General features: G+C 61.1%; 51 protein-coding genes and 2 pseudogenes (1 of these 53 running past the window's edge). 35 read left to right on the plus strand and 18 right to left on the minus strand.

Going from position 1 to position 56,910, the window contains the following annotated elements:
- The 10 genes and pseudogenes from ACIOYV_RS04200 to ACIOYV_RS04245 form a co-directional block, all read left to right on the plus strand.
- Window positions 1–160, plus strand: a pseudogene (locus ACIOYV_RS04200) (amino acid ABC transporter permease); the annotation flags it as partial.
- A gap of 10 nt (window positions 161–170) precedes the next feature.
- Window positions 171–935: an amino acid ABC transporter ATP-binding protein gene (locus ACIOYV_RS04205; RefSeq protein ID WP_054045848.1), complete on the plus strand. Its 765-nt coding sequence runs from the start codon at window positions 171–173 to the stop codon at window positions 933–935.
- 39 nt (window positions 936–974) lie between these two features.
- Window positions 975–1,799: an ABC transporter substrate-binding protein gene (locus ACIOYV_RS04210; RefSeq protein WP_401321104.1), complete on the plus strand. Its 825-nt coding sequence runs from the start codon at window positions 975–977 to the stop codon at window positions 1,797–1,799.
- 278 nt (window positions 1,800–2,077) lie between these two features.
- Window positions 2,078–2,926, plus strand: coding sequence for a polysaccharide deacetylase (locus ACIOYV_RS04215; RefSeq protein WP_265038662.1), 849 nt, complete (start codon window positions 2,078–2,080; stop codon window positions 2,924–2,926).
- Window positions 2,919–3,806, plus strand: a complete 888-nt coding sequence (locus tag ACIOYV_RS04220) for a polysaccharide deacetylase (protein WP_401321107.1) — start codon at window positions 2,919–2,921, stop codon at window positions 3,804–3,806. The genes ACIOYV_RS04215 and ACIOYV_RS04220 overlap by 8 nt, the downstream gene beginning before the upstream one ends.
- A 29-nt stretch (window positions 3,807–3,835) precedes the next feature.
- Window positions 3,836–5,179 (plus strand): MmgE/PrpD family protein, encoded by a 1,344-nt coding sequence (locus ACIOYV_RS04225; RefSeq protein WP_401322600.1) that lies wholly within the window; start codon window positions 3,836–3,838, stop codon window positions 5,177–5,179.
- Window positions 5,180–5,330: 151 nt separating this feature from the next.
- Window positions 5,331–6,509, plus strand: a complete 1,179-nt coding sequence (locus ACIOYV_RS04230) for an MFS transporter (protein ID WP_401321109.1) — start codon at window positions 5,331–5,333, stop codon at window positions 6,507–6,509.
- Window positions 6,510–6,665: 156 nt separating this feature from the next.
- Window positions 6,666–7,361, plus strand: coding sequence for an HPP family protein (locus ACIOYV_RS04235; protein WP_401321111.1), 696 nt, complete (start codon window positions 6,666–6,668; stop codon window positions 7,359–7,361).
- Between the two features lie 284 nt (window positions 7,362–7,645).
- Complete coding sequence (locus ACIOYV_RS04240) at window positions 7,646–8,752, plus strand: enoyl-CoA hydratase/isomerase family protein (protein ID WP_401321114.1); 1,107 nt, start codon at window positions 7,646–7,648, stop codon at window positions 8,750–8,752.
- A gap of 3 nt (window positions 8,753–8,755) precedes the next feature.
- Window positions 8,756–9,907 (plus strand): acyl-CoA dehydrogenase family protein, encoded by a 1,152-nt coding sequence (locus ACIOYV_RS04245; protein WP_054045835.1) that lies wholly within the window; start codon window positions 8,756–8,758, stop codon window positions 9,905–9,907.
- A gap of 110 nt (window positions 9,908–10,017) precedes the next feature.
- Here the strand turns inward: ACIOYV_RS04245 and ACIOYV_RS04250 are convergent, their stop codons facing one another.
- From ACIOYV_RS04250 to ACIOYV_RS04275, 6 genes are all read right to left on the minus strand, one after another.
- Window positions 10,018–10,791 (minus strand): enoyl-CoA hydratase, encoded by a 774-nt coding sequence (locus tag ACIOYV_RS04250; protein WP_401321117.1) that lies wholly within the window; start codon window positions 10,789–10,791, stop codon window positions 10,018–10,020.
- 13 nt (window positions 10,792–10,804) lie between these two features.
- A complete protein-coding gene (locus ACIOYV_RS04255; protein ID WP_265038668.1) occupies window positions 10,805–11,932 on the minus strand; it encodes an acyl-CoA dehydrogenase in 1,128 nt (375 codons plus the stop codon).
- Window positions 11,933–12,047: 115 nt separating this feature from the next.
- The gene (locus tag ACIOYV_RS04260) at window positions 12,048–13,241 is read right to left on the minus strand and encodes an acetyl-CoA C-acyltransferase (protein ID WP_401321120.1); all 1,194 of its coding nucleotides are present in this window, start codon (window positions 13,239–13,241) and stop codon (window positions 12,048–12,050) included.
- 12 nt (window positions 13,242–13,253) lie between these two features.
- Window positions 13,254–14,015, minus strand: a complete 762-nt coding sequence (locus ACIOYV_RS04265) for an SDR family NAD(P)-dependent oxidoreductase (RefSeq protein ID WP_054045828.1) — start codon at window positions 14,013–14,015, stop codon at window positions 13,254–13,256.
- Between the two features lie 16 nt (window positions 14,016–14,031).
- Window positions 14,032–15,696 (minus strand): AMP-binding protein, encoded by a 1,665-nt coding sequence (locus ACIOYV_RS04270; protein ID WP_401321123.1) that lies wholly within the window; start codon window positions 15,694–15,696, stop codon window positions 14,032–14,034.
- Between the two features lie 269 nt (window positions 15,697–15,965).
- The gene (locus ACIOYV_RS04275) at window positions 15,966–16,982 is read right to left on the minus strand and encodes an AraC family transcriptional regulator (RefSeq protein ID WP_401321125.1); all 1,017 of its coding nucleotides are present in this window, start codon (window positions 16,980–16,982) and stop codon (window positions 15,966–15,968) included.
- 408 nt (window positions 16,983–17,390) lie between these two features.
- Between ACIOYV_RS04275 and efeU the strand changes: the two genes are divergently transcribed.
- From efeU to efeO (ACIOYV_RS04295), 4 genes are read left to right on the plus strand one after another with little or no spacing between them, the layout of a single operon-like run.
- The gene (gene efeU / locus ACIOYV_RS04280) at window positions 17,391–18,230 is read left to right on the plus strand and encodes an iron uptake transporter permease EfeU (RefSeq protein ID WP_054045822.1); all 840 of its coding nucleotides are present in this window, start codon (window positions 17,391–17,393) and stop codon (window positions 18,228–18,230) included.
- A gap of 8 nt (window positions 18,231–18,238) precedes the next feature.
- Window positions 18,239–19,438 carry an iron uptake system protein EfeO gene (gene efeO / locus ACIOYV_RS04285; RefSeq protein WP_401321128.1) on the plus strand — a complete coding sequence of 400 codons (1,200 nt, stop codon included), beginning with the start codon at window positions 18,239–18,241 and terminating at the stop codon, window positions 19,436–19,438.
- Window positions 19,439–19,456: 18 nt separating this feature from the next.
- Window positions 19,457–20,764, plus strand: a complete 1,308-nt coding sequence (efeB, locus tag ACIOYV_RS04290) for an iron uptake transporter deferrochelatase/peroxidase subunit (protein ID WP_401321130.1) — start codon at window positions 19,457–19,459, stop codon at window positions 20,762–20,764.
- Between the two features lie 35 nt (window positions 20,765–20,799).
- Entirely contained in the window at window positions 20,800–21,624 is an 825-nt protein-coding gene (gene efeO / locus ACIOYV_RS04295) for an iron uptake system protein EfeO (protein WP_054045816.1), read from the plus strand.
- Between the two features lie 158 nt (window positions 21,625–21,782).
- Here the strand turns inward: efeO (ACIOYV_RS04295) and pssA are convergent, their stop codons facing one another.
- Window positions 21,783–23,126 carry a CDP-diacylglycerol--serine O-phosphatidyltransferase gene (gene pssA, locus ACIOYV_RS04300; protein WP_401321134.1) on the minus strand — a complete coding sequence of 448 codons (1,344 nt, stop codon included), beginning with the start codon at window positions 23,124–23,126 and terminating at the stop codon, window positions 21,783–21,785.
- A gap of 218 nt (window positions 23,127–23,344) precedes the next feature.
- Between pssA and ACIOYV_RS04305 the strand changes: the two genes are divergently transcribed.
- On the plus strand, window positions 23,345–23,908 hold the full coding sequence (locus tag ACIOYV_RS04305) for a TetR/AcrR family transcriptional regulator (protein WP_401321136.1): 564 nt from the start codon (window positions 23,345–23,347) through the stop codon (window positions 23,906–23,908).
- Between the two features lie 57 nt (window positions 23,909–23,965).
- On the plus strand, window positions 23,966–24,445 hold the full coding sequence (locus ACIOYV_RS04310) for a nuclear transport factor 2 family protein (protein WP_054045802.1): 480 nt from the start codon (window positions 23,966–23,968) through the stop codon (window positions 24,443–24,445).
- A 116-nt stretch (window positions 24,446–24,561) separates the two neighbouring features.
- Here the strand turns inward: ACIOYV_RS04310 and sfnG are convergent, their stop codons facing one another.
- Window positions 24,562–25,656, minus strand: coding sequence for a dimethylsulfone monooxygenase SfnG (gene sfnG, locus ACIOYV_RS04315; protein ID WP_401321139.1), 1,095 nt, complete (start codon window positions 25,654–25,656; stop codon window positions 24,562–24,564).
- A gap of 365 nt (window positions 25,657–26,021) precedes the next feature.
- Between sfnG and ACIOYV_RS04320 the strand changes: the two genes are divergently transcribed.
- Window positions 26,022–27,260, plus strand: a complete 1,239-nt coding sequence (locus tag ACIOYV_RS04320; RefSeq protein WP_401321141.1) for an acyl-CoA dehydrogenase family protein — start codon at window positions 26,022–26,024, stop codon at window positions 27,258–27,260.
- 182 nt (window positions 27,261–27,442) lie between these two features.
- Entirely contained in the window at window positions 27,443–28,222 is a 780-nt protein-coding gene (locus ACIOYV_RS04325; protein ID WP_054045796.1) for a TSUP family transporter, read from the plus strand.
- On the opposite strand, the gene nudC is transcribed toward ACIOYV_RS04325, so the two are convergent.
- From nudC to ACIOYV_RS04340, 3 genes are all read right to left on the minus strand, one after another.
- Complete coding sequence (gene nudC / locus ACIOYV_RS04330) at window positions 28,190–29,020, minus strand: NAD(+) diphosphatase (protein ID WP_054045794.1); 831 nt, start codon at window positions 29,018–29,020, stop codon at window positions 28,190–28,192. The two genes, ACIOYV_RS04325 and nudC, sit on opposite strands and share 33 nt — an antisense overlap.
- Window positions 29,021–29,026: 6 nt before the next feature.
- The gene (locus ACIOYV_RS04335; protein WP_123508252.1) at window positions 29,027–29,839 is read right to left on the minus strand and encodes a crotonase/enoyl-CoA hydratase family protein; all 813 of its coding nucleotides are present in this window, start codon (window positions 29,837–29,839) and stop codon (window positions 29,027–29,029) included.
- 208 nt (window positions 29,840–30,047) lie between these two features.
- Window positions 30,048–30,821 (minus strand): class I SAM-dependent methyltransferase, encoded by a 774-nt coding sequence (locus tag ACIOYV_RS04340; protein WP_401321146.1) that lies wholly within the window; start codon window positions 30,819–30,821, stop codon window positions 30,048–30,050.
- Between the two features lie 135 nt (window positions 30,822–30,956).
- Between ACIOYV_RS04340 and ACIOYV_RS04345 the strand changes: the two genes are divergently transcribed.
- The 5 genes from ACIOYV_RS04345 (at window position 30,957) to pncA (ending at window position 34,144) form a co-directional block, all read left to right on the plus strand.
- Entirely contained in the window at window positions 30,957–31,517 is a 561-nt protein-coding gene (locus ACIOYV_RS04345) for a cytochrome b (protein WP_401321149.1), read from the plus strand.
- A 79-nt stretch (window positions 31,518–31,596) separates the two neighbouring features.
- Entirely contained in the window at window positions 31,597–32,127 is a 531-nt protein-coding gene (locus ACIOYV_RS04350) for a tetratricopeptide repeat protein (RefSeq protein WP_054055355.1), read from the plus strand.
- A 12-nt stretch (window positions 32,128–32,139) separates the two neighbouring features.
- Window positions 32,140–32,679, plus strand: coding sequence for an RNA polymerase sigma factor (locus ACIOYV_RS04355; protein WP_082356791.1), 540 nt, complete (start codon window positions 32,140–32,142; stop codon window positions 32,677–32,679).
- Window positions 32,676–33,452, plus strand: coding sequence for an anti-sigma factor family protein (locus tag ACIOYV_RS04360; protein ID WP_401321152.1), 777 nt, complete (start codon window positions 32,676–32,678; stop codon window positions 33,450–33,452). The genes ACIOYV_RS04355 and ACIOYV_RS04360 overlap by 4 nt, the downstream gene beginning before the upstream one ends.
- A 50-nt stretch (window positions 33,453–33,502) precedes the next feature.
- Complete coding sequence (gene pncA, locus ACIOYV_RS04365; protein WP_401321155.1) at window positions 33,503–34,144, plus strand: bifunctional nicotinamidase/pyrazinamidase; 642 nt, start codon at window positions 33,503–33,505, stop codon at window positions 34,142–34,144.
- A gap of 165 nt (window positions 34,145–34,309) precedes the next feature.
- Here the strand turns inward: pncA and ACIOYV_RS04370 are convergent, their stop codons facing one another.
- Complete coding sequence (locus ACIOYV_RS04370; RefSeq protein WP_401321158.1) at window positions 34,310–35,611, minus strand: ATP-binding protein; 1,302 nt, start codon at window positions 35,609–35,611, stop codon at window positions 34,310–34,312.
- Window positions 35,612–35,615: 4 nt separating this feature from the next.
- Window positions 35,616–36,317: a response regulator transcription factor gene (locus ACIOYV_RS04375; protein ID WP_163910253.1), complete on the minus strand. Its 702-nt coding sequence runs from the start codon at window positions 36,315–36,317 to the stop codon at window positions 35,616–35,618.
- 271 nt (window positions 36,318–36,588) lie between these two features.
- Between ACIOYV_RS04375 and ACIOYV_RS04380 the strand changes: the two genes are divergently transcribed.
- The 10 genes from ACIOYV_RS04380 (at window position 36,589) to ACIOYV_RS04425 (ending at window position 48,780) form a co-directional block, all read left to right on the plus strand.
- Window positions 36,589–37,746 carry an efflux RND transporter periplasmic adaptor subunit gene (locus tag ACIOYV_RS04380; protein WP_401321161.1) on the plus strand — a complete coding sequence of 386 codons (1,158 nt, stop codon included), beginning with the start codon at window positions 36,589–36,591 and terminating at the stop codon, window positions 37,744–37,746.
- Between the two features lie 14 nt (window positions 37,747–37,760).
- Window positions 37,761–40,859 (plus strand): multidrug efflux RND transporter permease subunit, encoded by a 3,099-nt coding sequence (locus ACIOYV_RS04385; RefSeq protein WP_401321164.1) that lies wholly within the window; start codon window positions 37,761–37,763, stop codon window positions 40,857–40,859.
- Window positions 40,860–41,055: 196 nt separating this feature from the next.
- Entirely contained in the window at window positions 41,056–41,697 is a 642-nt protein-coding gene (locus ACIOYV_RS04390) for a DUF1345 domain-containing protein (RefSeq protein ID WP_054050623.1), read from the plus strand.
- A 76-nt stretch (window positions 41,698–41,773) separates the two neighbouring features.
- Window positions 41,774–42,613, plus strand: coding sequence for an AraC family transcriptional regulator (locus ACIOYV_RS04395; RefSeq protein WP_401321167.1), 840 nt, complete (start codon window positions 41,774–41,776; stop codon window positions 42,611–42,613).
- Between the two features lie 52 nt (window positions 42,614–42,665).
- Complete coding sequence (locus tag ACIOYV_RS04400; protein ID WP_401321170.1) at window positions 42,666–43,274, plus strand: LysE family translocator; 609 nt, start codon at window positions 42,666–42,668, stop codon at window positions 43,272–43,274.
- Window positions 43,275–43,451: 177 nt separating this feature from the next.
- Window positions 43,452–44,438: a LacI family DNA-binding transcriptional regulator gene (locus ACIOYV_RS04405; RefSeq protein WP_401322602.1), complete on the plus strand. Its 987-nt coding sequence runs from the start codon at window positions 43,452–43,454 to the stop codon at window positions 44,436–44,438.
- Window positions 44,439–44,618: 180 nt separating this feature from the next.
- Window positions 44,619–45,401 carry a sugar phosphate isomerase/epimerase family protein gene (locus tag ACIOYV_RS04410; protein ID WP_401321173.1) on the plus strand — a complete coding sequence of 261 codons (783 nt, stop codon included), beginning with the start codon at window positions 44,619–44,621 and terminating at the stop codon, window positions 45,399–45,401.
- Window positions 45,394–46,389, plus strand: a complete 996-nt coding sequence (locus tag ACIOYV_RS04415; RefSeq protein ID WP_401321176.1) for a sugar kinase — start codon at window positions 45,394–45,396, stop codon at window positions 46,387–46,389. The genes ACIOYV_RS04410 and ACIOYV_RS04415 overlap by 8 nt, the downstream gene beginning before the upstream one ends.
- 93 nt (window positions 46,390–46,482) lie before the next feature.
- The gene (locus ACIOYV_RS04420; protein ID WP_054050605.1) at window positions 46,483–47,781 is read left to right on the plus strand and encodes an MFS transporter; all 1,299 of its coding nucleotides are present in this window, start codon (window positions 46,483–46,485) and stop codon (window positions 47,779–47,781) included.
- 21 nt (window positions 47,782–47,802) lie between these two features.
- A complete protein-coding gene (locus ACIOYV_RS04425) occupies window positions 47,803–48,780 on the plus strand; it encodes an NAD(P)-dependent oxidoreductase (protein WP_401321180.1) in 978 nt (325 codons plus the stop codon).
- Window positions 48,781–49,026: 246 nt separating this feature from the next.
- Here ACIOYV_RS04425 and ACIOYV_RS04430 read toward each other — a convergent pair whose 3' ends face one another.
- From ACIOYV_RS04430 to ACIOYV_RS04450, 5 genes and pseudogenes are all read right to left on the minus strand, one after another.
- Window positions 49,027–50,214: a pyridoxal phosphate-dependent aminotransferase gene (locus tag ACIOYV_RS04430; RefSeq protein ID WP_401321183.1), complete on the minus strand. Its 1,188-nt coding sequence runs from the start codon at window positions 50,212–50,214 to the stop codon at window positions 49,027–49,029.
- A gap of 40 nt (window positions 50,215–50,254) precedes the next feature.
- Window positions 50,255–51,118 (minus strand): methyl-accepting chemotaxis protein, encoded by an 864-nt coding sequence (locus ACIOYV_RS04435; protein WP_401322605.1) that lies wholly within the window; start codon window positions 51,116–51,118, stop codon window positions 50,255–50,257.
- A pseudogene (locus ACIOYV_RS04440) lies at window positions 51,113–51,913 on the minus strand (MCP four helix bundle domain-containing protein); the annotation flags it as partial. The pseudogene ACIOYV_RS04440 and the gene ACIOYV_RS04435, both read right to left, overlap by 6 nt.
- Before the next feature lie 341 nt (window positions 51,914–52,254).
- Window positions 52,255–53,397: a glycerate kinase gene (locus ACIOYV_RS04445; RefSeq protein WP_401321186.1), complete on the minus strand. Its 1,143-nt coding sequence runs from the start codon at window positions 53,395–53,397 to the stop codon at window positions 52,255–52,257.
- A gap of 223 nt (window positions 53,398–53,620) precedes the next feature.
- Window positions 53,621–54,733: a sugar diacid recognition domain-containing protein gene (locus ACIOYV_RS04450; protein WP_163910268.1), complete on the minus strand. Its 1,113-nt coding sequence runs from the start codon at window positions 54,731–54,733 to the stop codon at window positions 53,621–53,623.
- A gap of 170 nt (window positions 54,734–54,903) precedes the next feature.
- On the opposite strand from ACIOYV_RS04450, the gene ACIOYV_RS04455 reads away from it, so the two are divergent.
- Window positions 54,904–56,214 carry an MFS transporter gene (locus tag ACIOYV_RS04455; protein ID WP_401321188.1) on the plus strand — a complete coding sequence of 437 codons (1,311 nt, stop codon included), beginning with the start codon at window positions 54,904–54,906 and terminating at the stop codon, window positions 56,212–56,214.
- Between the two features lie 196 nt (window positions 56,215–56,410).
- Window positions 56,411–56,910, plus strand: the beginning of a protein-coding gene (locus ACIOYV_RS04460; protein ID WP_401321191.1) for an aldo/keto reductase. The gene runs 511 nt beyond the window's last position; only the first 500 of its 1,011 coding nucleotides appear in the window; the start codon lies at window positions 56,411–56,413; the stop codon falls past the right edge of the window.

Consider the following 56,910-nt stretch of genomic DNA (forward strand, 5'->3'; position numbering starts at 1 on the left):
ACTGCACTACAACGCCCAGAACATCTACTACGCCAACGCCCGGGTCATGGAATTGCTGATCGTCGCCGGTATCTGGTACCTGGTCGCCGTCACCGTCCTGTCCTTCGGTCAAAGCCGTCTGGAGCGTCGTTTCGCTCGCGGCGCCGGCAAGCGTTCTTGAGGAGTCCGACATGAGAAACATCGTCAAGGCCGTGAGCCTGAACAAATATTACGACCAGTACCACGCGCTCAAGGACATCAACATCGAGGTCGAGCAAGGCGAAGTGCTGTGCATCATCGGCCCGTCCGGCTCGGGCAAGAGCACCTTGCTGCGCTGCGTCAATCAGCTGGAAAAAATCGACAAGGGCGGCCTCTGGGTCGACGGCGAACTGGTGGGTTACCGGGTCGTCGGCAACAAACTGCACGAACTCAACGAGTCGCAGATTGCCCGTCAACGCCTGGCCACCGGCATGGTGTTCCAGCGATTCAACCTGTTCCCGCACATGACTGTGCTGCAAAACATCATCGAAGGCCCGTGCCAGGTGCTCAAGCGCTCGCCCAAAGAAGCGCACGAAGAAGCCCTGGAACTGCTCGCTCGCGTCGGCCTGGCCGACAAATGCAACAGCTACCCGATTGAACTGTCGGGCGGCCAGCAGCAACGGGTGGCGATTGCCCGCGCCCTGGCGATGCGGCCCAAGCTGATGCTGTTCGATGAACCCACTTCGGCACTCGACCCGGAACTGGTCGGTGAGGTGCTGTCGGTGATGCGCGATCTGGCGCAAACCGGCATGACCATGATCGTCGTCACCCATGAACTGGGCTTCGCTCGCGAGGTTTCCAACCGCATGGTGTTTATGGACGGCGGGCAGATCGTGGAGGCTGGAAGCCCCGAAGAAATACTAATAAGTCCGCAAAACCCGCGCACCCAAAGCTTCATTTCTGCCGTTCGAACCTAAGCGCCGCTTGGCGCTCACAACACTCATAAGAGAACGACCATGAAGAACTTCGTAATTCCAGCAGTACTCGCCGGCCTGATGGCTTCCAGCTTCAGCTTCGCCGCCGAATTGCCGGCCAGCATCAAGGCCAAGGGCGAGATCGTCGTTGCGATCATGCCGAACTACCCACCGATGGATTTCAAGGACCCGGCGACCAACACGCTGACGGGCCTCGACTATGACCTGGGCAACGCCCTGGCCGAGCGTCTGGGCGTGAAGATCAAATGGCAGGAAACCGGCTTCGAGCAAATGATCAACGCGCTGACCACCGACCGCGTGGACATGGTGCTGTCGGGCATGACCGACACCGTAGAGCGTCAGGCCAGCGTGACCTTCGTCGACTACTTCACCAGCGGTCCGCAGTTCTACACCTTGCAGAAGAACAAGGACTTCAACGAAATCACCGACCTGTGTGGCAAGAAAGTCGGCACCAGCCGCCGCACTACCTTCCCGGTGGAAATCGCCGAGTACAGCAAAGCCAACTGCGAAGCCGCCGGCAAACCGGCGATCGTGGTGGTCGGTACCGAAGGCTCGGCAGATGCCCGTGCGCAACTGCGCCAGAGCCGCATCGATGCGGCGATGCAGGGTAGCGAAACCTTGTCGTACCTGAAGACTCAGGAAAAGGACATGTACAAAACCGTCGGCCAGCCGATTTCCGTGCAGTTCTCCGGCATGGGCTTGAGCAAGAAAAAGCCTGAGCTGAGTGAAGCGGTGAAGGTTGCGTTGCAGAGCATGATTGATGACGGCACGTACCAGACCATCCTGAAGAAGTGGGACCTGGAATTGGGCGCGATCAAGACTGTGACTATCAACGCCGGCAAGTAATGCTTGCCCTGTAGGAGCGAGGCTTGCCCGCGAAGGCGGTGAGTCAGTCAGCAGAGATGTTGAATGTACCGGCCTCTTCGCGAGCAAGCTTCGCTCCTACAGGTTTCGCTGCGATCCACGGATTTGTGATCGACTCAAATCCATTGTAGGAGCGAGGCTTGCCCGCGAAGGCGGTGTGTCAGTCAGCAGAGATGTTGAATGTGCCGGCCTCTTCGCGGGCAAGCCTCGCTCCTACAGGGGGATTGTGTTTTTACTTATAGATGAATGGAGTGCCACTGATGTCCTCCTCGCTACAACCCACCTGGCCCGCCCCGCACAAGGCCTGCCTCGCCCTGGCCTTTGATCTCGATGGCCCGACCGGCGATGCGATGCTCAACGGTTCTATCTGGCACAAGCCCGAGTACTTCGGCTTCGGTGGCTACGGCCCGTATCGCGCCCTGCCCCGTCTCCTCGATCTGCTCGACGCGTTCAAGATCCCGACGACGTTCTTCGTCCCGGCCTGGGTCGTGGAGAACTGGCCGAAACAATGCCAGGCGATTGTCGAGCGCGGCCATGAAGTGGCGTACCACGGCTACAAACACGAATCCTTTTACGCCCTGACGCTGGACCAGCAAAAGGACGTGATGAAGAAATCCCGCGAGGTGTTCTGGAAGCACCTGAACATCCGCGCCGAAGGCTTTCGCACGCCGTCCGGTGACTGGCGCGCCGAAACCCCGGCGATGCTGGTGGAAGCCGGCGTGACCTACTCCAGCAGCATGCGCGGCGATGACCGGCCGTATCTGGTCAACGTCCCTGGCTTCGACACGCCATTGGTAGAAATCCCCGGGCGCTGGGAAATGGACGACTACGCCTCCCTCGCCTACACCCGCGCCCCGAACTTCCCTTCCGGGCTGGACCGTACCGCCAGTTACGAACTGACCCTCGACAACTGGTGCCGCGAATACGACGGCGCCATGGACGAAGGCTTGTGCCTGACCACCCTGTTCCACCCCAAGATCACCGGCAAACCGGGGCGCATCCTGTTGCTGGAAAAACTCTTCGAACACATGCGCCAGCGCGATGACGTGTGGTTCGCCACCTGCCGCGATGTCGCCCAGTGGTGGCTGAAGGAGCATCACCATGGCTGATTCCAATCTCTGGCCGAACGGCTATCGCTGCGCCGTCGTATTGACCGTCGATTACAACGACATCCACGGCATCCTGACTCAGGCCCCGGAAGTCGCCGGGCGCGACAAGACGTTGTCGGTCTGGCGCTACGGCAGCCAGCGCGGCGTGGATCGGCTGCTGGGTTTGTTTGCGGAATTGGGCGTTTCCAGCAGTTGGTGCATTCCCGGCATCGTCGCCGAGGAAAACCCTGAACACATAAAGGCAATACTCGCTGGCAGGCATGAGATCGCCTGCGCAGGTTATCGCCATCAGAACTACGACGACCTCGATTTAGCCGCCCAGAGCGCCGACATCGCCAAGGGTTGCGAAGCCCTGACAGCGTTGACCGGCGTGCGTCCAACCGGGTTTCGTATCCCGGCCGGTAACGGTGCGCCAGGCTTTATCGAAGCGTTGAGGGATCAAGGCATCCGCTGGTCTTCATCCTGGCGCGGCGATGATTTGCCATTCGCTCACCCGACGGCGCCCGAAGTCATCGAGTTGCCATTGCACTACGAACTGGAGGACGAGCCCTACTTCGCCTTCAACCTCAGCCCGGCGGTGCCACCGGCGCAATCGCGGATTGCCTCGTACAGCCACACCCTCGGCAACCTGCAAATGGACTTCGCCGGGTTTCATCGCTTTGGCCTGTGCTATGTGCTGCGGCTGCACCCGGAAATCATCGCCACGCCGGGGCGGATTGGCGTGTTGCGCGAGTTGCTCGAAGGTATTCAGCAACATAAGGACGTGTGGATCGCCACGGCGGGTGAAGTCGCGCAATGGTGGGCGGATTCGGGGGTGACCGTGACGGAGAATCATCCTTCGGCGGTGTATGAACGGCATTATCGGGATTACGGCGTATGAACGAGTTCGGCAGCGCCTACCAGGGCGTGATGCGCATGGAGCACCTGGCGCAGTTTTGCGTCGATACGCACTTTGAGGATTTGCCCACGGCGCTGGTGGCTCAAGCCAAACGACACATTCTCGACACCTTCGGCGCGACCCTGGCCGGGGCTGGCAGTGATGTGGCGAAACAGGCGCGTCTGGTGTTCGAAGGCGAAACCGGCAGCACGTTGGTCTGGGGCACCGACTGGCGAGTCGGCGCGGCTCAAGCGGCGATGCTCAATGGCATCGCTGCCCATGCACTGGAGCTGGACGACACCGGCGGTTGCGATCACTCCGGTGCCGTGGTGTTGCCGGCAGTCATGGCCGCCGTGTCGATGTCCGGCAAAACCGTGAGTGGGCGGGAGTTCATCACCGCCGTGGTCATCGGCTACGAAATCGGCCGTCGCGTGCTCGAAGCCTGCGGCAGTTATTCGGCGCATAACGGCGCCGGTTGGCACTCCACGGCAACTTGCGGGGTATTCGGTGCGGCGGCGGCCAGTGCGCGGATTCTCGGCCTCGATGCTGCGCAAATCTTATCCGCGCTCGGCATCGCCGGCAGTTTCAGCGGCGGGCTTTGGGCCTTTATCCATGACGGCTCCCAAAGCAAAAAACTCCACAGCGGTCGTGCTGCCGAAGGTGGTTTGCTCGCGGCACGCTTTGCCCAGCGCGGCATCACCGGGCCGACCAAGCTGTTCGATGATGTCTGGGGCGGCTTTCTCAAAACCCTCGCCGGCGATACCGCCGTACCCGAGGCGCTGGACGCGGAGCTTGGCCGGGTGTGGAAACTCGCACGCTGCTCGATCAAGCCTTACGCCGCCTGCCGTGGGACCCATTCGGCGATTGATGCCCTGGGGTTGTTGCTGGCGCAGTTGCAGGTTGATGCCGATCAGGTCGAGGACATTCACGTGTCGCTGTGCGGATTCCTGCAGGACATGTGCGGCGGCCAGGAAGTCGCGAGTCTGGCGGCGGCGCAGATGAGTTTGCGTTACGCCCTGGCCGCGCGATTGGTACTGGGGCATTGCCGATTGCAGGCGTATGACGATGCACAACGCAGTGACCCGCGAATCGCGCACTGGATCTCACGGATTCGGCTTGAGGTGGATCCGCAATTGTCTGAGGATGGCGAGCCCATTGTGAGCGTGCGGACCGTGGAAGGTCGGCAGGCGAGTCTTTGCGTTGAAGTGCCGCTGGGCGCGCCGGGCAATCCGTTGAGTGATGCGGCGCTGGAGGAGAAGTTTTTCAGTCTGGCCGGGCGGGTTTTGCCGCGGCGGCAGGCTGAGGAATTGCTTGAGCAGTTGTGGCAGGTTGAAGAGTTGGAATCTGTTGCGACGTTGGATCGGTGGTTGACTTGAAATTTTTGTTTTCAGCACTGGCCTCTTCGCGGGCAAGCCTCGCTCCTACGGGGTTAGCGCACACCTGTAGGAGCGAGGCTTGCCCGCGAATGGCAGCGACTCGGTATGACGCCGAGCACTACAACATCTGAATAAGGACATCCGCACCACCGTGGCCACTTACTCGCTCGTTATCCGCCGGTTGATGATTTGTTCGCTGACCATCGTCGTCAGCCGCGCCATTACCAGCCCGTTGCTCACGCTGTTCCTGAGCAACAAACTCGGTCTCAACCAACAGGACGTTGGCCTGCTGCTGGGCATCGCGGTGTTTATCGCCACCCTGCTCGCGCTCTACGGCGGCTACATCATCGACCGGCTGGAGAAACGGCGGCTGTTGATCCTGGCCATGCTCTCCAGCGCCATCGGCTTCGTGCTGCTGACCTTCGCCGAGAACCTCTACTTGACCACCGCCACCCTGGTGATCACCGAAACCGCTTCGGCGCTGTTCCTGATCGGCTCAAAGGCGATCCTCAGCGAAAACCTGCCCATGGGCCAGCGGGCGAAGGCGTTTTCCCTGCGCTACACCTTGACCAACATCGGCTACGCCACCGGCCCCATGCTCGGTGTGGTGATCGCCGGGGTGTATCCGATTGCGCCATTCCTGATTGCCGGCGGCATCGCTTTCTTCAGCATCTTCCTGATGAGCGGGATTCCGAAAGACGCCGCCCAGGTGCCCGCCATCGGCCAGCCGCAAAGCTTTCTCAAGACCCTGACCACCCTGAAGAACGACCGCACGCTGATCATGTTCACCTGCGGCTGTCTGTTCAGCACCGTGGTCCACGGCCGCTTCACCCTGTACCTGTCGCAATACCTGCTGGTGACCCACGACTCCAAGCGCGCCCTGGAAACCATGGCCGCCCTGCTCGCCTGCAACGCTATCAGCGTGATCCTGCTCCAATACCAGATCGGCCGTTTCCTCAAGCGCGAACAACTGCGCTACTGGATTGCCGGTGGCACCAGCCTGTTCATCGTCGGGTTGATCGGGTTCAGCCTGGCGGACGGCCTGGTCAGTTGGTGCGTGGCGATGTTCATCTTCACCCTCGGCGAAATGATCATCTATCCAGCGGAATTCCTGTTCGTCGACACCCTGGCCCCGGAAGAACTGCGCGGCAGTTACTACGGCGCACAAAACCTCGCGGCCCTCGGTGGCGCGTTGAGTCCGGTGATTTGCGGTTTCCTGCTCTTGCACACCCCGGCGCCGACGATGTTCTACGCCTTGTGCGCGCTGACTGCGATGGGCGGATCGTTGTGTTTCATGGCCGGTCGGCGGGTGGCTTTACTGCAAAAATAATGCACTGAAGCTGCATTAATATGAATTTGTCAGCGCCGGGAATCAGCGGCACACTGTGCCTCGTTCCTCCCCCAATAGTTGGAACACCTTCAAGGGCTTTCTGGGTATCCCAGCTAAGCCTTTTTTTTGCTTGGGTTTTTTGTCTACGGAATCATCATGCTCGCACGCTGGTTACCCGCTGCCGTCAACACTCGTCCTTCGGAATGGAGCCGCGCCGCCATCGGCATGTCCCTGGGCACGCTGTTCAGCGTCTGGTTGTGCAGTCAGGTGTTCGGCATCGAAGTGGCGCAACACTTGGTCGGGCCGCTGGGTGCCTCGGCGGTGCTGTTGTTCGCCGTATCCTCCGGCGCCCTCGCCCAGCCGTGGTCGATCCTCGGTGGCTACTTGAGCGCCGGGGTGGTGTCGCTGCTGGTCGCTCATGTACTCGGCCGCACGCTCGGCAGCGCCTGCCTGGCGGCGGGCATGGCGCTGATCCTGATGTGCTGGCTGCGTTGCCTGCACCCACCGGCCGGGGCCTTGGCGCTGCTGTTGGTGCTGGCCGACCCGGCGACTATCGCCCTGGACTGGAAAGCCCTCGGCCCGGTGATGCTCAGCGCCTCGGCCATGCTGCTCAGTGCGTTGGCGTATAACAACCTCACGCAGATCCGCTACCCCAAACGCCCCGCCGAACCTGTGCCGGTCATGCCTTCGGCAGACAGTCAGGCGATCTCCGCCGAGGATTTGAAACTGGCGTTGGCGGACATGGAGGCGTTTTTTGACGTCACGCCGGAAGACCTTGAGCAGTTGATTCATGCCAGTGAATTGCACGCCAAGCGGCGCAGCATCGGCGAAGTGCTTAGCGGCAGAACCTGACACACCACCGAACCCTGTGGGAGCGAGCTTGCTCGCGATTGCGATCTGTCTGTCACATCAACGTCGACTGACACGCCGCCATCGCGAGCAAGCTCGCTCCCACAGGGTTTTCGCGTGCCTAGGGAAAACTATTCGACCGCGGCCGCTGGATTTTGCACTAAGGTAAAAATGCATACACAACCTGCAGTTATCCCGGTTGTACATCACAAATTTGCACTGTTACGATCGAGCATCGCTCGCGCGCGAGCTTGTCTATAAAGAACAATAAAAGCAGGGAGTTATCGATGACTGCTCAGGTTTCATCCCAGGAGACTACCGCCATGGATGCCATGCAAAATGAAGTGCTGGCCGAGGTACGCAATCACATCGGTCACCTGACCCTCAATCGCCCCGCCGGTCTCAACGCCCTCACCCTGAACATGGTCCGTCGTCTGCAAAACCAGCTCGATGCCTGGGCCGAAGATTCGCAGGTCAACGCCGTGGTGTTGCGCGGTGCCGGCGAGAAAGCCTTTTGCGCTGGCGGCGACATTCGTTCGCTGTACGACAGCTACAAAAACGGCGACACCTTGCACGAAGATTTCTTCGTCGAGGAATACGCCCTCGACCTCGCTATTCACAATTACTGCAAACCGGTCCTGGCCTTGATGGACGGCTTTGTCCTGGGCGGCGGCATGGGCCTGGTGCAAGGCGCCGATATGCGCGTGGTCACCGAGCGCAGTCGCCTGGCGATGCCGGAAGTGGGCATCGGTTATTTCCCGGACGTTGGCGGCAGCTACTTCCTGCCACGGATCCCCGGCGAACTGGGGATTTACCTGGGCGTCAGCGGCGTACAGATTCGCGCGGCGGATGCGCTGTATTGCGGTCTGGCTGACTGGTATCTGGAAAGCGACAAACTGGGCAGCCTGGACGAGCAACTTGATCATCTGGAATGGCACGACTCGCCGCTCAAGGACCTGCAAGGCGTACTGGCCAAACTCGCCGTGCAACAACTGTCCGATGCGCCGCTGATTGCACTGCGCCCGGCCATCGACCACTTCTTCGCCCTGCCGGACGTGGCGAGTATGGTGGAGCAAATGCGCGAAGTGACCGTCGCCGACAGCCACCAATGGGCGACAGCCACCGCCGACCTGCTTGAAACCCGTTCGCCGCTGGCCATGGGCGTGACCCTGGAAATGTTGCGACACGGTCGCAAGCTGAGCCTGGAACAGTGCTTCGCCCTTGAGCTGCACCTGGACCGTCAGTGGTTCGAACGCGGCGACCTGATCGAAGGCGTACGCGCCTTGCTGATCGATAAAGACAAGCAACCGCGCTGGAACCCGCCGACCTTGCAAGCGCTGCACGCCGAGCATGTCGAGAGTTTCTTCACGGGTTTTGAGCAGAGCGGGAGCTGAGCCATGCACGATATCGAATTGAGCGAAGAGCAAGTGATGATCCGCGACATGGCCCGGGATTTTGCCCGTGGCGAAATCGCGCCCCACGCGCAGGCCTGGGAAAAGGCTGGCTGGATCGACGACGGTCTGGTGGCGAAAATGGGTGAATTGGGCCTGTTGGGCATGGTGGTCCCGGAGGAATGGGGCGGCACCTATGTCGACTACGTCGCCTACGCCCTGGCCGTGGAAGAGATTTCCGCCGGCGATGGCGCGACCGGCGCATTGATGAGCATCCACAACTCCGTGGGCTGCGGGCCAGTCCTGAACTACGGCACCGATGAACAGAAACAGACCTGGCTGCCGGACCTCGCCAGCGGTCAGGCCATCGGCTGCTTCTGCCTGACCGAGCCGCAAGCCGGTTCCGAGGCCCACAACCTGCGCACCCGCGCCGAACTGCGGGACGGCCAGTGGGTGATCAACGGCGCCAAGCAATTTGTCAGCAACGGCAAGCGAGCGAAACTGGCGATTGTGTTTGCCGTGACCGATCCGGACCTGGGCAAGCGCGGTATCTCGGCGTTCCTGGTGCCGACCGACACCCCGGGTTTTATCGTGGATCGCACTGAACACAAAATGGGCATCCGCGCTTCCGATACCTGTGCGGTAACCCTGAGCAACTGCACCATTCCTGAAGCCAACCTGCTGGGTGAGCGCGGCAAAGGCCTGGCCATCGCCCTCTCCAACCTTGAAGGCGGGCGCATCGGCATCGCCGCCCAGGCGCTGGGCATTGCTCGGGCAGCGTTTGAAGCGGCGCTGGCTTACGCGCGGGATCGGGTGCAGTTCGGCAAGGCGATTATCGAACACCAGAGCATCGCCAACATGCTGGCGGACATGCACATGCAACTGAACGCTGCTCGTTTGATGATCCTCCACGCCGCGCGGTTGCGCAGTGCGGGCAAGCCGTGTCTGTCGGAGGCTTCACAGGCGAAGTTGTTTGCGTCCGAGATGGCCGAGAAGGTCTGTTCGTCGGCGATGCAGATTCATGGCGGGTATGGGTATCTGGAGGATTATCCGGTGGAGCGTTACTACCGGGATGCGCGGATTACCCAGATTTATGAAGGGTCGAGCGAGATACAGCGGATGGTGATTGCTCGGGAATTGAAGAACTATTTGGTGTGAAGCCTTAAAAGCTTCGCGGGCAAGCCTCGCTCCTACATTGGATCTCTGTGTTTCGGAGATCCCTTGTAGGAGCGAGGCTTGCCCGCGAAGGCGCCTCTGAAAACGCTAAATCACTTACCCTGGAATTCGGCCTCACGCTTGCCAATAAACGCCGCCATCCCTTCCTTCTGATCCTGCGTGGCGAACGCCGCATGGAACACCCGACGCTCAAAGCGCACGCCTTCGGACAGGCTGACTTCAAACGCGCGGTTCACGCTTTCCTTGACCATCATTGCAATCGGCAACGACTTCCTGGCAATCAGCGCCGCGATTTTCAGCGCTTCTTCCAGCAGCTCATCCGCCGGTACGATCCGCGCGACAATCCCGCAACGTTCCGCTTCCACGGCATCGATCAAACGACCGCTGAGGCACATTTCCATGGCCTTGGCTTTGCCCACGGCGCGAGTCAGGCGTTGGGTGCCGCCCATGCCCGGCAGCACGCCGAGGTTGATTTCTGGCTGGCCGAATTTGGCGTTGTCGCCGGCCAGGATGAAGTCGCACATCAGCGCCAGTTCACAGCCACCGCCGAGGGCGAAGCCGTTAACGGCAGCGATGATCGGCTTGCGGCGGTTGGCCACGCGGTCGCTGTCGCTGAACAGGTCGTCAAGGTAGATCTGCGGATAGGTCAGCTCGGCCATTTCCTTGATGTCGGCACCGGCGGCGAAGGCTTTTTTCGAGCCCGTCAGCACGATGCAGCCGATGTTCGAATCGGCTTCCAGGCCATCGAGGGCGTGGTTCACTTCGCTGACGAGCTGCGCGTTCAACGCGTTCAAGGCTTGCGGACGGTTGAGAGTGATCAGGCCGACGCGACCGTGGGTTTCCAGCAAAATCGTTTCGTACGTCATAAAGATTTCCTTCTTAAAGATTGCGCGAAATAACCATGCGCTGAATATCGCTGGTGCCTTCGTAGATCTGGCACACCCGCACGTCGCGGTAGATCCGCTCCAGCGGGAAGTCGTTCAGGTAACCGTAACCGCCGAGGGTTTGCAACGCTGACGAGCAGACCTTCTCGGCCATTTCCGAGGCGAACAGCTTGGCCATCGAGGCTTCGACCAAGGCCGGTTTGCCACTGTCTCTTAACGCTGCGGCGTAATGCACCATCTGCCGGGCGACAGCAATCTGGGTCGCCATATCCGCCAAACGGAATGCTACCGCTTGATGCTCGATGATCGGCTTGCCGAAGCTTTCGCGTTCACGGGCGTAATCGCGGGCCGCTTCAAACGCGGCGCGGGCCATGCCCACCGATTGCGAAGCGATGCCAACGCGCCCGCCTTCAAGGTTGGCCAGGGCGATGCGGTAACCTTCGCCCTCTTCGCCCAAACGGTTGGCCACCGGCACTTTCACGTCTTCGAACAGGATCTGGCAGGTGTCGGACGCGTGCTGACCGAGTTTGTCCTCGACCCGCGCGACTTTGTAGCCCGGCGAATCGGTGGGCACGATCAGCGCGGTGATCCCGCGTTTGCCGGCACTCGGATCAGTTACCGCAAACACAATCACCACCCCGGCGTTTTGCCCGGAGGTGATGAACTGTTTGCAGCCGTTGAGCACGTAGTGATCGCCGTTGAGCTTGGCGCGAGTCTTCAGGCCGCTGGCGTCGGAACCGGCCTGGGGTTCGGTCAGGGCAAAGGCGCCGAGCATCGAACCGCTGGCCAACGGTTTGAGGAAACGTTCTTTCTGTTCGTCGGTGCCGTACTTGAGGATCGGCACGCAACCCACGGAGTTGTGCACGCTCATGATCGTCGAGCAGGCGCCGTCGCCGGCAGCGATTTCTTCCAGGGCCATGGCGTAGGCCAGGTAACCGGTGTCGCAACCGCCCCACTCTTCCGGCACCAACATGCCGAAGAAGCCCAGCTCGGCCATTTCGCCGATGGCTTCTTTCGGGAAGCGATGCTCGCGGTCCCACTCGGCGGCGAATGGCTTCAGCCGCTCCTGAGCGAATTGCCGGGCGGCTTCGCTGATCTGCAGTTGTTCGTCATTGGGAATCATGGTGAATCCTTAAAAGTAAGCCACGGTGCACCTTTCATTGTAGGAGCGAGGCTTGCCCGCGAAGGCGATCTCAAGAACGCCTTCGCGGGCAAGCCGCGCTCCTACAAGGGCAGCGTCAATACAGGCATTCCACGGCCATGGCCGTTGCTTCGCCGCCGCCAATGCAGATCGCTGCAACGCCGCGTTTCAGGCCTTTCTGGCGCAGGGCCGAGAGCAAGGTCACGATAATCCGCGCGCCGGACGCACCAATCGGATGGCCCAACGCACAGGCGCCGCCGTGGATGTTGACCTTCTCGTGGGGGATTTCCAGTTTGCTCATGGTCACCAGACTGACCACCGCGAAGGCTTCGTTGATTTCAAACAACTCGACTTCGTCCAGCGACCAACCGGTTTTCTTGATCAGCTTCTTGATCGCGCCGACGGGGGCCACCGGGAACAGGCCCGGGGTATCGGCAAACGCCGCGTGGCCGTGGATCACTGCCAGTGGCTTGAGGCCGCGCTTTTCAGCCTCGGAACGCCGCATCAATACGAGTGCCGCCGCGCCGTCGGAGATCGAGCTGGAGTTGGCCGCGGTCACGGTGCCGCCGTCGCGGAATGCCGGTTTCAGCGAGGCGATCTTGTCCAGTTTGGCTTTCGGTGGCTGTTCGTCGTTGCTGATCAGCACCTGTTCTTTACCCACGGTGACATTCAGCGGCACGATCTCGGCCTTAAAGCTGCCGTCCTTGATCGCCTGTTGTGCGCGGGTAGTCGAGGCAATGGCAAACGCATCCTGGGCTTCGCGGCTAAAGCCGTTGGTCTCGGCGCAATCCTCGGCGAAGGTGCCCATCAGGCGGCCCTTGTCGTAGGCGTCTTCGAGGCCGTCGAGGAACATCGAATCCAGCACCCGGCCATGGCCCATGCGGTAACCGCTGCGCGCGCGGTCCAGCAGATACGGCGAGTTGGACATGCTTTCCATGCCACCGGCGATCACCACCTCGGCACTGCCGGCGACCAGCATGTCGTGGGCTAGGATCGTGGTTTCCATGCCGGAACCGCACATTTTGTTCACGGTGGTGCAACGGGTCGATTTATCCAGCCCGGCGCCCAGTGCAGCCTGACGTGCAGGCGCCTGGCCGAGACCGGCGGGCAACACGCAACCGAACAGCACTTCGTCAACTGCGTCAGAGGCGACACCGGCGCGTTCGACGGCGGCTTTGATCGCGGCAGCCCCGAGTTGCGGTGCGGTCAGGCTTTTCAGTTCACCCTGGAAACCGCCCATCGGGGTACGAACGGCGCTGACAATAACAATCGGATCGTTGGAAAGGGTCATGACAAATCCTCCTTATTTGGCCGCCATGCGCAAGGCACCGTCGAGACGGATCACCTCGCCGTTGAGCATGCTGTTTTCAATGATATGCCTGACCAGCGCGGCGTACTCGCCCGGTTTACCGAGGCGCGGCGGGAACGGCACGCCAGCGGCCAGGGACGCGCGAACTTCTTCGGTCATACCGGCCATCATCGGCGTTTCGAAAATGCCGGGAGCGATGGTCATCACACGGATGCCGAAACGCGCCAGTTCACGGGCGGCGGGCAAGGTCAGGCTGACAATCGCGCCTTTGGACGCAGCGTAAGCAGCCTGGCCAATCTGGCCGTCGTAAGCCGCTGCCGATGCGGTGTTGATGATCACGCCGCGCTCGCCGTCGGCGTCCGCTTCGGTTTCCGCGATGGCCGCCGCAGCCAGACGCAGCATGTTGAAGCTGCCGATAAGGTTGACGTTGATCACCTGGCTGAAACTGGCCAACGCATGCGGGCCGGTCTTGCCGAGGATCTTCTCGCCCCGCACGATGCCGGCGCAGTTCACCAGACCGTGCAAGCCACCAAAGGCTTTGACGGTGGCGGCGACGGCGGCTTCGGCAGCGGCTTCGTTGCTGATGTCGGCCACTACGCTTTGCGCGCCGAGACGTTCAGCCTGGGCCGCGACAGCCTCGGCGTTCATGTCCACCAGCATCACTTTGGCGCCCGCACCCACCAGCATTTCAGCGGTGGCGGCACCCAGGCCGGACGCACCGCCGGTGACGAGAAAAACCTTGTTTTCGATCTGCATCATTATTTCCTTCGATTCAAGCAGAAGCTTTGGGAGCCGCGGCCTCTTGAGCCTTGGCGATTTCCTGGTTGCGCAAGATAAAGCGCTGCAATTTGCCGCTTGGGGTCTTCGGCAATTCGCTGACAAATTCGATTTCACGCGGGTACGAGTGCGCGGCCAGGCGTTTGCGCACGTGTTGGCGCAGTTCTTCGGCGAGTTCCGGCGTGGCGCGGTATTGCTCGCAGATCACCACGAAGGCTTTGACCAATTCGGTGCGTTCCGGGTCGGGTTTGCCGACCACTGCGGCTTCGATCACCGCTGGGTGTTCAATCAACGCGCTTTCAACGTCGAACGGGCCGACGCGATAGCCGGAAGTGGTGATCACGTCATCGCTGCGGCCAACGAAGCTGATACTGCCGTCCGGGTTCCACTCGACGGTGTCGCCGCTCAGGTAATAGTTGCCGACGAAGGCTTTGGTCGGCGCGCCTTCGTAACCGTTGAACCAGCACATCGGCGACTGGGTGCGGTCGATGGCGAGGATGCCGGGCTGACCCACACCGAGTTCTTTGTACTCGTCATCCAGCACCACGATGCGATGCCCCGGCGAGGCAAAACCGGCGGCGCCCATGTGGATCGGATGGTCCAGGCCATGGTGGTTGCACAGGACCATGCCGAGTTCGGTCTGGCCATAATGGTCGTGGATCACCACGCCGAGGTTGTCGGCGAACCAGCGGATCACTTCCGGGTTCAGCGGCTCGCCGGCGCTGCTGACGATGCGCAGTTTGCCCTTGATCGACTTGGCGAACTCTTCGCCCCCGGCAATCAGCAAACGGTAAGCCGTCGGCGAGCCGGTCAGGTTGGTGATGTTGTATTTGTTGATCACCCGGCAGGTGCTTTCGAGGGTGAACGGGCCATCGTAGAAGGTGATCGGATGCCCCATCGACATCGGCCCGGTGACACCGAAATAGATGCCGTAGGCCCAACCTGGATCGGCGACGTTCCAGAACGCGTCTTCCGGGCGCAGGTCGACGGCGTCGCGGGTGTAACTCTGGAAAGCGACGATGGCCTTGAGCGGCACCGACAGCGCTTTCGACGGGCCGGTGGTGCCCGAGGTGAACATCAGCAGGAACGGGTCTTCACCGGTCAGCAATACTGGTTCGCATACCGGGGAGAAATTGGGCAGTTCGGCCCAGAAACTGTAGTCGCCTCGCACGATGCCCTGCCCTTTGGCGCCACCGACGGTGACGATAGTCGGGCAATCGGCGACTTCCGCGAGTTTCGGGCGGTTGACTGCATCGGTGACCACGACTTTGGCGCCGGAGCTGCTCAAGCGGTGTTCGATGGCTTTCGGCCCGAACGCAGTGAACAGCGGCTGGTAGACCGCGCCGATGCGCCAGGTGGCGAATACGGTGATCAGCAATTCGATGTTACGCGGCAGCAGGCCAGCGACTTTGTCGCCCTTCTGCACGCCTTGGGCCAGCAGGAAATTGGCCAGACGCGCGGCTTTGTCCTGCAAATCCGTGAAGGTGTACGTCGCACTGGCGCCATCGCGCCCTTCCCAGAACAGCGCAATGCGACCCGGCAATGCATGACGGTCGCAACATTCGACGCAGGCGTTAAGCGCCGTCAAATCGCCGGCGAGCGCGGCATCCACGGTGTGCTGATAATCGAACTGTGAAGTGGCAGACAAGTAATCGCGCATTGCCAGAATCCCTCTGTATTTTTATTAGGTTGGGGGAACCGTAATCAACACAGGAATACTCGCGCCGCGCGGGGTGTGGGGCAATGGTCAAAGCTATCAAGTTGTTTGACTGGTTTGGCCAAGGTTCTAGAGGTGGGTTGTCTGGGCGGGCGCCTTCGCGGGCAAGCCTCGCTCCTACAGGGCCGGGGGTGATCGGAATGGGTGTGATCACCCCACCCCTGTAGGAGCGAGGCTTGCCCGCGAAGAGTCCCGCCCGATCAACGCAATACTCAGCTCGCTTCGTTAAGAATCAAACTCCGATAATGCCCCGGATTAGTCCCCGACCACTTGCGAAACGCCTTGTAGAACGAACTCGCATCGGCAAATCCCAACCGCGCCGCAATCTCGGCAAAGCTGATGCTCGGTTCCGCCAGCCAGACAATCGCCAATTCCTTGCGCACGCTGTCTTTCAAACCCTGCCAGGTCTGCCCTTCTTCGGCCAAGCGCCGGCGCAGGGTCGAGGCCGACATGCACAGTTGCTGCGCCAGGGCCTCGGTTTCCGGCCATTGTTCGGCGGGCAGTTGCCGCAGATCGTGTTTGATCCGACTGGCCAGGCTTTCCGGGTCGCGGTATTTGACCAGAATATTGGCCGGTGCATGGGCCAGGAAGCGCTTGAGTTCTTCCGGGCTGCGCTTGATCGGCAGGTCCAGGCAATCGGCGGCGAAAATCATCCGCGTGCGCGGCCGGTCGAAGCGCAGGTTCTCGGAAAACATCACCTGATAGTCATCGCAAAAGTCCGGCGCCGGGCAGCGCAGTTCGATGGCCAGGATCGGAATCCGCCGACCCGCCAACCAGCAAGCGACGCCGTGGACAATCATCCAGTACGTGAAGTAGGTGAAGGCCCGGCGCGGGTCCTGGTCGTCTTCGAGCAAGACGATTTCCGCCAGGCTTTGCTGGCGCACCAGTTGCGCGGGCAGGTGTTCAAGCATTAACGACAGGAAAGCCAGGCCCGAGGTGAGGCCTGCGGCGAGGTTGGGCTGGACCATGGCGCAGCGGCACAGAAACTCAAGACTGCCGGATTTGAGCTGGCGCGGGTCCATGCCGAAAAACTCATCGTCACCGCGCCGGGCCAGCAAACGCCACAATCGTGCGTACGAAGTGGCTGGGACTCGGGCGTCAACAGCGTCCAGCAACGCCGGATCAATCCCGACTTTGTGCAACACCTCTTCGGTGGCCGCGCCGGGCGCACAGCTTTGCAACAGCGCTTCACGCACCAGTTGGATGGCGATGGTGTCTTTTTCCGACATTGCGCGGGGTGAGCCCTGTTCTTGTTCAAGTGGCGGGCATATTAGCCCAGCGCAGAGCCCCTGTGGGAGCGAGCCTGCTCGCGAAAGCGGTGGATCAGTCAACGATGATGTTGAATGTTCAGCCGCTTTCGCGGGCAAGCCTCGCTCCTACAATGGATTTGAGTCGATCACAAATTGGTGGTCCGCCGGGAAACCTGTAGGAGCGAAGCTTGCTCGCGAAGAGGCCGGCACATTCAACATCTCTGCTGACTGACACGCCGCCTTCGCGGGCAAGCCTCGCTCCTACAGGGATTGGGGGGATCTTTTGGGTCGTTCAGCTAAGGTTCAGCTAAAGTCAATCGATCTCATGTGAGAATGAGTGTCATTATGTTACAACTTAGCAACCTAACTAACTCGACACGGTGCTGAATGCTTGTTCCCTTTCTGATCATGCTGCGCGAAGGCATTGAAGCGGCGTTGATCGTCGGCATTATCGCTAGTTACCTCAAGCAAACCGGCCGTGGCCAGTGGATGCCCGCCGTGTGGATTGGCGTGTTCCTCGCCGCTGCACTGGCGCTGTTGGTCGGTGGTGGCCTGGAGTTGATGAGCGCCGAGTTCCCGCAGAAGCAACAGGAACTGTTCGAAGGCATCGTCGGCCTGGTCGCCGTCGGCATTCTCAGTTCTATGGTGTTCTGGATGCGCAAAGTGGCGCGTTCGATCAAGCATTCCCTGCACGTTTCCCTCGATCACGCACTGGCCGGTTCCAAACACCAGGTCACCGCGCTGATCGCCATGGTGTTTTTCGCCGTGGCCCGGGAAGGTCTGGAAACCGTGTTTTTCCTGCTGGCGGTGTTCCAGCAAAGCGAAGGCGCAGCGGCACCGATTGGCGCCCTGCTCGGCCTGATTTTGGCGATCATCGTCGGCTTCCTGATCTACACCGGCAGCATGCGCCTGAACCTCAGTGCGTTCTTCCGCTGGACCGGTTTGTTTATCCTCGTCGTCGCCGCCGGCATCCTCTCCAACTCGGTGCAGGCCCTGCATGAAGCGGGCGTGTGGAATCACTTGCAAACCGTGCTTTTCGACTTCAGCGCCACACTGCCGATGGATGGCCCGCTGGGCTCGGTACTGGCCGGCATGTTCGGTTACCAGGACGCACCGACCGTCAGCACCCTCGGCGCGTATCTGATTTATCTGGTGGTGGCGCTGGTGATGTTCTTCCTCCCGGCCGCCGCGCCCGTCAAGCAATCTTCTTCCGTTTCCAGCCAATAAGGGCATTCATGTCAACGCCTACTCCTCCCGTGGCTTCCCCTCCCCGCGCGTTGCGCTGGGCGGTGGCCGGTTCGGTGATCGTGATGATCGCGGCCGGTGGCCTGTTCTACTACGCCTCGAAAATGGCCGCCGCCAAGCGCCAGACCAACCATGACGAAATGGTGGTGAATATCCACCCGAAAAGTTGCGAGCCGAACGCGCTGACGGTCCCGGCCGGGCACGCGAGTTTCCGCATCGTCAACCGCTCCGACCGGGCCGTGGAGTGGGAAATCCTCGACGGCGTGCTGGTGGTCGAAGAACGGGAAAACATTGCGCCGGGCCTGAGCCAGGTGATCAACGCCAACCTGGCGCCCGGTGACTATGCGATCACTTGCGGCTTGCTGAGCAACCCGCGTGGCACCTTGCACGTGACCCCGACCGCGGCGTCCGATGCAGCGGCCAAGGCCCGTCCATCGATGGTCGCGTTCATCGGTCCGCTGTCGGAATTTCGCGTGTACCTGAGCAGCCAAAGCAGCGCGCTGATCAAAGCCGTGACCGCCCTGAAGCAGGCGATTGAAGCCGGCGACCTGGCCCAGGCCCAAGCGCTTTATGTGCCGGCCCGCGCCGCCTATCAACGGATCGCCCCGGCCGCGCAACGTCTGGCCGAGTTGGACAACGCCGTCAACGCGCGCGCCGATTACTTTGAAAAACGCGAGCAGGATTCGGCCTTCACCGGTTTCCATCGCCTCGAATACGCGCTGTTCCAGCAACGCAAACTCGACGCCCTGGCGCCGGTTGCCATGCAGTTGATCATCGACATCACCACGCTCAAACAGCAATTGCTCGCCCAGTCCCTGCCGCCGGAGCAACTGGTGAGCATTGTGGTGCGCAACCTCAACAGCATCGCCGACGTGCGCGCCAGCAGCGGTGAAGAAGAACGCTACAGCCACACCGACCTGAACGGCTTTACCGCCAACCTCGACGCGGCGCGCAAGGTTGTCGACCTGTTGCGGCCGTTGCTGAGCAAGTCCGCCGCCGAGTTGCTGCCAAAAATCGACAGTGCCATCAGCGCTTTCGATGCCGAACTCAATGGATTCAAGGTCAAGGATGGCTACGCCAGCTACGACACGGTCAGTGCCGAGCAACGCAAACAGATCGCCGACAAGGCCAAGACCCTGGCCGCCGTACTCGACGAAATCGACCCAGCCCTTGGCCTTTCCGGCCTGTAAGTAGAAGACGACATTTAGATGAAAGACTTGGAACAGTTTTCCGCCCAGCGTCGCCGCGTATTGATGGGCATGGGCGCCGCCGGTGTCGCGTTGGCCGGCACCGCCCTGAGCTGCCCGGCGATGGCCGCTTCCAGCCAGGTGACCGAAGCGCCGAGCAGCGAAAAAACCGAAGACCGCCACACCTTTTATGGCAAGCACCAGACCGGCATCGTGACCCCGCGCCCGGCGTCGGGCATGTTGGTGTCGTTTGATGTATTGGCCGCCGACCGCGATGATCTGGAGCGACTGTTCCGCACCCTCAACGAGCGCATCGCGTTCCTGATGAAGGGCGGCGCCGTGACGCAGGTTGATCCGAAACTGCCGCCAGTGGATTCCGGGATTCTCGGCCCGGTGGTCACGCCGGACAACCTGACCATCACCGTGTCGGTCGGCGAGTCGCTGTTCGACGAGCGCTTCGGCCTGGCCAACGCCAAACCCAAGCGGCTGATCCGCATGGTCGGTTTCCCCAACGATGCCCTGGAAGCGGATTGCTGCCACGGCGACTTGAGCTTGCAGTTCTGCTCCAACACCACCGACACCAACATCCACGCCCTGCGCGACATCGTGAAAAACCTGCCCGACTTGCTGCTGGTGCGCTGGAAACAGGAAGGCAGCGTGCCGCCGCAAGCCCCGGCGAAACCGGGTGTGCCGGCGCAAAGTGCGCGCAACTTCCTGGGTTTCCGCGACGGCTCGGCCAACCCCGATTCCAACGATACCAAGGCCATGGACAGCATTGTCTGGGTGCAACCGGGCAGCGACGAACCGGCCTGGGCCGCGAACGGCAGCTACCAGGCGGTGCGGATCATCCGCAATTTCGTTGAGCGCTGGGACCGCACGCCGTTGCAGGAACAGGAAAGCATCCTCGGCCGGGTCAAGAGCACCGGCGCGCCGATGGGCGGCGAGCACGAAAACCAGGTCCCGGACTACGCCAAGGACCCGGAAGGCAAGCTGACCAAGCTCGACGCGCACATTCGCCTGGCGAATCCGCGTACCGCGCAAACCCAGGCCAACCTGATCCTGCGTCGCCCGTTCAACTATTCCAACGGCGTGAACAAGAACGGCCAATTGGAAATGGGACTGCTGTTCATCTGCTACCAGGCCGACCTGGAAAAAGGCTTCATCACTGTACAAACCCGCCTCAACGGCGAGCCGCTGGAGGAATACCTCAAGCCGGTGGGCGGCGGGTATTTCTTCACCTTGCCGGGTGTGACGGGCGACAAGGACTTCATCGGTCGCTCACTGCTAGACGCTACACAAGCTGCTCATCAGCCAAAAACAACTGCATAACCCGTTCATAACAACCCCCAATACGGAACCGTCCCATGAAAAAGTCGCCACTCGCTTTAATGCTGACCCTTGGCTTGCTCAGTACCCCGTTTTCAGCTTTCGCGGCGACGGCGCCGCTGGATCTGGTGGGCCCGGTTTCGGACTACAAGATCTACGTCACCGAACAACTGGACCAACTGGGCAGCCACACTCAACAGTTCACCGACGCCGTGAAAAAAGGCGACCTGGCCACCGCGCAAAAACTCTACGCACCGACTCGCGTGTTCTACGAATCGATCGAGCCGATTGCCGAACTGTTCAGTGACCTGGATGCGTCCATCGACTCCCGTGTCGACGACCACGAAAAAGGCGTGAAAGCCGACGACTTCACCGGTTTCCACCGCATCGAATACACCCTGTTCTCGGAAAAGAGCACCAAGGGCCTGGACGAACTGGCGGACAAACTGAACGGCGACGTGAAGGACCTGCAAACCCGCGTGGCCGGCCTGACCTTCCCGCCTGAGAAAGTCGTTGGCGGCGCTGCTGCCCTACTGGAAGAAGTCGCCGCGACCAAGATATCCGGTGAAGAAGACCGCTACAGCCACACCGATCTATATGACTTCCAGGGCAATATCGACGGCGCGAAGAAAATCGTCGACCTGTTCCACCCGCAGATCGAGAAACAAGACAAAGCCTTCATCGCCAAGGTCGACAAGAACTTCGCCACCGTGGACAAGATCCTGGCCAAGTACAAAACCAAGGATGGCGGTTTCGAGACTTACGACAAAGTGAAAGAAGCTGACCGTAAGGCGCTGGTTGGGCCGGTGAATACCTTGGCTGAGGATTTGTCTACGTTGCGTGGGAAGTTGGGTTTGAACTGAGTTTTGTAGCGTCTGGCAAGGCCCCTTCGCGGGCAAGCCTCGCTCCTACAGGGTTTGTGTTGGTCGCGTTAATACGGCACGACACACAACCTGTAGGAGCGAGGCTTGCCCGCGAAGGCATTCTTACAATCAACACAGCAACAAGGCTGTGTTAACCCTCACAACATCCGATAGAGCAACCGCTCAATCCGCACCCGACTCACCCGCTTGAGAAACTTGGCCACGGCCCCCGGATACTCCGGCAGGGTTTCCAGGTCCAGGTAACGGGCGACGCGTTCAGTGTTTTCGAAAATCTCCGCCAGCTCCTTGCGACGCGGTGCCTGCAACTCGTTTTTCGGGTCGTCGATCAACAGCGCGTTTTCCAGGTCGAGACGGAACGCGCGCGGGTTGAGATTGTTGCCGGTCAGCAAGGTATAGCGCTCGTCGATCCACATGCCCTTGAGGTGATAGGTGTTATCACCGTCACGCCACAGGTGCAGGTTCAACTGGCCGCTGTCGATGTTCTGCTGATGGCGTTTGGCGAAGCGGCGCAGGCTGATCTCGTAGAGGTACGGCAGCGCGGCGATCACTTTGAACGGCTCGCTCGGCGGGATATAGAAGTCGTTGGCGGTCTTGTCGCCGACGATGATGTCGATCTTCACCCCACGGGCCAGGGCGCGGTTGATTTCCCGGGTCACTTGCAACGGCAGGTTGAAGTACGGCGTGCAGATCGTCAGCTGATGCTGGGCGCTGGCGATCAGTTCGCAGATCACCCGGCTCAGCGGGTTGTTCTTGCCCACACCGAGCAACGGACTGACCGACAGACCGCCCTTGGCCACGCCACCCGCCGTGGTGTCGTAGGTTGCATGCTTGAGACGGCTGCGCAGGTCGCCGATGTCGTTGCGCAGGCTGCGGGTGGTCGGCAGGTTCGGCAGGTCGAGGCGATGCACCGCTTTGGAGGCGATCAGACCGTGCTGGATCAGGTGCTGCATGGAATCGGCCAGCGCGCTGTTCTGCAGCAGGTGATAGCGGTCGTAGCGGTACTTGTCGAATTTGTGCAGATAGACGTTGTTCAGGCTCGCGCCGCTGTAGATCACGCAATCATCGATCACGAAACCCTTCAGGTGCAGCACGCCGAACAGCTCGCGGGTCTGCACCGGCACGCCATACACCGGCACTTCGCTTTCATGAGTGCGGGTCATTTCCTGATACCAGGCCGAGTTGCCCGGCTGCTTGCCGGCACCGATCAGACCGCGCTGGGCGCGCAGCCAGTCCACGACCACCACCACGTCCAGCTCCGGACGCGCCAGTTTGGCGGCGTGCAAGGCATCGAGGACTTCCTGGCCGGCTTCGTCCTGTTGCAGGTATAGCGCGACGATATAGATGCGCCGGGTCGCCTGGGCGATTTTTTCCAGCAGGCAACGACGATATTCGGCGGCGCCGGAAAGAATGGTGACGGCATCGGCGGTCAGCGGAAAACTGCGCAGTTTGGGCAGCAGAGAGCGTTTGAAAAGCGACGGCATAAGGCTCGCAAAAAGGTCGAATCCGAAGAACCCGAGAGCTTACACCATGGATCCGTTTGGGTCTTGTTACTGTCTGTAATGACGCCTTCGCGGGCAAGCCTCGCTCCTACAGGGGAATACGGTTAACTGTAGGAGCGAGGCTTGCCCGCGAAAGCAATTTCACGGTCACCATAAAAATCCTGTTGACCAAGGAGAACGATCGTTCTACTGTTTGCCCCATGAACGAAATCACTAGCAACGACACACGCGACATCATTCTGGATGTCACCGAAAAGTTGATCTACAAAAGTGGCATCGCCGCCACCGGCATGGATCTTCTGGTGAAAACCGCCGGCGTCTCCAGAAAGAGTATCTACCGCTACTTCGCCAACAAGGAGGAGCTGGTCGTCGCAGCCCTGCAACGCCGGGATGTGCGCTGGATGAACTGGTTCAGGACCGAAGTCGACAAAGCCCCGACCCCGGCCGACCGCTTGCTCAACCTGTTTACTGTGCTCACGACCTGGTTCGACTCCGAAGGCTTCCGCGGCTGCGCCTTCATTAACACCAGCGGCGAAACAGGCGACCCGCAAGACCCGGTTCGCCTGGTCGCCAAAGACCACAAACAAAAACTGCTCGACTACGTGAGCGAGCTTTGCACCGAACATGGCGCCACCGACCCGCAGGCACTGGCTAAACAGCTGCTGATCCTGATCGAGGGTGCCATTACCGTAGCGCTTGTGATGGGTGATCACAGTGCCGCCGATAATGCGCAATGCATGGCGCGAAAGTTATTGGACCTGTAACTGCTTAATCAAGCTCGACACTGTGTTTTAACTTTACTTTGATGAGGAGACATTCAAATGTCATCTAATGCCGAAGTTCGTCCGCCATTGCCGCCGTTCACCCGTGAATCGGCTATCGAGAAAGTCCGCCTGGCCGAAGATGGCTGGAACTCCCGTGACCCGGAGCGCGTGTCGCTGGCCTATACCCTGGACACCAAGTGGCGTAATCGCGCCGAATTCGCCTACAACCGCGAAGAAGCCAAAGGCTTCCTGACCCGCAAATGGGCCAAGGAACTGGATTATCGGTTGATCAAGGAACTCTGGGCCTTCACCGGCAACCGCATCGCCGTGCGCTACGCCTATGAATGGCACGACGACTCGGGCAACTGGTTCCGTTCCTACGGCAATGAAAACTGGGAGTTCGATGAAAACGGCTTGATGGCCAATCGTTTTGCCTGCATCAACGATATGCCGATCAAGGAAAGCGAGCGCAAATTCCATTGGCCGCTGGGACGTCGTCCGGATGATCATCCGGGTCTATCCGACCTGGGTCTGTAAACGCTGCCCCCTGTAGGGGCGAGGCTTACCCGCGAAGGCGTCGTGTCAGTCAATATCAATGTTGAATGTGACGACGCCTTCGCGGGCAAGCCTCGCTCCTACAAGGGCTCGGGTGGTCAGGCGACTGCGGCGGTCTGGTGGCTCAGTGCCTTGGCCTCAAGCTCGCGCACCAACGGCAACACGCGCTTGCCGAAATATTCCACTTCTTCCTGGAAGTGCAGGAACCCCGCCAGCACCAGATCCACCCCCACCGCTTTCAACGCCACAATGCGCTCGGCAATCTGCTGCGGCGTGCCGATCAGGTTGGTCTTGAAGCCGTCGTTGTATTGCACCAGATCCTCGAACGTTGACTTGGCCCAGTTGCCCTCGCCCTCTGGCGACGCCCTGCCCGCCTGCTTCGCGGCATCGCCAAACGCATTCACGGCTTCCGGGTCGGCCTGGTCGATGATTTGCGCCAGCACCGCGCGCGCCTCTTCTTCGGTGTCGCGAGCGATGACAAACGCATTCACCCCGACCTTCACCGAATGATTGTTCGCCGCAGCCTTGGTCCGGATGTCGTCGACCTGGGCCTTGATGCCTTCGGGCGTGTTGCCGTTGGTGAAGTACCAATCCGATACGCGCGCTGCCATGTCCCGAGCCGCGCGGGAGCTGCCGCCCTGGAAGATTTCCGGCTGGCCCAGTGGCTTGGGCTTGAGGCTGTAATTGTCGAAGCGGTAGAAGTCGCCACGGAACGTGAAGTTGTCCTGAGTCCAGATGCCCTTGAGCGAACGGATGAATTCTTCGGAACGGCGATAGCGCTCGTCGTGCTCCAGCCAGTGTTCGCCGATGGCCTGGAATTCGCCCTTGAACCAACCGCTGACGATGTTCACCGCGACGCGGCCATTGGTGAGTTGGTCGATGGTCGCCAATTGCTTGGCCGCCAACGCCGGTTGCCACGGGCCGGGCAGGATCGCGGCGATCACTTTGAGTTTGGTGGTGGCCGCCAGCAACGCGTGGCTGAAGGCCACGGATTCATGCTGGAACTCGGCGCCGTAACCGGCAGTGAAGCGGATTTGCGTCAGGGCGTATTCGAACCCCGCCTCTTCGGCCAGTTGCGCCAGTTTGCGGTTGTAGTCGATGCCCCAGTGTGTGCGTTGCTCAATCTTGCTGACCACCAGCCCGCCGCTGACGTTCGGTACCCAGTAGGCAAATTTGACGGCTTGCTGACTCATAGGTTTGTCCTCAGGACTTTTGGGAAGTCTTTGGACAAGAGCAGCAACCGTGCCAGCACCGATTGCATGTGGCGAGTGACACTTGTGGCGAGGGGGCTTGCCCCCGCTGGACTGCGCAGCAGGCCCCTTCTTCAGTGATAAGAGGGGGCCGCTTCGCTGCCCAACGGGGGCAAGCCCCCTCACCACAGGAAGATGGTTTTGCCCCAGACATCGGTGTGTCAGAGGCAATTTGCTGCTGTGCTGTTGGTGCAGCAACAGTTCAAGCCACTCCTGAATCGACAAAACCCCATAAACCATGGCCTGCGAACTTCGGCATGGACCGTGCAGTCGCCCCAGTCTCTACTGCCGATCCCAGGAACTGTGCCATGACCGAACACCAGGTAATCAATCCTCTCTCCACCGGTACTGACTATGAAACGCTGGCCGCGCGTTTTCGGCCGATCTTCCAGCGCATCGCCGCCGGCGCCGTCGAGCGCGAACAGTCCCGCAGCCTGCCGTATGAACCGATCCAGTGGCTCAAGGAAGCCGGTTTCGGCGCCGTGCGCGTGCCCGTGGAATATGGCGGTGGCGGTGCGTCAGTCCCGCAACTGTTCGAACTGTTGATCGAGCTGGCTGAAGCCGATTCCAACGTGCCCCAGGCCCTGCGTGGGCATTTCGCCTTTGCCGAAGACCGACTTAACGCTGCGCCCGGCCCTGCGCGGGATGTCTGGTTCAAACACTTCGTGGCCGGCGACATCGTCGGTTGCGCCTGGACCGAAATCGGCAGCGTGGCGATCGGCGATGTGATCACCAAAGTCTCGCCCCACGGCGATCAGTGGCGGCTCAACGGCGAGAAGTTCTACAGCACCGGGAGCATTTTCTCCGACTGGATCGACGTCTACGCACAGCGCAGCGACACCGGTGGCGACGTGATCGCCGCCGTGCGCACCCGCCAGCCGGGCATTGTGCAGAGCGATGACTGGGACGGTTTCGGCCAGCGCACCACCGGCAGCGGGACGTCGCGGTTTATCGATGCCGAAGTGGATGCAGAAAACATCATCGACTTCGCCACCCGCTTCAAATACCAGACTGCGTTCTATCAACTGGTGCTGCTGGCGTCCCTGGCTGGCATCGGCCGCGCCGCGTTACGCGATGTGGCGCATCAGGTGCGCGAGCGCAAACGCATCTACAGCCATGGCAATGCCCCGCATGTGAGCCAGGATGCGCAAGTGCAGCAGGTGGTCGGTGAGATTGCGGCGCTGGTGTATGCAGCCGAGGCCAGTGCGTTGAAGGCAGCGCAACCGGCGCAACGGGCTTATGAGGCGCGCTTCTCGGGTGATGATGCGTTAGAACAAGCGGCGAATGTCGCGGCGGAAATCGAATCGGCCAAGGCGCAAGTGGTGGTCACCGAACTGATCCAGCGCGCTACCAGTGAATTGTTCAATGCGCTGGGGGCTTCGGATATTCGCCAGGGGAAATCCCTGGATCGGCATTGGCGCAACGCGCGGACGGTGTCGTCACACAATCCGGTGATCTACAAGGCGCGGATTATCGGGGATTGGGCGATCAACGGGACCGAACCGCCGTTTGTGTGGCAGATCGGGAATGGGCCTGAGCGTAAGTAATGTGTCGTCAGGGATGACGCCTTCGCGGGCAAGCCTCGCTCCTACATTTTGGAATGCGTTCCCCTGTAGGAGCGAGGCTTGCCCGCGAAGAGGCCAGACGGGTCGCCGCAGAAGTTGGATATGGGTAAGATACCGGCCTTCCCCGCAGCCACTTTCTGCGCCCCGCCGAATAAGCCGATTCCATGCCTTTCGAACTCAGCGTTGACCTCACCACCCTGGCCATTCTGGCCTTTGTCGCTTTCATTGCCGGTTTCATCGACGCCATTGCCGGCGGTGGCGGCCTGCTCACCACCCCCGCGCTGCTGACCGCCGGCCTGCCGCCGCATCTGGTGCTGGGCACCAACAAGCTGAGTTCGACCTTCGGCTCGGCCACTGCCAGTTTCACCTTCTACCGCCGCAAGCTGTTCCATCCGAAACAGTGGGTTCACGCCATCGTCGGCACGCTGGTTGGCGCGTTGACCGGCGCGGTGGTCGCGCATTACCTGCCCGCCGAATGGCTGAACAAGATGCTGCCGGTGATCGTCTTCGCCTGCGGCGTCTATCTGTTGTTCGGTGGCACGCCGAAAGCGCCGCTGGACAGCGACGCGCCGATCAAGAAAAAGTGGCAATCGACCCAAGGCTTCAGCCTCGGTTTCTATGATGGCGTGGCCGGCCCCGGCACGGGTGCGTTCTGGACCGTCAGCAGCATGCTCATGTACCCCATCGACCTGGTGAAGGCCAGCGGCGTGGCCCGCAGCATGAACTTCGTCAGCAACATTGCGGCGCTGTCGGTGTTCGTGTTTTCCGGGCAAGTGGACTGGATCATCGGCCTGAGCATGGGCGTGTCGGTGATGGTCGGCGCGTTCTTCGGCGCGCGCACCGCCATCAGCGGCGGTGCCAAGTTCATTCGCCCGGTGTTCATCACCGTGGTGCTGGGCCTGACCGTGCGGCTAGCCTGGCAACACTGGTTCAGCGTGGCCTAAGCGCCGCGCCAGGTAGACGTCGATCAGGTAACGGGCAATCGAGCGTGATGCCGGCAACGGCGGCATTGCGTGGATGTTGAACCACTGCGCGTCTTCGATTTCGTCTTCCTGACAGACGATCTCGCCACCCGCATATTCCGCGTGGAAACCCAGCATCATCGAGTGCGGAAACGGCCAGCACTGGCTGCCCATGTACTGGATGTTCTTGACCTCGATCTGCACCTCTTCGCGAACCTCGCGGATCAGGCAATCCTCGGCTGACTCACCCGGTTCGGCAAACCCCGCCAGCGTGCTGTAGACCCCGGTGACGAAGCGCGGCGAACGCGCCAGCAGCACTTCATCGCCACGGGTCACCAGCACGATCATGCTCGGCGAAATCCGCGGGTAATAACGGATATCGCACGGCTCGCAGTACATCGCCCGCTCGCGGGGAACCTGATGCGTCGCTTGTCCGCAGTTACCGCAAAAACGGTGTTCGCGGTACCAGGTGCCGATCTGTGCGGCGTAACCGAGCACCTTGTAGACGGTGTGATCGCCTTCGAGCATGAACGCCCGCAGACCTTTCCAGTTACAGCCCGGCACTTCGCTTGGGCTGCGCAATTCCAGCAGGTAAACCGGCTCGCCATCGAGGTGGCCGATGCCGTGTTCAGCGAGGATCGACAGGTCCTGGCGCTTGAGCCATTCCCGTGGGAACAGCGCGCCGTTGTCATCGAACAGAAAACCTTCGGGGCTGCGCGCCACGGCCCAGCCGCCGGGTTGATCGGTGTCCAGTACTGCGGTGGTCCAGCGTGAAATCATGGTTAATCAGTCCAGAAATTCGGGTTTCTGTTTGCTCATATGGGCGGCCATGGCCACGCGCAAATCGGTGGATTGCAGCATGGCGGCGTTCCAGGTGGCGACGTATTCGAGGCCGTCGTCGATGCGATGGTCGCGCATGTAGCTGATCATCTCTTTGGTGCCGGTAATCGCAATCGGCGACTTGCCGGCGATCTCGCGGGCAATGCCCATCACGCCATCGAGCAGGCTGTCGCGGTCACTGTAGACGCGATTGACCAGGCCCATGCCGCGCGCTTCCTCGGCCCCGAAGTTGCGACCAGTGTAAGCCAGTTCACGCAGCATGCCGTCACCGATGATCCGCGGCAAGCGTTGCAACGTGCCGACGTCGGCGGCCATGCCGATGTCGATTTCCTTGATCGAGAATTGCGCGTCTTCGGCGGCGTAGCGCATGTCGCAGGCGGCGATCAGGTCGATGGCGCCGCCCAGGCAATAACCCTGAATCGCCGCAAGCACCGGTTTGCGGCAATTATCGACGGCATTGAACGAGGCTTGCAGGGCGAGGATCTTGCGGCGCAGCAGGCGCGCATTGCGGCCGACGTCCTTGCCCAGTTCATTGGCCACACCGGCCAGCATCATCAGGTCGATACCGGAGGAAAAGTGCTTGCCGGCACCGCTCAGGACCACTACCCGCACTTCGTCGGTGTCGTCGATCCATTGGAAAATCTCGATGATCTCGCTCCAGAACGCGGCGTTCATCGAGTTGATCTTTTCCGGGCGGTTGATCTGCACATGAGCGATTTTGTCGGCGAGTTCGACGGTGAACGCGGTGTACTGAGACATGGCAGAGATCCTTGACCGGGCAGAAAATGAGGCCCGAACTATAACAAGGCATCCCGGGTGGGAGTAAGGCAGTGGTTCGGCCAAATGCGGGACTGGCTGTTGGTTTTGTGTTGTCTGGTCTGGCCCCTTCGCGAGCAAGCTTCGCTCCTACAGGGGATAGCGGCCCTCTGTAGGAGCAAAGCTTGCTCGCGAAGGCCGCACCGCCGATCTAACCGCCCTTCACCGCCACAAACGCCGCCGTCACATAAGGCACAGTTATCACCTCCTTACCCCGCAACTCCGGCTCACTTTCAATCAAGGCTTTAATCTGCGCATCCACCTTGTCCCGCTGCACCTGGGGCAACGCCGCAATAAAACTGGTCGACCGCACCCGATTGAAAATCACATCCTCCGGCGAGCCTGTATGCCCATGCCCGAAATGCTGCGCCTGCAACGACCCGAACGCCGTGTGCGGAAAGGCCAGGCGCCAGGCCCCGGTGTAGTAGCGCGGGGTATCACCTTCCAACGCGTTGACGATCGCGTCCAGTTTCGGCACCCAACTCACCCGGGTATCACGCAGGTTCCACACCAGGCCCAACTTGCCGCCCGGTTTGAGCACTCGGGCAATTTCAGTGAGCGCTTCGGGGCTGGCGAACCAGTGAAAGGCCTGGGCGCAGATCACCACGTCCACCGAAGCATTCGGCAGCGGCAAATCGGTGGCAGTGCCGCTGACCGCCAGCACGTCGGGATACGCGGCGGCCAACTTGTCGAGCATTTCCGGCACCGGTTCCACGGCTATCACCTGCGCCCCGGTGGCCGCCAGTCTCCCGGTGAACTTGCCGGTGCCAGCGCCGAGGTCGATCACGGTTTTGTCGTCGTTCAAACCCAAGGTGCCGGTCAGCCAGTCGGCGACTTCCGGCGGGTAGTCCGGACGGCCGCGCACATAGGTATCGGCCCCGGTTTTGTAGCCATCGGCGGCAGCATGGTGAATGTGTTCTCGCATGGCAGTTCTCCCGATTGACAGCGATGCTGCGAGCATAGCGAATGGACCTGAACTTCCCCTGCAAAGATCTCAAGAAAGAAATGAATAATTGTTCATACAGCGGTGTTCACTTGCCACCGCCCATGAGGATTACCCATGAACCGCCTGAACGCCGATTCGCCGACACGTTATGACCGTCTGACCATGAGCCTGCATTGGCTGACTGCCGCGCTGGTGATTTTCATGTTTGCCAGCGCACAAATCTGGGAGCAACTGGCCAAAGGCACGCCGCTGCGCAAGGGTTTGCAGTCGGTGCACATTTCCTGTGGCATCTTGCTCGCGGTGATTGTCATCGGGAGGCTGCTCTGGCGTATGTCCCGTGGCCGCCGTCTGCCGCCGGCCAATCAAGGCGTGATGAATATTGCGGCGAAAACCGCGCATCTGGCGTTGTATCTGCTGCTGTTGAGCCAGATCGTGCTGGGTTTTCTATTTCGTTGGGCTCAGGCCGAACCGTTCAACTTCTTCGGCCTGTTCGATGTCCCAACCTTGATGACCTTCGATAAAAGCATGAAGTCGGTGTTCGGCGGCCTGCATGAAAACGTGGCGTGGGCCATCATCTTATTGGCCGGGCTGCATGCAGTGATGGCGCTGGTCCATCATTACGGGATGCGCGACGGTACTTTGCGCAGGATGTTGCCGGGGCGCGATACCAACTGAACGAATAAAACACCGGGGCGAGGTGTTCTATCGATACCTGCCCTTGAATTCTGTTTTCCCTGTGAATGGAGTTTCGCAAATGCAAATCCGTTTCGCTGTGTTCACCGCCCCGCTGCTACTCGTCGCTGCGTTATCGAGCACGCTGGCGTTTGCCAACGGTGACGACGACGCGCCAGCCAAACCCAATTGCCCCAAAGGCCAGGTGTTCGACACCAAGTCGAATAAATGCGTACTGCAAACCAGCAGCCTGGTGCCAGACGCCGACCGCACCGACTACGCCTATCGGCTGGCCAAGGACGGACGTTACGAAGAAGCGCTGGCCCTGCTCGATACGCTGAAAGATCCAAACACCGCCAAAGCGCTCAACTATCGCGGCTACGCCACGCGTAAACTGGGCCGTACCGACGAAGGCATCGGCTATTACCTGCAATCGGTCAAACTCGACCCGCAGTATGCGCAAGTGCGCGAATACCTCGGCGAGGCGTATGTGATCAAAGGTCGGCTGGATCTGGCCCAGGAACAGTTGCAGCACATCAAATCGATCTGCGGCAGCACCTGTGAGGAATACCAGGACCTGGCCGAAGCCATCAACGACTCATCGAAAACCTGACACACCGAATGGATGGAGGTCGCTATCGCCAGCGATCAGGCAATACGAGCAGAGTTGGGCCAGCATCTGGCGCGTTTATGGCGCTACGGTTTGCTGCTGTCTCGACAACGGCATGTGGCCGAGGATTTGGTGCAAGCCACGTGCGTGCGGGCGCTGGAACGGGCCGGGCAATACGAGCCCGGCACCCGCATGGACCGCTGGCTGCTGAGTATCTTGCACTCGATCTGGCTGAATGAAGTACGGGCCCGGCGCGTGCGTTTGGGCCAGGGCCTGGTGAACGCCGACGAGGCGCTGTCGTTCGACGGTGAACACGCGGCGCAAACCCATGTGCTGGCTGCGCAGGTGATCCGGCGGGTCGATGCGCTGCCCGAAACCCAGCGTGAAACGGTGTACCTGGCCTATGTCGAAGGCTTGTCCTACCGCGAAGTGGCCGATGTGCTGCAGGTGCCCATCGGCACGGTCATGAGCCGACTGGCCACCGCGCGCCTGAAACTCGCGGAGTACCCGCCCCTGCATGCTGTACCGAACCCAACCACGGGAGAACGTCGATGAACGACCACTCACGACCGACAATACCGTCGGATGAACAGTTGGTGGCCTACCTCGACGACCAGCTCGACGCCGAGCAGCGCACCCTCATTGACGCCGCCATCAACGATGACCCGGCACTCAACCTGCGTCTGCAATGGCTGGCGCGCAGCAACCTGCCGTTCAAAGCGGCCTACGACGAATTGGGTCAGCAAGCGCCGCTGGATCGCTTGCAAGCGATGCTCGACACCTTGCCCAGCCCTGCCCGTCCGGCCCTGAACCGGCGCTGGTTTTTGGCGGCGGCGGCCGGTCTGGTGGTCAGCAGTGTGGTGGCGGACCGGTTGTTCCTCGGCTGGCAGTTGAGCCAGCAGAAAAGCAACTGGCGTGGGCTGGTGGCCGACTATATGTCGCTTTACGTGCCGCAAACCCTCGAACACTTGCCCAGCGACGAGACCACCCAGCGTGCTCAACTGCGCACCATCGACAGCCGTTTGGGCCTGAACCTCGCGCCGGCAAAACTGGCCTTGCCGCGCGTGGAGCTCAAGCGCGCGCAAATTCTCGAATACGACGGCGTGCCTATCGCGCAGATCACCTACCTCGACCCGACCCACGGCCCGATGGCGCTGTGCGTCACCCGCTCCAACAAAGGCAGCCGGCCGTTTGCCCATGAGCGCCGGCACGAGATGAACGTTGTTTACTGGGCGGATACGGAACATGCGTGGATGCTGATCGGGCACAGCACTGTGGCGGATCTTGAGGAGATGGGCAGGGTTTTGAGAGGTCGGCTTAGCGCATGACGGGAATCCTCACTATGCTTGGCACCTGACTTCCAAGGAGGAACCCAACCATGTCACATCCCTCGCTTCACCCTTCCCGCACGGCCCTGCTGGTGATCGACGTGCAGAACGACTTCATCCCCGGCGGCCAACTGGCGGTACCCGAAGGCGACGTGATCATCCCCTTGATCAATCGCCTCGGCAGTCAGTTCAATCAAGTGGTCATTGCCCAGGACTGGCACCCGGCGGGGCACGCCTCGTTTGCCTCCAGCCACCCGCATCGCAAACCCTACGATGTGATTCAACTGCCCTACGGCGAGCAGACGCTGTGGCCGGAGCATTGCGTGCGCGGCACCCACGGCGCCGAATTGCATGCGAATCTGGACTTGCCCCATGCGCAGTTGATCATCCGCAAGGGCTGCAATCCGGATATCGACAGTTATTCGGCGTTTCTGGAGGCCGATCGAACCACCACCACGGGGTTGGCCGGCTATTTGAAGGAACGCGGCATCGACACGGTTTACCTGGTCGGCCTGGCGCTGGACTTCTGCGTGATGTTTTCTGCGCTGGATGCGCGGGCTGCGGGGTTCAATGCGTTTGTGGTGCTGGATGCCTGCCGGGCGATTGATCTGGATGGCTCACTGGCGGCGGCGATTGAGCGGATGCAGGTGGCTGGGGTTGGATTGATTCAATCCCCGGCGATACTCGCCTGACACCCCACGATCTGTAGCCGCTGGCGAAGCCTGCGTTCGGCTGCGAAGCAGTCGTAAAATCATGCGGCGCGGTGCTTCAGGAAGACCGTGTGCTCAGGTTTGGCGACTGCTGCGCAGCCGAACGCAGGCTTCGCCAGCTGCTACAGAAGCGATGAGCGTGCTGTGTCAGGCAGGTGTCGGCAACCATAGTCTGAACCGCGCCCCACCCAGCGGCGAAGCCTCAACCGTCAGCGTCCCGCCCTGGGCTTCGAGGGCGCGGCGGCTGATCGCCAGCCCCAACCCAAAACCACCGGTAGCCCGATCCCGGCTCCGATCCAGTCGATAAAACGGCTCGAATATCCGCTCACGCTCATCCTCCGGAATACCGATTCCGTCGTCATCCACCCAAATCTCACAGCCTTTCGGGCACACCTGCACGCCAATCTGAATGCGTTTTTCGCAATAGCGCATCGCGTTGCGCAGCAGGTTCTGCAACGCACGCGCGGTCAAACGCGGGTCGAGGGTAAAGCGCTCAAGCTGACCATGCAGCAACACGTCAATCACGATGTCCGGCGATTCCAGCTCTTCATCGACGCTGCCCAAAATACTGTCGATGAACTCATCCAGCGACACTTCAACTCGCTCCGGCAGGCGCGCCGGATTTTGCAGGCGGCTGTAGGACAGCAGTTCCAGCACCAATTCATCCAGCTCACGAATGTGCGCCACCAACCCTTGCAGGCGTTCGCGGCTCGGTGTCGGCATGTCATCGGACAGCGCCAGGGCCAGGCCGAAATCCAGGCGAGTCAGCGGCGTGCGCAGTTCGTGGGACACGGCGTTGAGCAAGTCACGTTGCTGGTTGAGCAAGTTCTCGATGTCGCCGGCCATGGTGTCGAACACGTTGGCCAGACTGCCGATGTTCGATTTTTGGGAGATCTGCGTGCGCTCGCTCAAATGACCTTTGCCGAAACGTTCGGCAGTGCCTTTCAGGCGTTCGAGGTCGCGCCAGTGCGGGCGCAGCCATATCAACAGGCACGCGAGCATGGTCGCGCCGATCAGCACGTTGATGCTCCAGTACAACAGATTGACGTCCAGCGGGTCCGGCGGCACCACCATTTGCACCACTGTCCGCTCGTTCAACGGTGCCACGGCCAGGGTGCGCCAGCCCCAGTCGCCGATGCGCACGACATTCTCGCCGCGCTGCAAACGTTCACGCTCATCGAGGGTGAAGTCGGCGTCATCCTTGCCCGCCAGCACGATATGCAGCGGCTGGAATTCCTTGTCCATTTCAGCCGCCAGCGCCGGCCACTGCGCCTCTGGCACCGCGTGAAACTGTTTGACGATCAGGGTTTGCAAGCCTCGGGAATAATCGAGGTTGTAGGTGACAAAGCGTTCATGGAACAGCTTGATCACCACGTCCGGCACCAGGTAAATCGCCGCGCTGTAGGAAACGATCGTCACCAGATACAGGCGAAAGAGGATTCTGAACATCGACTCAGCATTCCCACTCGGAGCGACTGAACAGGTAACCCTTGCCCCACACGGTCTTGATCTTGCGCGCCTCGCCGGCGTGGTCGTCGAACTTGCGGCGCAGTTTGGAAATCGCCACGTCCACCGAACGGTCAGTGCCGTTGAATTCGATGCCGCGCAGGCGTTGCAGGATCTGGTCGCGGCTCAACACTTCGCCGGCATGCCGGGCCAATACCACCAGCAGGTTGTATTCGCCGCTGGACAGTTCGACCAATTGATCGCGCCAGGTCACGGTGCGCTCGGACAGGTCGATGCACAGGTTGCCCATCAGGATGCGATCGTTGGCAGTCTGCGGTTCGCCGAGGCTGCTGCGGCGCAGTAAGGTGCGCACCCGAGCCAGCAGCACGCGCGGCTCGCAGGGTTTGGTCACGTAGTCGTCGGCGCCCATTTCCAGGCCCAGCACCTGGTCGTGGCTATCGTCCCGGGCAGTGAGCATCAGGATCGGCAGAGTAGCCGAATCAGCCCTGAGCAAGCGGCAGACTTGCAGACCGTCGAGCCCCGGCAACATCAGATCGAGGATCACCAGGTCCGGCGGATTGACCCGCGCGCGTTCGCGCACATGATCGCCGCGACTGATCACGCTGACGGAATAGCCATTGCGTTCCAGGTAGCTGGCGATCAGTTCGGAGAGCGCGGTGTCGTCTTCGACCAGGAGGATGTTGGGCATGGGGTGTTTCCAGAAAAGTGCTGTGGCGACAGGTCCGGCCTCTTCGCGGGCAAGCCTCGCTCCTACAGATGAATACGATATCCCTGTAGGAGCGAGGCTTGCCCGCGAAGGCAATCTGACCGTCGCAAAAGTAATCAAGCGCCAAAGGATATACGCCCTCGTACGTCTAAGAGTAAAACCCTTACACAATTTCACACAGCGCCTACAAAGCTTCACCGCTACCCTCGTCGCCTCCCCGTAGGATGCTGGGGGTCATTATTGGGGTAACTACATGTCAAAGAATCTGCTTGCCACGCTCAGCCTGCTTGCACTGGCGTTGACACTGAGCGCTTGTGACAAGTCTTCGACCGCCGAAGAAGCCGCGCCACTGGCCACGGTACGGGTCGAAACCATCGAAGCGCGCCCTCTGTCGATCTCCAGCGAACTGAGCGGGCGCATCGCCGCGCCACGGATTGCCGAAGTCCGCGCTCGGGTGGCTGGCGTCGTGTTGCAACGCACCTTCCGCGAAGGCAGCGACGTGAAACAGGGCGACGTGCTGTTCCGCATCGACCCGGCACCGTTCAAGGCTGACCTGGACAGCGCCGAAGCGGCGTTGCGCAAGGCCGAGGCCAATGCGTTCCAGGCCAAGCTGCAAGAGCAGCGTTATTCGCAGTTGATCGAAGGCAATGCCATCAGCGGCCAGGACTACGACAACGCCCGGGCCAATGCCCGGCAAACCGCCGCTGAAGTGTCCGCCAACAAGGCTGCCGTGGCGCGGGCCAAGCTGAACCTGGGTTACGCCACCGTGACTGCGCCGATTTCCGGGCGCGTCGGTCGCGCTCTGGTTACCGAGGGCGCGCTGGTCGGGCAGAATGAAACCACGCCGCTGGCATTGATCCAGCAGTTGAACCCGATCCACGCCGACCTGACCCAGTCGACCCGTGAACTCAACGACCTGCGCCGGGCGTTCCGCTCCGGGCAATTACAGCAAGTCGGTCAGGATCAGGCCAAGGCCACATTGATCCAGGACGACGGCAGCCTGTACCCGCTGCCGAGCAAGCTGCTGTTCGCAGAGATTTCCGTGGACCCGGGCACCGGCCAGATCATCCTGCGCAGCGAATTCCCCAACCCGGACCTCGACTTGCTGCCCGGCAGCTTCGTGCGGGTGCGCATCGAGCAAGGGGTCAACCAGCAAGGCATCAGCGTGCCGCAACGGGCGATCCAGCGTGACAGCGCCGGGGTTGCCCAGGTGCTGCTGCTCGACGCCGATCAGCGTGTAGGCCTGCAACCGGTGCAATTGGGCGCAGTGCAGAACGATCGCTGGATCGTCAGCGGCGGTCTCAAACCCGGCGACCGCATCGTCACTGAAGGCCTGCAACACGCCAAGCCTGGCGAGAAAGTCCAGATCGACGACACCCCTCTTCCACTTGCCCAGGTTTCTGGTCAGTAAGCAGGACGCTTTTTATGCCGCAGTTCTTTATCGACCGCCCGGTGTTTGCCTGGGTGGTCGCATTGTTCATCCTGCTGGCCGGTGCCCTGGCCATTCCGCAGTTGCCGGTGGCGCAGTACCCCGACGTCGCGCCGCCGCAGATCGAGATCAACGCCACGTACCCCGGCGCCTCGGCACAAACCATCGACGAGAGCGTGGTCAGCCTGATCGAGGAAGAGCTCAACGGCGCCGATCACCTGCTGTATTTCGAGTCACAGAGCAGCCTCGGCAGTGCCACTATCAAGGCTACATTTCAACCGGGCACCAATCCGGAAATGGCCCAGGTGGACGTGCAAAACCGCCTGAAAGTCATCGAGTCACGCCTGCCCCAAGCGGTGAACCAGCAAGGGTTGTCGGTGGAGAAAGTCTCTTCCGGTTTCCTGTTGCTGATCACGCTGACCTCCAGCGACGGCAAGCTCGACGACGTGGCGCTCAGCGATTACCTGGCGCGCAACGTGATGAACGAGATCAAGCGCCTGGACGGCGTCGGCAAAGCGCAACTGTATGGCGCCGAGCGGGCTATGCGGATCTGGATCGACCCGCGCAAGCTGATCGGTTTCAACCTCACGCCCGCCGATGTGAACGCCGCGATCGTGGCGCAGAACGCCCAGGTGTCTGCCGGCAGCATCGGCGACTTGCCGACCCGCAGCACTCAGGAAATCACCGCGACCATCGTGGTCAAAGGTCAGTTGTCGACGCCGGAAGAGTTCGCCGACATTGTGCTCAAGGCCAATGCCGACGGTTCCACGGTGCGCATCAAAGATGTGGCGCGGGTCGAGATCGGCAGCCAGGAATACCAGTTCGGCACCCGCCTGAACGGCAAGCCGTCCACCGCCGTCGGCGTGCAGTTGTCGCCGGGGGCCAACGCCCTGAGCACCGCCACCGCCGTGCGGGCGAAGATGGATGAACTGGCGCGCTACTTCCCGGCCAACGTCGAATACAAGATTCCCTACGACACGTCGCCGTTCGTGAAGGTCTCGATCACCAAAGTGGTCTACACCCTCGGCGAGGCGATGTTGCTGGTGTTTGCGGTGATGTTCCTGTTCCTGCAAAACATCCGCTACACGCTGATCCCGACATTGGTTGTACCCGTGGCGCTGATGGGCACCTTCGCAACCATGCTTGCGCTGGGTTTCTCGATCAACGTGCTGACCATGTTCGGCATGGTGCTGGCCATCGGCATTCTGGTGGACGACGCGATTGTGGTGGTGGAGAACGTCGAGCGGATCATGGTTTCCGAGGGCCTGTCGCCCAAGGACGCCACGCGCAAGGCGATGAAGCAGATTACTGGCGCAATCATCGGCATTACCCTGGTGCTGGTGGCGGTGTTTATTCCGATGGCGTTCATGCAGGGTTCGGTCGGGGTCATTTACAAGCAGTTCTCGCTGTCGATGGCCACATCGATCCTGTTCTCTGCGTTCCTCGCGTTGACCTTGACCCCGGCACTTTGCGCCACGCTGCTCAAACCGATCGCCAAAGGCGAGCACCACGAAAAGCGCGGTTTCTTCGGCTGGTTCAACCGTCGTTTCGAACAGTTGACCGTGCGTTATCAAGGCTGGGTCGCCTATGCGCTGAAACGCACCGGGCGTTACCTGTTGATCTACGGCGTGCTGCTGATCGGGCTGGGCCTGTGTTTCAGTCGCTTGCCCTCCTCGTTCCTGCCGGTGGAAGACCAGGGTTACACCATCACCGATGTTCAACTGCCGCCGGGCGCGAGCAAGAACCGCACGGTGCAAGTGGTCGAGCAGATCGAAAAGCACAACGCCAAGGAACCCGGCGTTGGCGACAGCACGGTGATTCTCGGTTTCAGCTTCTCCGGCAGCGGGCAGAATGCGGCGTTGGCGTTTACCACGTTGAAGGATTGGTCCGAGCGCAGCAGCGATGACTCGGCCAGTTCGATTGCCGACCGCGCCAACATCGCCCTGAGCCAGATCAAGGACGCCATGGTGTTTGCCGTGTTGCCTCCACCGGTTGATGGCCTCGGCACCTCAAGCGGTTTCGAGTTCCGCTTGCAGGATCGCGGTGGCCTCGGCCATGCCACGCTGATGCAGGCACGCACGCAACTGCTGGAAGCGGCGGAGAAAAGCCCGATCCTGATGAACGTGCGCGAAAGCGCCCTTGCCGAAGCGCCGCAGGTGCAGCTGGAAGTCGATCGTAAACAGGCGAATGCCCTGGGCGTTTCGTTTGCCGATGTGGGTAGCGTGTTGTCCACGGCGGTGGGTTCGGCCTACATCAACGACTTCCCCAACCAGGGTCGGATGCAGCGCGTGGTGGTGCAGGCCGAAGGCGATCAGCGCAGTCAGGTCGAGGATCTGCTGAAGATCAATGTGCGCAACAGCGCCGGGAAAATGGTGCCGCTGTCAGCCTTCGTCCAGGCAAAATGGACCCAGGGCCCGGCGCAGTTGACCCGCTACAACGGCTATCCGGCCATCAGCATTTCCGGCGAACCGAAACCGGGCCACAGCACCGGCGAAGCCATGGCGGAGATCGAGCGGTTGGTAGCGCAAGGCCCGGCGGGCTTGGGTCAGGAATGGACGGGTTTGTCGCTGCAGGAGCGTTTGTCCGGCAGTCAGGCGCCGATTCTGCTCGGCCTGTCGCTGCTGATTGTGTTCCTGTGCCTGGCAGCGCTGTATGAGAGCTGGTCGATTCCGACTTCGGTGTTGCTGGTGGTGCCGCTCGGTGTACTCGGCGCGGTATTGGCGGTGACGTTGCGCGGGATGCCTAACGATGTGTTCTTCAAGGTCGGGCTGATCACCATCATCGGTCTGTCGGCGAAGAACGCGATTCTGATCATCGAATTCGCCAAGAGCCTGTACGACGAAGGCCACGACCTGATCGACGCCACGCTGCAAGCCGCGCGCCTGCGGTTGCGGCCGATTGTGATGACGTCGCTGGCGTTCATTCTTGGCGTGGTGCCGTTGGCGATTGCCACCGGGGCCAGCTCGGCGAGCCAGCAAGCCATCGGTACCGGGGTGATCGGCGGGATGATTACCGCGACATTGGCGGTGCTGTTTGTGCCGGTGTTTTTTGTGGTGGTGATGAAACTGGTGGGCAAGCGCCACAAAGACATCTGATCACCGATCCCCTGTCTGATCAGCGATCCCCTGTAGGAGCGAGGCTTGCCCGCGAAAGCGGTGTGTCAGTCAACATGAATGCTGACTGACACGGCCTCTTCGCGGGCAAGCCTCGCTCCTACGAGGGCGCGCGTTTGTGGTCACAACCCGCCCCGCTGGGCTAAGGTGTTGCAAAGCCCTGACCCAACGAGCCTCCATGCCCCTCCTCGCCCGCACCCATCCTCGCCTGTCCGCCGCTGCCACCCTCGGCATCGCGGTGGGCATTCTGGCTCCGGCCGATTCGATCATCAGTAAAATCCTCATCGGCTGGAACGCCGGGGTCTGGACTTACCTGATCCTGATGTTCTGGCTTGCGGCACGCGCCAAGGCCCCGGACGTCAAGCGCATCGCCGAGGTCGAAGACGAAAACGCCGGACTGGTGCTGTTCGTGGTGTGCATTGCGGCGATTGCCAGCCTCGCGACCATCACCTTCGAACTGGCCGGCAGCAAAGACCTGGAAACTTCGCGCAAACTGCTGCATTACGCCTTCACCGCCGCGACCGTGATCGGTTCGTGGCTGCTGATCGGGGTGATTTTCTGCGTGCACTACGCCCGGTTGTTTTACACCTGGGACGGCAAGGAACCGGCATTGCGTTTCGCCGAAGGCCTGACCACCCCCAATTACTGGGACTTCCTGTACTTCTCGTTCACCATCGGCGTCGCGGTGCAAACGGCGGATGTCGGCGTGGCTACCCGGGGCATTCGCAAGATTGTGCTGGCGCAGTCGCTGATCGGTTTTCTGTTCAACACGGCGATTCTCGGGTTTTCGATCAACATCGCCGCCGGACTTTTCAGCTAAACGCTGCACAAACGTTCTAGGCATCCATCGCGTCGGGGGCGTTAAATAAGTCGGCAATCCGTCTCACAGGTGCAGCATGAGCCCGCATAACTGGATCGACCTGGCCCAGGACGCCGACACCGGCATCGAGACCCTGCGCGCGCATTTCGAGGGCCACGCCTACGACCCGCATTGGCACGACAGCTATCTGGTGGGTGTCACCGAGCAAGGCGTGCAGCAATTCAACTGCCGCCGGGCCCGGCATCAAAGCACGCCGGGCAAGGTGTTCCTGCTCGAACCTGGCGATATCCACGACGGCGAAGCGCCCACCGAGGACGGCTTTACCTACCGCATGCTCTACCTCGACCCGCAATGGCTGGAACGGGAATTGGTCGAGCTGTTCGAAGACGCCCCGCTCAACAGCCAATTGAGTTTCGCCAACACCCTGACCAGCGACCCGCAACTGGCCCAGGCCACCAGTCTGGCGTTCCAGACCTTGCACGGCGGCGAACTGAAGATCGTGCGCCAGACAGCCCTCGACGGGTTGCTCGAACACCTGACCCGTCACCTGCATTGGCGCACCCGCTGCGGCGCAGACCCGCGCCTGCCGCTGGTGGCGCAAAAGGCTCGGGAATATCTGCACGCCAATGCCCACCTCGACATCGGTCTCGATCAACTGGCCGCAGCCACTGGCGTCGATCGCTTTCGCCTGACCCGCGCGTTCAAGGCGGCTTATGGTCTGGCACCCCACGCCTATCTGGTGCAACTGCGCCTGTCCAAAGCCCGGCGGATGCTCGCCAGCGGCTTGCAACCGGCAGCGGTGGCGATGGAATTGGGGTTTGCCGATCAGAGTCATCTGGGGCGCTGGTTTGTTCGGGCCTATGGGCTGACGCCGGCGATGTATCGCAAGCGCTGCTCAAATCTTCCAGACAGGTAGCACGTCCGTTGTGAAGATCGACTTCAATGATCTTCACTGGAGTTTGCCTGCGATGTGGCCTTCTTTTCCGACGTTACTGCCCTTCCTGCTGTTTGCTTTCGTGGCCTCGATCACGCCCGGCCCGACCAATATCCTGGTGTTGAGCAACAGTGCCCGATATGGCCTGAAAGCGGCTGTCCCGATCATCTTCGGCGCCTGTGCCAGCGCCGCGACAATCGTGTTATTGGTCGGTACTGGCGCAGGCTCCTCGCTGACGTCATTGCCCGGTGTTCAAACCACTATGCAGTGGGTCGGTGTGGCTTGGCTGAGCTACCTTGCCTGGCAGATTTTCTTCGCCCAGGCCCAGGCCCTTGCCCCTCAGGACACTCAGGCCAGGCTTGGAATGGTCGGTGCCGCCAGCCTGCAACTGATCAACCCGAAAACCTGGATGATGGCGCTCGCCGTCGTCAGCGTATTTGCGGGCGCCGGCGAGCAACGACTTGCTCACGTGGCGTACCTGTCGTTGGTGTTCTTTATGATTTCGCTGCCATGCCTGGGAGTCTGGGCGTTGCTCGGCGCAGGTTCCAGCCGGTGGTTGCGATCCCCCCGGGCAATGCAGCGTTTCAATCGGCTGATGGCCCTGCTGTTGCTGGTTTCGGCATGGCTGAGCGTGCTGATCTGACTGCCATCCGTCGGTGTTCATAAGGCGATGAACCACCAATCGCTTGACGGGTGATTTGGTTTTAGTGTTTCCTGAAACCGGTTTCAGCGTTATCACGAAGCGCTGAACCTAATAAATCCAATAAAAAGGTTTCAGACCGTGAACGACTTTTCCGCCGCCCAGCGCAGCCGCGTCACCATGCTCGATGTTGCCGAACACGCTGGCGTGTCCAAGGCCAGTGTCTCGCGCTTCATTGGCGACGACCGCGCCCTGCTCTCCGATGCCATTGCCCAGCGCATCGAGCAAGCGATCAGCCAATTGGGCTACCGTCCGAACCAGATGGCCCGTGGCCTTAAACGCGGGCGAACCCGCCTGATCGGCATGCTGGTGGCCGATATCCGTAACCCTTATTCGATTGCCGTGATGCATGGTGTGGAAACCGCTTGCCGTCAACACGGCTACAGCCTGGTGGTGTGCAACACCGACCGCGATGACGAGCAGGAACGTCAGCACCTTGCGTTGCTGCGCTCGTACAACATCGAAGGCTTGATCGTGAACACCCTGGGTCATCACCGCGATGAACTGCAGGAGTTGCATCGGGAAATGCCGTTGGTGCTGGTGGACCGCAAGGTCGAGCAGCTCGAAAGTGATCTGGTAGGCCTGGACAATCCCGCCGCCGTCGAAATGGCCCTCGCCCATCTTGAACAACGTGGTTACCGCGATGTGTTGCTGGTGACTGAACCGTTTGACGGCACCAGTTCGCGGATCGAACGGGTGAGCAGTTTCAAGGCCTGGATCAAGCGGCATTCCTCGTTTCAAGGTGCTGTGGTGGAAACCGGCAGCGACCTGACCTCACGTTTAAAAACCTTCCTTGAAACTCCCGGCCCAGGGCCGAAAGCGTTGTTCTGCGCCAACGGGATCGCGGCGCTGGCCAGCACTCATGCGTTGCGAGAACTGGGCTGCAAGCTGTTCGAGGATGTCGGGCTGATTGCCCTGGATGATCTGGATTGGTATCCGTTGGTGGGCAGCGGGATCACCGCCCTCGCCCAGCCGACGGCAGAGATTGGCGCGAGTGCATTCGAGTGTTTGCTCAAGCGCTTGCGTGGGGACGTCGGGCCGGTGCGGACCGTGGATTTTGCGGCGCGGTTGATTGTGCGTGGGTCCACCTGCGGAGTGAGTGGGTGATCATTCTGACGCCTTCGCGGGCAAGCCTCGCTCCTACAGGATTTTTGTCGTTCACCCATTTTCCGAACGCCGCGAAACTTGTAGGAGCGAGGCTTGCCCGCGAAGAGGCCCTAAAGAACACCGCATCGCTTGATCCTTTTTTTTGAACAAAAATGAAACCGGTTTCAGAGGTAGATAACAATGAATAAACCACCCGTTTCCATCAGCCTGTCGAGCTACGGCGCCGATCTGGTTCGCCAGCGCGGCCAAGGCAGTTTCGTCGACCTGTTGGCCGCCGCCGGCGCCACGCGCATTGAATGGCGCGAAGAGTTGCTGACCCATGAAGAACCCGCGCAACTGGCCGACGCCACCCAGGCTCGCGGTCTGGAAAGCGTGTATTCCTCGCCCATGGAACTGTGGCTGGCCGGCCAATCGCGGCCCAATCCCGAGCTGGTCACCACCCTGCAACGGGCCCAGGCCTTCGGCGCCAAATGGTTGAAAGTCTCCCTCGGTTACTTCACCGACAACAACGATCTCCAGGCTTTAGCTCGGTTGCTGACCCAGAGCCCGGTGCAACTGCTGGTGGAAAACGACCAGACCTTGCACGGCGGGCGCATTGAGCCGTTCCAGCGCTTCTTCGCCGAGGTCGAGCAACACAACCTGCCGATTAAGATGACCTTCGACATCGGCAACTGGCAATGGCAGGACCAGTCCGCCGCCAGCGCCGCGCGTGCGCTTGGCCGGCATGTCGGTTATGTGCACTGCAAAGCGGTGGCACGCCGAGCCGACGGCAAACTGGTGGCGATGCCGCCGAGCGCCAGCGACCTGCATCTGTGGGAACAACTGCTGCGGCACATGGCCCAAGGCGTAATGCGGGCGGCTGAATACCCGCTGCAAGGTGACGATCTGGTGCAACTGACCACTGAACATGTCGCCACCCTCGCCCGCCTCGGGCAATCACGGTTGGAGAACGCGCATGTCTGAGATCGATATCCTCTCGTTCGGCGAAACCATGGCGATGTTCGTGGCCGAGCAGAGCGGTGATCTGGCGGCGGTTGGCCAGTTTCATAAACGCATTGCCGGGGCCGACAGCAACGTCGCAATTGGCCTGTCGCGGTTGGGCTTCAACGTTGCCTGGTTGAGCCGGGTCGGCGCGGACTCCTTGGGTCGTTTCGTGATCGATACGCTGGAGAAAGAAGGCCTGGATTGCCGGCATGTCGCTATCGACCCGGCGCACCCCACCGGTTTTCAACTCAAGTCCCGCGCTGACGATGGCAGCGATCCGGTGGTCGAGTATTTCCGTCGTGGTTCGGCGGCCAGTCACTTGTCGGTGCAGTCGATTGCTCCCGATCTGTTGACCGCGCGGCACTTGCACGCCACCGGCATTCCGCCGGCGCTCTCCGCCAGCGCCCGGGAAATGTCCTTCGAGTTGATGACCCGCATGCGCGAGGCCGGGCACAGTGTGTCGTTCGACCCGAACCTGCGTCCGAGCCTGTGGGCCAGCGAGCAGTTGATGATCACCGAGATCAACCGCCTCGCCGCACTCGCCCACTGGGTGCTGCCGGGGTTGAGTGAAGGTCGCTTGCTCACCGGTTTCGACGACCCGGCGGACATCGCGGCGTTTTACCTCGATCAAGGCGCGGAAGCCGTGGCGATCAAGCTCGGGCCGCACGGTGCTTATTACCGTACGCATCTGGATCAGGGGTTCATTGCCGGTGTGCCGGTAGAAACCGTTGTCGATACCGTCGGCGCTGGCGATGGTTTTGCCGTCGGCATGATCAGCGCCTTGCTGGAAAACCTCAGCTTTGCCGAAGCCGTGCAGCGCGCCAACTGGATTGGCAGCCGTGCGGTGCAGAGTCGCGGGGATATGGAGGGGTTGCCGACCCGCCATGAGTTGCCCGTCAAGTTTGAGGACGCCGTTCGCGAGCAAGCTTCGCTCCTACAGGGCTCAGGGTTAGCGCATTCCCTGTAGGAGCGAGGCTTGCCCGCGAAGAGGCCCGCCCAGTCACTAAAGATTCAGACCGTTACCTGCTGCGACAAAAACAACAAGCTCAGGAGCACCATCATGAAAACCGCAACACTCGCCACCCGCCGCTGGTGGTACATCATGCCCATCGTGTTTATCACCTACAGCCTGGCGTACCTGGACCGCGCCAACTACGGGTTCGCCGCCGCCTCCGGGATGGCCGAAGACCTGATGATCACCCCGGGCCTGTCGTCGATGCTCGGCGCACTGTTCTTCCTCGGCTACTTTTTCTTCCAGGTGCCGGGCGCGATCTACGCCCAGAAACACAGCGTGAAGAAGCTGATTTTCGTCAGCCTGATTCTCTGGGGCGGTCTCGCCACCCTGACCGGGATCGTCTCCAACGCCTATTGGCTGATCGTCATCCGCTTCATGCTCGGCGTGGTCGAAGCCGCGGTGATGCCGGCAATGCTGGTGTATCTGTGCCACTGGTTCACCCGCGCCGAACGCTCCCGGGCCAACACGTTCCTGATCCTCGGCAACCCGGTGACCATGCTGTGGATGTCGGTGGTGTCCGGGTATCTGGTGCAGCATTTCAGCTGGCGCTGGATGTTTATCGTCGAAGGATTACCGGCGGTGCTCTGGGCGTTTATCTGGTGGCGCCTGGCGGATGAGCGTCCGGCCCAGGCCAAGTGGCTCAGCGATGAAGAGAAACAGGATCTGGAAAGCGCCCTCGCCGCTGAACAGGTCGGCATCAAAGCAGTGAAGAACTACGCCGAAGCCTTCCGCTCGCCAAAAGTCATCGTGCTGGCTCTGCAATTTTTCTGCTGGAGCATTGGCGTCTACGGTTTCGTGTTGTGGCTGCCGTCGATCCTCAAGGCTGGCTTGCAGATGGACATGGTCGAAGCCGGCTGGCTCTCGGCGCTGCCTTACTTGGCGGCGGTGATCGGCATGCTCGCGGTGTCCTGGGGCTCGGACAAATTGCAGAAGCGCAAACGCTTTGTCTGGCCGCCACTGCTGATCGCCTCGATTGCGTTCTACGGTTCCTACGCCTTGGGCGCGGAGCATTTCTGGTGGTCCTACACCTTGCTGGTGATCGCCGGGGCTTGCATGTATGCGCCTTATGGCCCGTTCTTCGCGATCGTTCCGGAAATCCTCCCGGCCAACGTCGCCGGCGGCGCCATGGCGCTGATCAACAGCATGGGCGCCCTCGGTTCGTTTGGCGGTTCCTATCTGGTCGGTTACCTGAACAGCACCACCGGTTCGCCCGGCGCTTCGTACCTGTTGATGAGCGGCGCGCTGATGCTCTCGGTGGTGCTGACGATTTTCCTCAAGCCCGGCGCCAGTGACCGGGTCGTGGCCAAAGCCGCAGTGAAACGGCCGATGGCGGCTCACCCTTGAATTGAAGTTGAGACGATAACCATGAAAAAGCAGGTTGTGCTGTACAAGAAACTCTCGCCGTTGCTGATGGCCCGCCTGCACGAGCAGGCCGACGTGACCCTGATCGAAAGCCTTGATGCCGACGGTCTGGCCAAACTGCGCGCGGCCCTGCCCCGGGCCCAGGGCTTGCTCGGCGCCAGTCTGAAACTGGATGCGGCATTGCTCGACCTCGCGCCGAATCTGGAAGCGATTGCCAGCGTTTCGGTGGGCGTCGACAACTACGACATCGATTACCTGACCGAGCGCCGCATCCTGCTCAGCAACACCCCGGACGTGCTCACCGAAACCACCGCCGACACCGGTTTTGCATTGATCCTGGCCACAGCCCGGCGCGTGGTGGAACTGGCGAACATGGTTCGTTCCGGCCATTGGCACCGCAACATCGGCCCGGCGCAGTTTGGCACCGATGTACACGGTAAAACGTTGGGCATTATTGGCATGGGCCGCATCGGCGAAGCGGTGGCCCAGCGCGGACATTTCGGCTTTGGCATGCCGGTGATCTATCACAGCCATTCGCCGAAACCGGCGGTGGAACAGCGTTTCAATGCGCAATACCGTAGCTTGCCGGAGCTGTTGCAGGAGGCGGATTTTGTCTGCCTGACCTTGCCACTGACGGCTGAAACCGAAGGTTTGATCGGCGCGGAACAGTTTGCCTTGATGGGCCCGGCAACGATCTTTATCAATATTTCCCGGGGTAAGGTGGTGGACGAAGCGGCGTTGATCCGAGCACTGCGCGAGGGGCAGATTCGTGCTGCCGGGCTGGATGTGTTCGAGCGCGAGCCGCTGAACCATGATTCGCCGCTGATGCAGTTGAACAACGTGGTGGCAACGCCGCACATTGGCTCGGCAACGCATGAGACGCGCGAAGCGATGGCCAAGTGTGCGGTGGACAATCTGCTGATGGCGCTGGCGGGTGAGCGACCGGTGAACCTGGTGAATGCCGGGGCGTGGAAGGCCTGAGCCATTTGGCGCCTGCCAAGACGCCTTCGCGGGCAAGCCTCGCTCCTACAGGGATTGCGGCGAACCTGTAGGAGCGAGGCTTGCCCGCGAAGAGGCCGGCCCAGACAATACAAGGCGTGAAGCTCTGAGAAATTTGGCGCCAGCCAGGGCGCCTTCGCGGGCAAGCCTCGCGCCTACAGGGACTGCGGCGAACCTGTAGGAGCGAGGCTTGCCCGCGAAGAGGCCCTCAAACCCACCACAAAATCCTCAGGCGCGCCGCGCTTCCAGAAGATCCGCCGCGCACAGCGCTATCCGCCGACACGCATCCGCCAGTTTCACCTGATCCACCACCAGCCCGATCCGGATATGCCCTGCCGCACTCGGCCCGAAGGCCTCCCCCGCCAGCACCGACACGCCATAGCCTTCCAGCAATCGCTCGGCAAACCTTTGGGCGCAGAGCCCGGTCGGGCGCACATCGACCATCACGAACATCCCGCCATCAGGCTTGATCGGGCGGATGCCCAGGCAATTGCTCAATCGCGCGCACACCAGGTCCCGGCGCTGGCGATACTCCTCGCGCATCTGCGCGACTTCCGGCAAATCCCGGTCCAGCGCGACTTGCGCGGCTTTCTGCACGAAGTCCGGAATGCCAAACAGCATGCACAACGACAGGTGCACCAAATGTTCGGCCAAGGGTTTGGGGCCGATCACCCAACCGACCCGCCAGCCGCTCATGGCATGTGATTTGGACAAACTGTTGAGGGTCGCGGTGCGCTCGGCCATACCCGGCAAACTGGCCGGGCTGATGTGTTCGCCTTCGTACAGCAAGTCGCTGTAGACCTCGTCGCTGATCAGCCACAAGTCGTGACGAACGCAGAGCAGCGCCAGTTCCTGCCAGATTTTTAAAGACAGATTGGCGCCGGAAGGATTGTTCGGACTGTTGAGCAGAATTACCCGTGTCCTGGGCGTGATCAGCGCCGCGACATCCGCCGGATCTACCCGGAAACCGTTCTCCGGACGCACCGACACCGGCATCACTTTGGCGCCGCAGGCACCCAACACACCTTCGTAAGTGACGTACATCGGTTCGGCGACGATCACCTCATCGCCCGGATCCAGCAGACACTGCGCCACCGAGTACACCGCGCATTGCGCGCCCGGCAACACGATCACATGCTCGGCGTCCACCGCTTGACCGCTGCGGCGCCGGTGTCGACTGGCAATGCTGGTGCGCAGCGCCCGAGTGCCGCGCACATCCGAATAATGCGTGTCGCCGGCCAACAAGCTGTCGATGGCCGCCTGGACGATGGGTTTGGGCGTGTCGAAATCCGGATCGCCCACCGACAGGAGCAGCACATCAACCCCCTGCTCGCGCATCTCCAGCGCTCGATCATGAATCTGCCAGGCTGCCGCTCCGTCACCGGCGATGCGTTGGGTCAAGGCTGAATAGCGCATGTACTTCTCCTGTCGCGCGTGCTCCAGACTCAACCCTATCTCAAATTACAAAACGCGCCACCATCGCGTTCAAATCCACCGCCAATCGCGACAACTCGTGGGTGGCGGCGCTGGTCTGGTTGGCGCCGGCGGCGGACTGGGTGGCGAGGTCGCGGATGTTGACCAGGTTGCGGTCGACTTCGCGGGACACTTGAGCCTGCTCTTCGGAAGCGCTGGCGATCACCAGGTTGCGCTCGTTGATCAGGTTGATCGACTGGGTGATCTGCTCCAGCGCCACACCGGCGGCGCGGGCCATTTCCAGGGTGCTTTGGGTGCGCTGGTTGCTTTGCTGCATCGAGGAGACCGCTTCGCCGGTGCCGTTCTGAATGCCGGCGACCATTTTTTCGATTTCCTGGGTCGATTGCGCGGTGCGATGGGCCAGAGCCCGAACCTCGTCCGCGACCACCGCAAAACCACGTCCGGCTTCACCGGCACGCGCGGCTTCGATCGCCGCGTTGAGCGCCAGCAAGTTGGTTTGCTCGGCGATGGCGCGAATCACGTCCAGCACCTTGCCGATGTCACGGCCCTGGGCCGCCAGGCCTTCGATCATCACAGACGTGTTTTGCACGTCGTGGGTCATGGTCTGGATTGCGTCGACGGTTTCCACCACGCGATTGCGCCCTTCACGCGCGGCCTGGGTCGACTGGTTCGAGGCTTCGGACGTCGACACCGCGTTGCGCGCGACTTCTTCCACGGCGGCGGTCATTTCATTCACCGCCGTGGCGGCCTGTTCGATTTCGTTGTTCTGTTTTTGCAGGCCACGGGAAGACTCTTCGGTGACCGTGCTGAGTTCTTCGGCGGCAGCCCCCAACTGGGTGGCAGAGCCGGCGATCTGCTCGATGGTTTTGCGCAGGCTGTTCTGCATGGCGGCCAAGGCGCCGAGCAAACGGGCCGGTTCGTCCTTGCCATCGACTTCAATGGTTTTGATCAGGTTGCCGCCGGCGATGGTTTCTGCGGCCCGCACGGCGCGGTTCAGCGGCTCGATGATGCTACGGGTCAGCAGCCAGGCCAGCAGTACGGTCATCAGCGCCGCGACCACCGACACCACGATGATGCCGTTGGTGGCAAAGGAATACTGGTCGTCTGCCTGGGCATCGGCCGCTGTGGCGTCAGCCTTGTTAATGGCGATCAGTTTGTTCAACTGCTCGCCCATCTGATCGGTGCCGTCCTTGATGCGTGAGTTGATCAACTTGCGCATCTCATCCAGCTTGTCCTGGCGGGACAGATCCATCATCTCGCGCTGGGCTTGCAGGTAGTTGTCCAGGGTGGTGGCGAAGGTTTTGTACAGCGTCGCCTCTTCACCTCCCGCGGGCAACGCCGCATAACCGGCCTGGGCCGTTTTGACTTTGCCGACCAGCACGTCAATGCGGGTGGCGGCTTCTTGCAGGCTCGCCGGCTCACGGTTCACCAGCACGCGGAACGACAGAATGCGCATGCGCAGCACGTTTTCGGTCATGGTGCCGAGGAAGCCGATGCTGGGCAGGTGATTGCTTTCCATGTCCACGGAGGCCTGACGGATGATCGACATTCGACTCACGGCAAATACACCCAGCACGATGACCAGCAAGGCGATGAAGGCAAAACCGAGGAAGGCGCGGGGCGCGATATTCAGATTACGCATGGACATAGGATGAGTCTCGGGTGATTGAGCTTCGAGCATCCGTGCCGTGATCGCTGTCAGGTGGGCGTGTAAGCCGGCCGGATCAGCCTGGCGCCACTGTTGTAATAGGTTTGTGTGCGCCTATGAGAGTTATCGGCTGGACTTGAGGATTTTTGCGCGGGAAGTGGAAATATATTTCAAGGGGTTACGGGTGTTTCAATGGTGAAACACCGTGCCGGAGAGGATTGCGCTTCTGTGGCGAGGGGGCTTGCCCCCGTTGGGTCGCGAAGCGGCCCCCGCATTTTGTCAGTAAAACCGTATCGGCAAGTTTTACGACTGCTTTGCAGCCGAACGGGGGCAAGCCCCCTCGCCACAAGGTCTACTCACCACAGGGAGTGAGTTCAGGCGTTGCGGGCGGCCATGCGCCACACTCTGGCAATATCACTCGCCCGTTCGCGCAACAACCGCGGTGCCTCGGCACACGCCTGCTCCAACGTCATCGGCCCGCTCGCCAAGGCAAACGCCGCGTCAATCCCGTGGCCATACAGTTCCTGATAACCCTCGCCCAGGGTTCCTGCGATGACAATCACCGGCACACCCTGCTGACGAGCGATCCGCGCTACGCCAAACGGCGTCTTGCCGCGCAAGGTCTGGGCGTCGAAGCGGCCTTCGCCGGTAATCACCAGATCCGCGCCTTTGACGGCTTCAGCCAGGCCGACCAGCTCCGCGACCACTTCCACTCCTGCCTGAAATTGCGCGCCGAGAAACGCCTTGGCCGCAAAGCCCAGACCGCCCGCCGCACCGCTGCCGGGTTCGTCACGCACATCTTTATCCAGCGCCTGCGCGCACAGGTCAGCAAAGTGCCCAAGGGCTTGATCCAGTTGCTGGACTTGCTGCGTCGATGCGCCTTTTTGCGGACCAAAAATCGCTGACGCGCCGTGCGGGCCGCAGAGTGGATTGTTGACGTCGGCGGCAATGTCGAAGCGCACTGCGTTCAGGCGTGGATCGATTTCGCTCAGGTCGATGTTCGCCAGTTGTGCCAGCGCCAGTCCGCCCGGCGCGAGAATTTGTCCCTGGGCGTCGAACAGTTTGACGCCCAAGGCTTGCATCGCCCCGGCGCCGCCGTCATTGGTGGCGCTGCCGCCAATCGCCAGGATCACCCGTTGCGCACCAGCATCGAGTGCGGCGCGGATCAGTTCGCCAGTGCCGAAGGTGCTGCTGATGCAGGCATCGCGTTGCCCTGGCGGAACCAGTTGCAAGCCACTGGCTTCAGCCATTTCGATGATTGCGGTGTGGTTGTGCGGCAACCAGCCCCACGCCGCTTCGACGCTGACGCCCAATGGACCGCGCACCGGCGTGCGGCGCAGTTCGCCTTCGCACGCCGCCAGAATCGACTCGACCGTCCCTTCCCCACCGTCGGCCATCGGGCATTTGACCAATTGCACGTGCGGCCAGACTTCGGCCAAACCCAGCGCGATGGCATCGGCTACGCCCTGGGCACTCAGGCTGTCCTTGAACGAATCGGGGGCGATGACGATTTTCATGTGAATTCTCCAGTTCAGTGCTTCCATGCTGCCAGTTGCCAGGAGCGCTGACGCCTGTCCGCTGCACAAGCGAGGGTGGCGTTTGTTGTTCATTTATACAAAGTCAGTGTGGGGGGTGTCTGGGATGGAGCCTTCGCGGGCAAGCCTCGCTCCTACACGGATTGCGCCGCTCTTGTAGGAGCGAGGCTTGCCCGCGAAGGCGTCCTTACAATCACCACACCTCTCACTCAGTTTGCGGAAGCAATTGCACACCCAGATAAAGCGCCAACATCCCATCCAGCCGCAACGGATCAACCCCGCTCAACTCAGCAATCCGCTCCATCCGATAACGCAGACTGTTGCGATGAATCCCCAGCGCATCGGCACAGGCCTGGCTCTGCCCATCGTGATCGCACCAGCTGCGCAGGGTCGCCAGCAGTTGGCCGTTGTTGTCCTTGGCGATGACTTTGCGCAACGGCTTGAGCAGTTCGTCCAGCGCATCGTCGTTGCGGTGCCGCCAAAGCATCACCGGCAGCCGATAACGGTTCAGCGTCAGCAACCGCGAACGCGGCAGCACATCGCGCCCATAGGCCAGCAAGTCGCCGACCCGGCGATAGCAGCGGCGCAAACCCGGCAGTCCATCGGCCTGCCCGCCGACGGCGATGCGCAGAATGTTCCAGCCCAGGCCATCGAGTTTTTCCAGCAGCCGCTCATGTTCGATCGCCTGGCTCGCCGGTCGGCACCACAGCAGCGACGACTTGGCCGAACTGACGCACCAACTGTCGGGGTAGCGACTGATCAGCCAGGCACTGAGGGCTTCGACGGTCTGGCCCGGCCCGTGCTCCAGGCCCAACTCGAACAGGTACGGGACCCGCGTCAATTGCGGCTTGAGCCCCAACTGTTGCGCCTCGTCGACCAAACGCGGCGAATCCCCGGCGTCGGTCAGCAGCAACGCGAGCAAATCATCACAACGCTGGCGCCGCCATTGCTGTTCGGCTTGCTGATTGCGCTGGCCGACCAGCATCTCGGCGGTCATGCGCACCAGTTCGGCGTAGGTGCGCAGTTGCTCCGGTTCGCCGGTGATACCGAGCACGCCGATCAGCCGCTGATCGAGCAGCAACGGCAGGTTGATCCCCGGTTGCACGCCTTTGAGGTGAATCGCCGTTTGCGCATCGATTTCCACCACCCGGCCGTTGGCCAGCACCAGTTGCGCGCCTTCGTGGCGGGTGTTGATCCGCTCGGGTTCGCCGCTGCCGAGGATCAAGCCCTGGCTGTCCATGACGTTGACGTTGTACGGCAGGATGGCCATGGCCCGGTCGACGATGTCCTGGGCCAGGTCGTGATCGAGTTCAAACATGGGTCAAGTCCTTGAAAACGGGGTGGGACGGGTTGTTCACCCGCACAGGCCTTGGTGGCAAACCCTGTGCTCAGGCACAAAGACAATTACCCAAGGGGTGGCCGAGACTCACAGGGCGATCAACGTTACCCTTTGCATCGCAAAAAATCATAATAAAGAGAGAGCCCGCCATGTCACAGAGCGCAGCCGCTACCCAGACCATCGTTGACGAAAAAAACGCCGTTTACAAACGCATTACCCTGCGTTTGATCCCCTTCATTTTCATCTGCTACCTGTTCAACTACCTCGACCGGGTGAACGTTGGATTCGCCAAGTTGCAGATGCTCGACGCGCTGAAATTCAGCGAAACCGTGTACGGCCTCGGGGCCGGGATCTTCTTTATCGGTTACGTGCTGTGCGGCGTACCGAGCAACCTGGCGCTGACCAAATTCGGCCCACGGCGCTGGATCGCGCTGATGATGATCGTCTGGGGCACGCTCTCGACCTGCCTGCTGTTCGTCACCACACCGACCGAGTTCTACACCTTGCGCCTGTTCACCGGTGCGGCTGAAGCCGGGTTCTTCCCGGGCGTGGTGCTCTATCTTTCGCAGTGGTTCCCGACGTTCCGCCGTGGCCGCATCATGGCGCTGTTCATGTCGGCGATCCCGGTGTCCGGCCTGCTCGGCAGTCCGTTTTCCGGCTGGATTCTCAACCACTTCGGCGCAGGCCAGGCGGGTTTGGCCGGCTGGCAGTGGATGTTTTTGCTGCAAGGGATTCCGACGGTCATCCTCGGTGCCCTCGCCTACTTCCTGCTCAGTGACAGTTATGCGAATGCCAAGTGGCTGACGCCGTTTGAGCGTTCGGTACTCGAAGCGGACCACGCGGAAGACCTGGCGAACAAACCGAAAACCACCACCGATTCGCTGTCGGCGGTGTTCAAGAATCCGGCGATCTGGGCGTTCGGCCTGATCTATTTCTGCATCCAGAGCGGCGTTTACGCGATCAACTTCTGGTTGCCGTCGATCATCAAGAACCTCGGCTTCAGCGATAACCTGGTGATCGGCTGGTTGAGTGCGATTCCGTACCTGCTGGCGGCGGTGTTCATGTTGTTGGTCGGCCGTTCGGCGGACCTGCGCAAAGAGCGCCGCTGGCATTTGGTGGTGCCGATGCTGATGGGCGCGGTGGGTCTGTTGATCGCGGTGAACTTCGCGACGACACCGGCGATTGCGATTCTCGGCCTGACCATCGCCACCATGGGCGCCCTCACCGGCCTGCCGATGTTCTGGCCGGTGCCGACCGCCCTGCTGAGCGCGGGTGCGGCGGCAGGTGGTCTGGCGTTGATCAACTCCATGGGGCAAATGGCTGGTTTCCTGAGCCCGTATCTGGTGGGTTGGGTCAAGGACAGCACCGGTTCGACGGATGCGGCGTTGTATCTGTTGGCGGGTGTGATTGTGTGCGGGAGCGTGCTGGCGTTGCGCATGACGCGTACCCTACGCGTCTGAGTTCACTGCTGATCCCTACTGTGGGAGCGAGCCTGCTCGCGAAGGCGATGTGCCAGTCAACATCAATGTTGAATGTGCCGACGCCTTCGCGAGCAGGCTCGCTCCCACAAGGGGATTTGAGTGGATTTTCCGGTTGCTCCCGGCAACCGTTCTGGTATTTGATTGACGCCTTTCCCATCGGCAAAAGGATTTCGTCATGAGCTACCGCACATTGGGTCATTCGGGTCTGCAGGTGTCCACCTTGACCCTGGGCACCATGATGTTCGGCGAACAGACCAGCACCGAAGATTCCCTGCGGATCATCGACAAGGCCTGGGACCAGGGCATCAATTTCATCGACACCGCTGACGTCTACACCGGCGGACGTTCCGAAGAAATCGTCGGTGAAGCCGTCGCCGGCAACCGCCACGAATGGGTGCTCGCCACCAAAGTCGGCTTCGGCCCGGTGGACGGCGTACCAAACCGCAGCGGCCTGAGCCGCAAGCACCTCTTCAACGGCATCGACGCCAGCCTGACGCGCCTGGGCACCGATTACGTCGACATCTATTACCTGCACCGCGAAGACCACAATACGCCGCTGGAAGTGACCATTTCTGCGATTGGGGATCTGATCCGCCAAGGCAAGATCCGTTACTGGGGTTTGTCCAACTACCGTGGCTGGCGCATCGCCGAAGTGATTCGCGTGGCCGACAAGCT

This window comes from Pseudomonas sp. NPDC087342 (assembly GCF_044744265.1).
GTDB lineage: Bacteria > Pseudomonadota > Gammaproteobacteria > Pseudomonadales > Pseudomonadaceae > Aquipseudomonas > Aquipseudomonas nunensis.

Coding starts and splice junctions, on each gene's coding strand:
- ACIOYV_RS04450 (WP_163910268.1), bottom strand. CDS start 54,733: ATGTTTGAACTCGATCACGACCTGGCCCAGGACATCGTCGACCGGGCC.
- ACIOYV_RS04370 (WP_401321158.1), bottom strand. CDS start 35,611: ATGTTCAGAATCCTCTTTCGCCTGTATCTGGTGACGATCGTTTCCTAC.
- ACIOYV_RS04265 (WP_054045828.1), bottom strand. CDS start 14,015: ATGCAGATCGAAAACAAGGTTTTTCTCGTCACCGGCGGTGCGTCCGGC.
- ACIOYV_RS04420 (WP_054050605.1), top strand. CDS start 46,483: ATGAAAACCGCAACACTCGCCACCCGCCGCTGGTGGTACATCATGCCC.
- efeO (WP_054045816.1), top strand. CDS start 20,800: ATGAAAAAGTCGCCACTCGCTTTAATGCTGACCCTTGGCTTGCTCAGT.
- ACIOYV_RS04340 (WP_401321146.1), bottom strand. CDS start 30,821: ATGCGAGAACACATTCACCATGCTGCCGCCGATGGCTACAAAACCGGG.
- ACIOYV_RS04235 (WP_401321111.1), top strand. CDS start 6,666: ATGCTCGCACGCTGGTTACCCGCTGCCGTCAACACTCGTCCTTCGGAA.
- ACIOYV_RS04220 (WP_401321107.1), top strand. CDS start 2,919: ATGGCTGATTCCAATCTCTGGCCGAACGGCTATCGCTGCGCCGTCGTA.
- ACIOYV_RS04435 (WP_401322605.1), bottom strand. CDS start 51,118: ATGCAGAACAGCCTGCGCAAAACCATCGAGCAGATCGCCGGCTCTGCC.
- ACIOYV_RS04410 (WP_401321173.1), top strand. CDS start 44,619: ATGAATAAACCACCCGTTTCCATCAGCCTGTCGAGCTACGGCGCCGAT.
- ACIOYV_RS04430 (WP_401321183.1), bottom strand. CDS start 50,214: ATGCGCTATTCAGCCTTGACCCAACGCATCGCCGGTGACGGAGCGGCA.
- ACIOYV_RS04270 (WP_401321123.1), bottom strand. CDS start 15,696: ATGCGCGATTACTTGTCTGCCACTTCACAGTTCGATTATCAGCACACC.
- ACIOYV_RS04320 (WP_401321141.1), top strand. CDS start 26,022: ATGACCGAACACCAGGTAATCAATCCTCTCTCCACCGGTACTGACTAT.
- ACIOYV_RS04260 (WP_401321120.1), bottom strand. CDS start 13,241: ATGACCCTTTCCAACGATCCGATTGTTATTGTCAGCGCCGTTCGTACC.
- ACIOYV_RS04355 (WP_082356791.1), top strand. CDS start 32,140: ATGGAGGTCGCTATCGCCAGCGATCAGGCAATACGAGCAGAGTTGGGC.
- pncA (WP_401321155.1), top strand. CDS start 33,503: ATGTCACATCCCTCGCTTCACCCTTCCCGCACGGCCCTGCTGGTGATC.
- ACIOYV_RS04415 (WP_401321176.1), top strand. CDS start 45,394: ATGTCTGAGATCGATATCCTCTCGTTCGGCGAAACCATGGCGATGTTC.
- ACIOYV_RS04455 (WP_401321188.1), top strand. CDS start 54,904: ATGTCACAGAGCGCAGCCGCTACCCAGACCATCGTTGACGAAAAAAAC.
- ACIOYV_RS04305 (WP_401321136.1), top strand. CDS start 23,345: ATGAACGAAATCACTAGCAACGACACACGCGACATCATTCTGGATGTC.
- ACIOYV_RS04360 (WP_401321152.1), top strand. CDS start 32,676: ATGAACGACCACTCACGACCGACAATACCGTCGGATGAACAGTTGGTG.
- efeB (WP_401321130.1), top strand. CDS start 19,457: ATGAAAGACTTGGAACAGTTTTCCGCCCAGCGTCGCCGCGTATTGATG.
- ACIOYV_RS04325 (WP_054045796.1), top strand. CDS start 27,443: ATGCCTTTCGAACTCAGCGTTGACCTCACCACCCTGGCCATTCTGGCC.
- ACIOYV_RS04335 (WP_123508252.1), bottom strand. CDS start 29,839: ATGTCTCAGTACACCGCGTTCACCGTCGAACTCGCCGACAAAATCGCT.
- ACIOYV_RS04385 (WP_401321164.1), top strand. CDS start 37,761: ATGCCGCAGTTCTTTATCGACCGCCCGGTGTTTGCCTGGGTGGTCGCA.
- ACIOYV_RS04210 (WP_401321104.1), top strand. CDS start 975: ATGAAGAACTTCGTAATTCCAGCAGTACTCGCCGGCCTGATGGCTTCC.
- ACIOYV_RS04395 (WP_401321167.1), top strand. CDS start 41,774: ATGAGCCCGCATAACTGGATCGACCTGGCCCAGGACGCCGACACCGGC.
- ACIOYV_RS04225 (WP_401322600.1), top strand. CDS start 3,836: ATGCGCATGGAGCACCTGGCGCAGTTTTGCGTCGATACGCACTTTGAG.
- ACIOYV_RS04400 (WP_401321170.1), top strand. CDS start 42,666: ATGTGGCCTTCTTTTCCGACGTTACTGCCCTTCCTGCTGTTTGCTTTC.
- nudC (WP_054045794.1), bottom strand. CDS start 29,020: ATGATTTCACGCTGGACCACCGCAGTACTGGACACCGATCAACCCGGC.
- sfnG (WP_401321139.1), bottom strand. CDS start 25,656: ATGAGTCAGCAAGCCGTCAAATTTGCCTACTGGGTACCGAACGTCAGC.
- ACIOYV_RS04345 (WP_401321149.1), top strand. CDS start 30,957: ATGAACCGCCTGAACGCCGATTCGCCGACACGTTATGACCGTCTGACC.
- pssA (WP_401321134.1), bottom strand. CDS start 23,126: ATGCCGTCGCTTTTCAAACGCTCTCTGCTGCCCAAACTGCGCAGTTTT.
- ACIOYV_RS04425 (WP_401321180.1), top strand. CDS start 47,803: ATGAAAAAGCAGGTTGTGCTGTACAAGAAACTCTCGCCGTTGCTGATG.
- efeO (WP_401321128.1), top strand. CDS start 18,239: ATGTCAACGCCTACTCCTCCCGTGGCTTCCCCTCCCCGCGCGTTGCGC.
- ACIOYV_RS04350 (WP_054055355.1), top strand. CDS start 31,597: ATGCAAATCCGTTTCGCTGTGTTCACCGCCCCGCTGCTACTCGTCGCT.
- ACIOYV_RS04245 (WP_054045835.1), top strand. CDS start 8,756: ATGCACGATATCGAATTGAGCGAAGAGCAAGTGATGATCCGCGACATG.
- ACIOYV_RS04205 (WP_054045848.1), top strand. CDS start 171: ATGAGAAACATCGTCAAGGCCGTGAGCCTGAACAAATATTACGACCAG.
- ACIOYV_RS04445 (WP_401321186.1), bottom strand. CDS start 53,397: ATGAAAATCGTCATCGCCCCCGATTCGTTCAAGGACAGCCTGAGTGCC.
- ACIOYV_RS04390 (WP_054050623.1), top strand. CDS start 41,056: ATGCCCCTCCTCGCCCGCACCCATCCTCGCCTGTCCGCCGCTGCCACC.
- ACIOYV_RS04255 (WP_265038668.1), bottom strand. CDS start 11,932: ATGATTCCCAATGACGAACAACTGCAGATCAGCGAAGCCGCCCGGCAA.
- ACIOYV_RS04380 (WP_401321161.1), top strand. CDS start 36,589: ATGTCAAAGAATCTGCTTGCCACGCTCAGCCTGCTTGCACTGGCGTTG.
- ACIOYV_RS04215 (WP_265038662.1), top strand. CDS start 2,078: ATGTCCTCCTCGCTACAACCCACCTGGCCCGCCCCGCACAAGGCCTGC.
- ACIOYV_RS04250 (WP_401321117.1), bottom strand. CDS start 10,791: ATGACGTACGAAACGATTTTGCTGGAAACCCACGGTCGCGTCGGCCTG.
- efeU (WP_054045822.1), top strand. CDS start 17,391: ATGCTTGTTCCCTTTCTGATCATGCTGCGCGAAGGCATTGAAGCGGCG.
- ACIOYV_RS04310 (WP_054045802.1), top strand. CDS start 23,966: ATGTCATCTAATGCCGAAGTTCGTCCGCCATTGCCGCCGTTCACCCGT.
- ACIOYV_RS04240 (WP_401321114.1), top strand. CDS start 7,646: ATGACTGCTCAGGTTTCATCCCAGGAGACTACCGCCATGGATGCCATG.
- ACIOYV_RS04405 (WP_401322602.1), top strand. CDS start 43,452: ATGCTCGATGTTGCCGAACACGCTGGCGTGTCCAAGGCCAGTGTCTCG.
- ACIOYV_RS04375 (WP_163910253.1), bottom strand. CDS start 36,317: ATGCCCAACATCCTCCTGGTCGAAGACGACACCGCGCTCTCCGAACTG.
- ACIOYV_RS04275 (WP_401321125.1), bottom strand. CDS start 16,982: ATGTCGGAAAAAGACACCATCGCCATCCAACTGGTGCGTGAAGCGCTG.